This is a genomic window from Mucilaginibacter lacusdianchii (genome assembly GCF_009770985.1).
GTDB lineage: Bacteria > Bacteroidota > Bacteroidia > Sphingobacteriales > Sphingobacteriaceae > Mucilaginibacter > Mucilaginibacter lacusdianchii.
Map to the genome: position 1 here is coordinate 1 of NZ_WSRW01000004.1, position 57,671 is coordinate 57,671.

Sequence of the window (57,671 nt, forward strand, 5' to 3'; positions counted from 1 at the left end):
CTAACGAGAAATCTTTTGAAAGCGATTAACTTGTGCGCTTTAAAAAGATCTCTCACTGCCGTTCGAGATGACAGTAGGATTGAGAGGGAAATTGTCATGAAATACAAAGCACTAATCATTGTTATTTTAGCACTTTTGCTGAGCAGCTTTACGGTAAGTCCACCTACCTATACCTTAGCACGCCTAAAATATAACGGTGGTGGCGACTGGTATGGTGATCGTACTGCCTTGCCTAATCTGATCAAATTCTGCAACCAGAATCTTAAAACCAACTTTAGCCCTGAAGATGAAACGGTGGAGGTAGGCAGTGCCGAGTTGTTTAACTATCCCTTTGTGTTCATGACAGGGCACGGTAATGTTATCTTCTCTGACTTGGAAGTACGTAACCTGCGCAAATACTTAACCGGCGGCGGCTTTTTGCATATCTGCGATAACTACGGGCTGGATAAGTTTATTCGCCCGCAAATGAAAAAGGTATTTCCTGAACTAGACTTCGTGGAACTGCCGCTTAATCATCCCATCTATCATCAAAAATTTGATTTTCCGAACGGTTTGCCCAAAATACACGAGCATGATGGTAAGCGCCCGCAAGGATTTGGTTTGATTTATAAAGGCCGCCTGGTATGCTTTTATGATGTAGAGTGCGATTTGGGCAATGGTTGGGAAGATGCTGGCACCTATGCCGGCGATAGCCAGGAAGCCCGTATAAAAGCATTAAAGATGGGGGCTAATTTAGTGAAATATGCACTAATTCAGTAAGTGTTACCAACTACTTTAATGTGCTAAGTATTAGCTATATTTGCTGATATTTTGCCGTAGCAATGCTCAATCTTTACCCTATCAATTTGAATAAGTACTTTTGTGCTTTATTGATTTTAGCAACTTTATGTGGTTGCCGTAAATACGACACTGTAGCAACTTCGCCGGATGAAAGTGTGCCAGGCACAGGTACAATTACAGATGTATCAACAGCGGCTATTTCATCAGCAAAAATTGAACTTAAGAACAACTTAGGTAAAATTACCGAAGATATACCGTGTACAATCAACTCCAATAACGAAATTACAGCAGTACTGCCTAATACCGATGATTCTAAAAAGCTGGTATTAACCTTTGCTACCCGTACAGAGGGCGTAACGGTGAAGAATAAAGATACGCTGCTAGTGAGCGGTAAAACTGTTACTAACTTTAGTAAACCTGTTAACCTGGTTACCCTGGCTACCGATGGCAGCACCAAAACTTATAAGGTAATGGTGAAATTATTTACCGGTTTGCCTATACTGCGGTTAACCACCTCGGGACCTATTATGTCGAAAGATAATTATGTAAAAGGCACAATGGTGGTTGACCCTAATATGGAATTTGACCAGCCTGTAACCACTATTCCGTTACAAGCAAAAGGGCGGGGTAACTCTACGTGGATGTTATATCCTAAGAAACCTTATCGCTTAAAGTTTGATAACAAAACAGCAATGCTGGGTATGCCAGCCGCAAAAAACTGGGCACTGCTGGCTAATTACAATGATAAATCGTTGATGCGTAACCGTATTGCCTTAATGCTGGGTCGCAGATTGGGTGCCGATTTTACATCAGATAGTCGGTTTGTTGAGTTGTATTTGAATGGTGATTACGTAGGCAATTATTTACTAACTTCACACGTGGAGGTAAACGAAAACAGAGTAAATATCAAAGAACTTAAACCAACTAACACATCAGACGAGGATATTACAGGTGGCTACCTGCTGGAACTGGATCAGAAGATGGATGAAACGTATTGGTTTAAAACCAGCCAGGGCTTACCATTTAGCGTAAAATCACCAGAAGATATTACGCCACAACAATTAAAATACATAACCGGCTATATGCAGGTTACCGAAAATGCGCTGTTTGCCACAAATGCTAATGACCCGGTAGAAGGTTATGCCAAGTATATCAATGTAGACTCGTTTTTGAAATGGTATCTGGTAGAAGAAATTTTTCAGACAACGGATGCCCGCGATTTTAGCAGTATATTTTATTACAAAGACCGTAACGGAAAGCTGGGTATGGGACCTATCTGGGATTTTGATACAGCAGCAGGTAACGTTGATTATGCCGAAACCAAAAATCCTGCAAGTTTCTGGTATATTAAATACGGAAAGTGGTTTGAGCGTTTATCTAAAGATCCTGCCTTTGTTGCAAAAGTGAAACAAAGATGGGCACAGATTAAAGATAATGAGGTAAAACAAATGTTTACTGATATTGACGAAACTGCTCAATACTTGAACTTATCGCAAAAACGCAATTTTACCAGGTGGCCAGTTTTAAATACCTATGTTTACCCTAATGCTGTAGTAACCGGCAGTTATGATAAAGAGGTAGCCTACTTGAAAAACTTCCTGTCGCAACGGGTAAACTGGATGAACAACAATATCGCTTACTGGTAGCAGGTTCAAAATTATAAAGCAAAAAGGCGCTGTGTTAACAGCGCCTTTTGCATGAAAGAATAATTTAATTTATGCGGTTGTTGTTAGGCAGCAATACATAATACAGTAGGTTGAACCACAATTTTTGAATTTATAGAATAAAGAGAATGCATATAGCTTAATGGGCTTGCAAATGATAGCCAAACTTAAGCCGTGTTATGCTGTTACTCTTGGAAATTCAGCAGCAAGTTATGGCCAAAATTATTGTACTCACCGAAGCGCCCGACAATCGCAAGTTATACTTCAGTACGGCGCACATCCGATATTTTTATGAAGCGCCCGACTTTGATGGCAATACCACCAAAGTTTTTGTAGGCGACAGCAATTTTGACGTCATTGAATCGGCCGAAACTATTCGCGAATTGTTAACTGCCGATTAAATAGAAAAGGCCGCCTGTTTATCAGGCGGCCTTTTCTATTTAAAATCATCTTTAATTTCTGCGATTACTGTTTAGCAGTGACACATAGTACAGCAGGGTAGCCAAGGCACTCAAAGCAGCTACTACATAAGTCATGGCTGCCCACCACAAGGCGTCTTTAGCTTCATTGTGTTCTTCCTGGGTTTGCATTACGCTGTAATTGTTGTTCAGCCATGCTAAGGCGCGTCGGCTGGCGTCAAACTCAACGGGTAAGGTTACAAAGCTGAAGGCAGTTACAACGGCCAGGGCCAGCACACCAATAAATAATACAATAGCATTGCCCGAAAAGAACAGCAGCATTACCCCAATCATCAGAGTCCATTGTATAATGGTAGAAGCCGTGGTAACCAGTGGCACCATAGCCGACCGGAAACCTAGCCATGCGTATGATTTTGCATGTTGTACCGCATGCCCGCACTCGTGTGCGGCTACCGTTGCTGCGGCTACGCTTCGGCTGTGGTAAACATCCGGACTTAAGTTTACGGTTTTGTTTTCGGGGTTATAATGGTCGGTCAGTTGTCCTTCAACCGACATTACCTGTACATCGTAAATGCCATGGTCGCGTAGCATGCGTTGAGCCACCTCAGCACCCGATAAGCCGGACAGCAGCCCAATTTCAGAATACTCTTTAAACTTGCTTTTGAAACGCCATTGCACACCTAAACTCACCAAAGTAATCACAATCATTAGCAGCCAGGCCGAGTTAAATCCGCCGCCGCCAACTATATATGCGGTTATGAATTGTAAATGCTCCATATATACATAATGAGCAAAAAGTATTCCGTACTATTATGGAAGCTGCTTGCGGTAAGTGCAATACTTGGAATACCGTTTCATCTGTCATTAATGCAGTTTGGGTATGCAAAAATGACTTGCTGAATTAACGCATGGCTAAATGCTAACTAAAGAAACTGCACCAGCCGTTCCAGAGCCATACCCCGCGAACCTTTAATCAGTACGGTTGAATTAGTAATCGGTACGGTTTGTAAAGCTGCTATGGCTTCTTCGGCAGTACGATAAAACGTTGCCTGATAGTTTTGCCGCTGCAAGTAAAATTCTTCCCCTATAAAGATGTATGAATTAGCTACGGTTTCTAGCGCAATTTTAATGATGGCTTCATGCTCGGCAGCGGCCTCAAGGCCCATTTCAAACATATCGCCCAAAATCATCACTTTATGCGCAGCCTGCATTTTAGCCAAATTGTCTATGGCTACTACCATGCTGCTGGGGTTGGCGTTATAGTAATCGCAAATAAGCGTATTCGTAGCGGTTTTTACAATTTGAGACCGGTTGTTTTTAGGCTGATATTCGGTAATGCCCTGATTGATTTGCTCGGGGTTCAATTTGAAGTAATCGCCAATGCAAATAGCCGCTAAAATATTAGGCAAGTTATACTCACCGGTTAGTTGTGAGTTTACGGCATATTGGGTAGGGGTATTTTGCTTACCCCATGCTAGAGAAAGAAACGGCGCATTGGAGGTTAATGTACCTATAACGGTATTTAACAGTGATTTTGTGCCGTAGTATACAACATTTTCCAGGTCTCGGGTCTCTTGCATCTCCAGCAAAGCCATACTGTCTGCATGTACAAAGGCAACGCCACCCGAGGCTTTCAGGTAGTCATATAATTCGCCTTTACCTTTTTTAACGCCTTCTACGCCGCCAAATCCTTCCAAATGGGCCTTGCCTACATTGGTAATTAACCCGTGGCTGGGCTGCGCAATGGTACACAATAGTTCAATTTCTTTTTGATGATTAGCCCCCATTTCAATCACTGCCATTTCATGCTCTGGCTTGATGGAAAGTATAGTAAGCGGCACACCAATATGATTGTTCAAATTGCCCTGCGTGGCCAGTGTATTAAATTGTTGCGATAGTACGGCATTAATCAGTTCTTTGGTAGTGGTTTTGCCGTTGGTGCCGGTTAGGCCTATAACCGGTATTTGCAATTGCCGGCGGTGGTGCCGGGCCAAATCCTGCAGGGTGCTTAATACATCATCTACCAGTATGCAGCGATCATCTGTTTTAAAATCAGCATTATCAATCACCGCGTAGGCGGCACCGGCTTCCAGCGCTTGTTGGGCAAAGGTATTGGCATCAAACTTATCGCCTTTTAAAGCAAAAAACATACTGCCGCGAGCAATTTTGCGGGTATCTGTACTGATAACAGGGTGCTGCAGATATAACTGGTAGAGTTGTTGAATTTGCATAGCACAAATATAAAATTAAACGTCAGGTTATGGCAATGTCAAATTTTACTTAGTCCTTCCAATTAAGCTTCGTACAACTTTTTAGTGGTATAAATTGTATTAACTTTGTAATGCTAAATTCAAGAAAGCGTGCTGTTTAAGAGTTTAAAATATATGACTTTGGTTGTGATTCTTGCCGGAATTCTGGAAAGAAGTCATGTGCCGGTTTTGTCGTTGTTGTTAAAGCATACGTTTGAATTAGCCAGCACCGGTGATTCCTGCTCCGAAGAACCGGCTAAAGAACTGGAAAACCTTAGAGAGTTTTCGGCCAAAGAATATATTCATCAATTGGTTGTTTTTCGGTTTGAGTTACCTGTGTTTAATTTAAATACAGAATCTGCTGTCTTTACCAAAGCTAAATTCCCATATTTCTTCTACCCGGATGTGCCTACACCACCGCCTAACGGTTACTTACTTAGTTAGCAATTTTATGGTGTATACATGTTCCTTTAAAAAAAAGGACTTGTAAGTCTTTTGATAAATTTAAAAAAACGAAAATGAAATCTTTTAAAACCGTAGTGTTGGCGGCTATCTTGTCGGCTTTTACTACTATAGCCTTTGGGCAAACTAAACTTGACGATAAACAGGCAAAAAGCAATGTTACGCCCATCAATGGGGCTTTACAATCGGTAAATCGCTTGCAGCCGGTAACTTATAATTATAACTCAGAACAGCTAAAAGGCATTAATCTGCCTCAGGGTATGCAGTACGGCTTTGTGGCTGATGATGTACAAGCTGTATTGCCGGGCCTGGTAAAAACAGAAAGCAAGCTGGTGCCTTCGGGTAAAAATGCATATCGTTCAGTAAATATGAAAACAGTTGATATGCAAAGCTTAATACCGGTATTATTGGGGGCTATAAAAGAGCAGCAACAGCAAATTGAAGAGCTACGGGCCGAAGTGCAATCTCTCAAGCAAAACCGTACATCAACCAGCAGTACTGGTGAGTAAGGTTAATTAAACTATAATAAGAAAAGCCTTTGGTATAAACTAAAGGCTTTTCTTATTATCACCAAATTGAAGCGGCCGATATAAATAATTTCAGGTCATTTCAACTATTTGCCATAGCTTTGGGTTAGTGAAGTCGCTCAATTTTAACAATAAATGGATTTTGGTAACCGGTGCATCATCCGGTTTAGGTTATGAAATGGCCCGTCAGTTAGCCTACCAGCACAAAGCTAACCTGATTATTGCCGCCCGGCGTGCCGATAAATTAAACCAGCTGAAAGCAGAACTGGAGCAGCAAGCAGGCGTACAGGTAAAGGTTGTTGTGGCCGATTTATCTGTGCAGGCTGATATTGACCGCCTGATTAGCCTAAGTTTGGAAGGGCAGGAGCTTTACGCCGCTATTTTAAATGCTGGAATTACCTACTTTGGTCCGCATATTGAAATGCCCGAAGGTGATTTTGAGCGCATTTTGCAAACCAATGTCATCAGTGTGGTGCGTATTACCACCCAACTGGTTAAGCACTTCGAAATAGCAGGCAAAGAAAGCGGTGTGATGATTGTATCCAGCATGGCCGCACTTTATCCGCCACCGTATCAAGCTGTTTATGCAGGCACCAAGGCCTTTGTAATGAATTTTATTAACGCCTTGCAGTACGAGTTAAAAAATAAGCAATTGTCTCTCACCGTTTACGCCCCCGGCGGTATTGCCACCGAAATGACCGAAGGTGAGAAATTCAACGAATTAAAAGCTTGGCTAATGCCAGTAGAACAGGCGGCTAAAGAGGGCATCGCGGCGTTGCAAAGCCGCAAATATAACCACATTCCCGGGCTGCTTAACAGGGTTGGCAGTAAGTTTATGAAACTATTGCCCAAAAGCTTTATTGTTGGACAATTGGGCAAAACGTATCAGAAATCGTTAGATAAGTTGAAATAGTAAGGATTGTTGATACTTACTAATAATGTCATTTCGAGTGATAACGAGAAATCTTATACGCTATACCTTGCAGTCGTATGAGATTCTCATGCTTTTCTAAGCCTCTATTACTTCTCTATTTAAAAATAGTACTTCTGGATTTATAGTCTTTACCAAAGCAACTTTCTTTTCCCTCCGCCACTTCTTTATCTCTTTTTCCCGTGCTATGGCATATTCGATATGGGTATGGCGTTCATAATAAATGAGATGATGGCAATAATATTTGCCTGCGAAAGTAATAGGGTTTCCCTTGTTAGCTTCGTGCTCTTGTAGCCGCCTAGTTAAATCATCAGTAACACCTATATATAAAGTGTTTTTAGATGTATTGGTTGTGATGTATAGGTAAAAGTTGTAATTCCACATATGAAAGAGATATAAATAAGACCTATTTTTTTAACGGTGATTAGAAACATTGTAAGCCAGGTATTGCCTATCTATATGCTACTTTATAGCGTATAAGATTTCTCACTGTCGTTCGAAATGACAAAATATTAGTGTACGTGTAATCATATGCTTAAACCACTTCCCGCTTCATCCAACTCACCATCGCTTTAATTTCCGCATAACTGTAACTATCACCCAAAACTTCTTTAAGTGGTGCTAACCGTTCGGCACCATAACTTTCAATAGCATTTTGTATCGCAGGCATTTTATGCTCGGGTACCATTTCGGTAACTCCCATCTCACCGCTTTGAATAAAGCTGCACAAGTGACTCTCAATAGTGTTAGTAGACAAACTGCGTTGTGCGGCAATTTCGGCAATGCTTTTGCCCGAGCGGTACAGCTCAAAACTCTCACGTTGCGTGTTGCCCGACGATGGCCGGCTGGCTTTTGGCTTAGACGAACCGGCTTTAACCCGTTTGCTACTAATTTGGGATGACAAATTATGTTGCTGGCAATAGCTGACTAAAGCTTCCAGGAACTGCTCGCCATAACGCTTTAATTTTACCTCGCCAAAGCCCGATATGCGGCCCAGATCCTGCATGGTTTGCGGCAAATAAGTAGCCATTTCCAGCAGCGTAGCATCCGACAGGATAATGTAAGCTGGTACGTTTTCATTCATAGACAGGTTAAAGCGGATAGATTTTAGGTCCTGTAACAAACCGGCTTCGTATACCGGTGTCTGAATATCTTCAGCTACTTCTATTTCTTCAGCTTGCGTAAACTCTACTTTTTGCTGGCCTTTTAAAACAGCATCACTGTTGTCGGTTAGTTTTAAGATGGGATAAGCATCTTCCGTAACCTGTAATAAGCCTTGTAGTACCAGCTGACCAATATAGCGCTGCCAATCGGCTTTGCTTAAATCAGCACCAATGCCATAGGTTTTCAGTTGTTTATGTTCATCACGGATTTTTTCGCTTCGAGAGCCGCGCAGAAAGTCGATCACATAAGTAGTGCCAAAGCGCTGATTTAACCGCACCACAGCCGATAATGCTTTTTGGGCGATGATGGTGCCATCAATTTTTTTAAATTCGGTAAGGCACACATCACATGAACCGCAATGTGCCGGAAACTTTTCATTAAAATAATGCATTAAATACTGGCGGCGGCAGGTTTGCAGCTGGCAGTATTTTACCATATCATCCAGCTTTTTGAGCATAATACGGCTTTGCTCTTCATTACCGTCTACCCGTGCAAAACGCTGTAGCTTAAAGGCATCACCAGCCGAAAAAAATAACAGTGCTTCGGACGGTAAACCATCGCGACCGGCGCGACCGGTTTCCTGGTAATAGCCTTCGATATTTTTAGGTAAATCATAATGCACCACATAGCGTACGTTCGATTTGTTGATACCCATACCGAATGCGATGGTAGCCACCATGATTTTAATCTCATCGCGCAAAAACTTTTCCTGATTGCGGGCCTTGGTGTCATTGTCTAATCCGGCGTGGTAAGCCTCGGCCTGGTAGCCCTGCGCTTTCAGGTCGCTGGCTAAATCCTCGCATGAATTGCGCGACAAGCAATAGATGATGCCGGAATCTTCTTTGTGCGATTCCAAAAAGTCAAGCAACTGGCGATAGCTATTCTTTTTGGGTGCTATCTTGTAGCTGATGTTGGGCCGGTTAAAGGATGAAACGAATTCTGCCGGATTAGCCAGCGCCAACTTTTCTTTGATATCCTGACGGGTTACCTTATCGGCTGTAGCGGTTAGCGCAATTACCGGTGTTTTAGGAAACTCTGTTTTAAAATGAGCCAGCATCAGGTACTCGGGCCTGAAATCATGGCCCCAGTGTGAGATGCAATGTGCCTCATCAATAGCAATTAAGCTCACATTGAGCGATTTTAAAAACGCTACCAACCGGCTTTCTGAACTGAATAACCGCTCGGGCGCCAGATACAACAGTTTGATATCACCTGAACGTAAACGGCTAATGATATTTTGCTGCTCATCACTGCCTTGGGTGGAGTTTAAGTAAGCCGCAGGGATGCCATTGATGTTCAACGCATCTACCTGATCTTTCATCAACGCAATAAGCGGCGAAATAACAATGGTTAAGCCGGGCAACAGTACCGCTGGTAACTGGTAGCACAATGATTTGCCGCCGCCGGTAGGCATCAGCACCATGGCATCGCCACCGTTTAAAATTTGTTGAATGATGGCTTCCTGCTGGTGCCGGAATTGGGTATAACCGTAGTATTTATGTAGAGCCTGTAAGGGTGTCATTTATGATAGCAAAGGTATTAAGATACTAAAAATTATGGTATTTATCTAGGATAAATTGTGCCGACCGGAAACTTATTTACCAATATTGTTTATTAGCTTAGCCAGTACCTTATGATGAAAAAATTTTACGCTTCATTTATTGTTTTATGCTGTGTGGGGAGCGCTTTTGCACAAGCTTTGCAATCTCCTTCACAGTTTTTGGGCTATCCGCTGGGCAGCCAGTTTACCTACCACTACCTTATAGCCGAGTACTTTAAGTACGTGGCGCAAAACGCTAAAAATGTAAAGCTGGTACAGTACGGCAATACTAACGAAGGCCGTCCGCTGATGGTGGCGTTCGTTGGTTCGCAAGAGAATATTGACCGTTTGGAAGATATCCGCCAGCATAACCTGTACTTGGCAGGCTTAAGTAGCGGACCCGCTACGTTGAGCAACACACCGGTTATTGTGTGGGAAAGTTATAATGTGCATGGTAACGAGCCTAGTTCGAGCGAAACGGCTATGCAAACTTTGTACGATATGGTAAACCCAGCGGATAGCCGTACACAAGCCTGGCTTAAAAATACACTAGTGGTAATTGACCCATGCCTGAACCCCGACGGGCGCGATCGTTATGTGAACTTTTACAATCAAAATCGTGGCGCTGTGCCAGATGCAAACCCCGCATCGCGCGAGCATATAGAGCCTTGGCCGGGCGGTAGGGTAAATCATTATTATTTTGATTTGAACCGCGATTGGGCCTGGCAAACACAAAAAGAAGTACAGGGACGTGTAGGTTTATATAACCAATGGCTACCCCAAATTCATGTTGATTTTCATGAGCAGGGTTATAACAACCCTTACTACTTTGCGCCAGCTGCCGAGCCTTTTCATAAAGATATTACCCCCTGGCAGCGCGAGTTTCAGGTAACCATCGGTAAAAACAACGCCAAGTACTTTGACCAGCATGGCTGGATGTATTTTACCAAAGAAGAATTTGACTTGTTGTACCCATCTTACGGTGATACCTATCCTATTTATAATGGGTCTATTGGTATGACTTATGAGCAGGGCGGCCACTCGGCAGGCGGTTTAGCCGTGGTTACCCGTAGCGGTGATACCTTAACACTGGCCGACCGTATAGCGCACCATCACTCTAACGCCTTAAGTACGATTGAAGTGGCATCGGCGCATGCTACCCAGGTGATTAACGAGTTTAAAAAATATTTTGATAACAGCCGTACCAATCCACCAGGTGTTTATAAAACATACATTATCCGTAATGAAAATGCCGACAAATTGCAGGCACTGGCGCAGGTGTTAGATAAAAACAAAATACAATATGGCTATGGCGTAAACCGTACGGTAAATGGATACAATTATTTTACCGGAAAAACTGAAAGTTATACGGTAAGCCCTGCCGATTTGGTGGTGAACGCTTATCAGCCCAAAGCGGTATTGCTAAATGTGCTTTTAGAGCCAAAAACCTTTGTAGCCGATTCAAATACTTATGATATTACAGCTTGGTCTTTACCATACGCATATGGTTTAAGGGCATATGGTTTAACGGAGTCTATTAAGCCGGCTACTACCGTAAGTCCTGCGGCTACGGCTGCTGGTGCGGTAAATGGGCAGGCCTATGCTTATGTATCTACTTGGCAGTCAGTTGCGGACGTAAAATTCCTGGCGGCTTTGCTAAACAAGAATATAAAAGTACGTTACAGCGCAACGCCGTTCGAGGCAGGCGGCAAGAAGTTTACAGCAGGGTCGTTAATTATCGCGCGCACCAGTAATAATACAGCCGATTTTGATAAGAACATTATGCAGCTGGCTACTGCTTATCACCGAAACCTGGTTCCCTTAAGCACAGGTTTTGTAGATAAAGGTGCCGATTTAGGTTCGGGTGCCATACGTTATATGGACAAGCCCAAAGTGATGTTGTTGGCGGGCGAAGGAGTATCGGCCAATGCTATGGGCGAAGTTTGGCACTTTTTTGAGCAGCAAATTGGCTACCCAGTAAGCTTGGTACGCTACCGCGATTTAAACCGTACCCGCTTAAGTGATTTTGATGTGATTATTGCACCTGATGGTTATTATGAGGATTTAGATTCTGAAAAAATACAGAACTGGATACGCGATGGTGGCCGTTTGATTGCCATGGAAGGTGCCGTATCGCAGCTGGCCGATAAAAAAGGCTTTGCATTAAAAAGCAAGGAAGATAAAAAGGACGAAAAAGCTAGTAAAAATGTTGCGGTAAGACCTTATGAGAATCGCGACCGCGAAGCTATCCGCTATAACATTCCAGGGGCTATTTACAAAGTTTACTTAGATAATACCCATCCGCTAGGGTATGGCTTTCCTAATTATTATTACAGCTTAAAGTTAAGCACTGATGCTTATGATTACCTGGGTGATGCCGGTTGGAATGTAGGTGTTTTGAAAAAAGACAGCTACACATCAGGCTTTGCCGGGCAAAAAGCAAAGGAAAAGCTAACCAGCGGTATGCTGTTTGGCGTACAACAAATGGGCCGGGGCTCGGTAATATACTTAACCGACGATCCCCTGTTCCGCAGCTTTTGGGAAAATGGCAAGCTGCTGTTCAGTAATGCAGTATTTATGGTTCAATAAGTTTATCAATTTCCTAAAGGGAGATATATAAAAGATAAGAGGCGGATGTTCAATGAACATCCGCCTCTTTATTGCTTTAAACCTGTCATTGCAAGAAACGAAGCAATCTCGTCGTATGTTGAACAAACGCGATGAGATGGCCACGCTAACGCTCGCAATGACATAACTTTATTTAATCACACACTATCTGCTATTTCAGCAATCCTCTTTGTTTCAGCATCGGCTTAATGTCCGGCTCATGACCGCGGAAGTTGCGGAACAACTGACCCAGTTCAACTGTGTTACCACGAGACAGAATCATGTCGCGGAAACGCTGGCCGTTTTCGCGGGTTAATCCGCCATGCTCGGTAAACCACGAGTAAGCATCGGCTTCCAGCATAGACGTCCACATGTAAGCATAATAGCCGGCGGCATAGCCGTTACCCCAAATATGCGAAAAGTAGGTAGAGCGATAACGCGGCGGAACTTGCGGCAGGTCTAAGCCGGTTTTGTGCAGCGCATCGGCCTCGAATTTATCGGCATCCTGTATAACAGTGTCGGGCGATATGGTGTGCCATTGAATGTCCAGCAAATCGGCAGCCAGAGCCTCGGTGGTTACATAGGCTTGGTTAAACGAGCTTGCTTTTTTAATTTTTTCTATCAGTTCCTGAGGCATTGGCTGTTTGGTTTGGTAATGCAAGGTATAATGCGGCAACACCTTCGGATCTAGCGCCCAATGCTCATTAAACTGCGATGGAAACTCTACAAAGTCGCGTGCGGTAGCCGTGCCCGAAATGCTAGGGTATTGCTGACTGGCAAACATGCCGTGCAAGGCATGGCCAAACTCATGAAACATGGTTCGCACATCTTCAAAACTTAACAACGCCGGTTGGCCCGCGGCAGGTTTGTTAAAATTGCATACATTGTAAATAACTGGTTGTGTACCCATCAATCTGGATTGTTCAACTAGGTTGCTCATCCAGGCACCGCCGTTTTTGTTATCGCGTTTAAAGTAGTCGCAATAAAAAAGCGCTAAGTAGCGGCCATCCTTATCAAAAACATCAAATACCCGCACATCTTCCTGGTATACCGGCAAATCTTTACGCTCTTTAAAGCTAATGCCGTAAAGCAGATTGGCTGCATAGAATACGCCGTTTTGCAACACACTGTTCAACTCCAAATAAGGTTTTATCTGACTTTGATCCAGGCTGAATCGTTCCTTACGCACCTGCTCAGCATAAAAGTTCCAGTCCCACGGCGCTAGTTTAAAACCGCCGTTTTGTTGATCAACCACCGTCTGCAAATCGGCTGCATCCTGGCGTGATTTAGCCGTAGTGGCGGGCGCAATTTGGCTCAAAAACTGTTCTACAGCCGATGGTGTTTTAGCCATCTGATCCTGCAACTTCCACGCAGCATAGCTTGGATAGCCTAATAGTTTTGCTTTTTTGGCCCGTAGCTGTGCAATGCTTATAATGGTAGGGCGGGTATCATTAGCATCACCTTTTTCGGCACGTGTCCAGCTGGCTTCAAACAGCTTTTGGCGGGTGGCGCGGCTAGTTAGCAATTGCAAATCGGGCTGCTGGGTAGTGTTTTGCAGGCTAAGTAACCATTTGCCGGTTAAGCCTGCGGCTTTTGCATTTTGCGCAGCAGCTTCGATGGCCGCATCCGATAGTCCGGCCAGTTCAGCTTTGTCGTTAACAACCAATCCGCCTGCTTTATTAGCAGCCAGTAATTGATTGCCGAATTTGGTGGTTAATGATGCTTCTTCCTGGTTATATTTTTTTAAAGTTTCTTTATCTGTATCCGATAAACGCGCACCTGCCTGAACGAAATTTTGGTAATAGTATTCTACCAATCGTTTAGATTCGGCATCCAGCTTTAACTGGTTGCGCTTTTGATAAATACTTTCTACCCGTTTAAACAGTTTGGTATTCAAGTAAAGCGCATCATTATTAGCTGCCAGCTTAGGGGCTTCTTCTGCTTCTGTATTTTGCAAATCCGGATTGGTATTGGCTCCGGTAAGCAGGTTAAATACGTGAGACACCCGCGATAGTAGCTGGCCGCTTTTTTCTAAAGCAACCAAGGTGTTTTCAAAAGTAGGAGCGGACGGATTGTTCGCTATCTTTTGTATTTCAATTTGTTGCTGCCGCATGCCCTCTTCCATAGCAGGCTTAAAGTCGCTGTTTTTTATTTTGTTAAAAGCAGGCGCCTCAAAAGCTAACTTGCTGGCAGCATAAAATGGGTTGGTGGCGGGTAAGCCGCCGTTTTGTGCGTTGCTGATTTGAGGCATGGTAACACCCAAAATAGCCGCAACAGACAGATAAGACAATCTTTTCATGAATTACACAATATCGTTTTTGATGAATTTGCTTTGCAGATAAGGCAAGCGGGTTGGTGCCGCAAGTTATCAAAAACTGTTTAAAAGAAGTGTTGTAAATGCAAGCTGTGTCTTTTTTGGCACAAAAAAAGCCGCTGGCTAAATAATCAGCCGGCGGCGTAATAGCATATATGTAGAGTGTTAAAATTAGTTAGCTTTTACACGGCCCTGTTCATCGCTGGCGCCGCTGTTGTGACGGCGGGATTGAATTTTGGCATTACCAAAGTTGTAAGTAAGGGTTAAGCGGGCTACACGAGTTTCGTTTTTCTGAAATACGTTAAAGTTCAGGTTGCCTTGTTTAACAGTAAGGTTTTGTTTGCGGGTGTTAAATAGGTCACTTACAGAAAATTTAAGTGTTGCTTTTTTAGCCGCAAATGATTTGCTGATACCACCATCAAAACCATAATTACTGCGGATGTGAAACAAACCGTAAGTTAATGGCGATTGGTAATTGAAGGTTCCTTCTAACTTAACGGTTTTGTTTAAAGTAAACGTATTGATGGAGTTAGCATTGGCTGCATATTGGCCATCGTTTAACTGCAAGGCGTCTGACTTAAAGCCCAAATAAAAGCCGGTAAGGTTGTTATTACTGTTCCACCATTTGGTAACATTGAATGGTGCACTGATATTTAAGTTGTATGCGTTTTGCACGGCTAAATTTTCGCGGGTAATAAAGGTTACTTTTTGCTCATCTATCTGGCGAGGTATTTCGGCCATTACATCGGTAGTTTTGCTATAACCTAAGGTTACATTGTAAGTTTTTTTGTAAGTGTAGGATAATTCGTAAGAGTTGGTGTACTGTGGTCTTAAATTAGGGTTACCTTGTACGTAAGTATAGGCGTTCAAAATCTGGGTAAAGCTGTTTAAATCGTCATAGCTTGGACGGTCAATGCGGCGACTGTAGTTGATGCCTAAAGTATGTTTATCAGATAATTCCTGATTCAAAAATACGCTTGGGAAAAAGTTTAGGTAATTTCTGTCGTTAATAGTAGGCAGGCCGTTAATATCTCTCGAGTCGCCTTTTGAGTTGGTTTGCTCGGCACGTAAACCCAATTGTAATGAGGTTTTTTTCCAGGTTTTGCTAAAGTTTAAGTAACCGGCATTAATGTTTTCGGTGTAGATATACAGGTTGGTACGACCAGCATCGGCTACCCAATTATTATTTAATATAGAATCGGTACGCAAATCATTATTGGTGTGAACGTAGCTGAATTTAACACCTGCTTCCAGTTTCATGGTTTTGCCAATAGGGTTGGTGTAATCGGCTTTGAAAGTACCAATGTTAATACGGGTAGGCAGGTTGTTACGTAGTAATGAACTGGTGCGTAAGGTAGTACCATCCGCATAAAAATAATTGTTGGTATAATTATTACTTTGCCGGTTGCTAAAGTAAGAGTAATCGGCATCCATAGTTAGCTCTTTGCCCATAGTATCTAAAACCAGGCGGTTGTTGATGTTGGCTGCAAAATTATTATATCGCTCAGCTGACTGGTTGGCGGTAGTGGTAACGGCTTGGGTGTTGAGTTGCTCGGCACCTAAAATTAAGGTGTTATTAAAAGTATTAGCGTCAAAGGCAGTGTTGTAGCCGCTTAGCTGAACGCCTAGGGTATTGTTTTTGCTGACTTCATAATCTGCACCCAGTTTGTAGTTATGAGCGGCACGGCTGCCCAGCATGTCGGTTGATTCTTTGAACAAGGTGTTAACACCGTTACTGCTGATGTTACGGTTCAGGTTAATATCTTGCGGGCGTTTGTTGTTGGTGTAGCTGTAAGTACCAAAAATATTAAGGCTGCCATCTTTATGGTTCATGTTTAATGAGCTACTGGCTTTGTGGTTGTTGCCATAGCCGGCATTGGCCGAAAAACTACCGTTGGTGCCTACATTACGATTCTTCTTCATCTTGATGTTAATGATGCCTGAGTTACCGGCCGCGTCGTATTTTGCCGATGGGTTGGTAATAATCTCAATTGACTGAATGGTATTGCCATCAGTAGAGCGCAGCATTTGGGCCAGTTGTGCAGCAGAAAGGTAGGTAAGCTTTCCATCAATCATTACAGTTACACCTTGTTTGCCGCGTAGGCTAATGTTATCGTCTTTATCAACAGTAACGCCGGGTGCTTTTTCCAAAATTTCCATGGCTGAGTTGCCGGCTGCTAATACACTGTTTTCTACGTTAATAACAGTACGGTCTATTTTGCGTTCAACCAATGGCTTGGTAGCTGTTACGTTTACAGCTTGCAAGCTGTTGGTAGCTGGTAAAATTTTCATCAACGGCACACTAACCGTGGTTGATGCAGCAGTTACTGTAAATGGTGCGCTAAAAGATTTGTTATAACCTATAATGGTTGCTTTAATAATATAAGTACCGGCACTTACCCTATCAATAGTGTATACACCGGCCTCGTTACTTAATGAGCTTTTTACAATGGACGAGTCTTTAGCCCTAATCAGGCTTACAGTAGCGTAATCAGCTGGCTTACCAATTTCGATAACTAGCGAGCCAGTTACTTTAGCGGTACCAGTTATGGTTTGCGCTTTTGCGGCGGCGGGGGCAGTTTGTGCATGTACTGCGTTATTGCCAGCTGCTATGCACGCTAATAATAAAAGTTTGTATGTGATTGATTTCATGATGATTGCGATTTAGGGTGTTGTAAATGTTTAGGCAATAGTTATCCAGTTAAAGACTTTTGGTCTTTTTAAATTGCGTTTAGTTAAATATTAAGCTTATTTACCTGCTAGCCTTACAGGCGGGTTGTTTTGCTATTTGTTATTAAGATGCAGTAAGCGGCCGGTTGGTTACAGATTATTTTAAAATTTTTTGGAACGAGGTATTGTTCAGTATCAGCAGTAAGGTGTAGGTTCAAAAGTAAAATCAAAAGCATAGCTATCCTTACTTAAACAAGGAGGTTTGTATGCAGGGGAACTTAGCTCAATATAGCTGCTGCCCTAGTAAGGGGCAGCAGCCTTTATACTATATGATTATGGACGGCGGTGTCGTCTGATAACTTTACGATGTTTAACCGGCGGAGGTGTTGCAGCTTTCACGGTGTCAATCACATCTACAGTATCAACAACAACCTGGGCGGTATCTGGAACATCAGCTGTTTCTTGTTCTGCTTTAGACGCTTGTAATCTCATACCAACCGAATCCAGTTTACAGGTAAGGCCATTATCGGTCATTGTAAAGGTGGCTATGCCATTGTTGCTTCGGCCATTCTGTTCATTACAGCCGTAAATGTCCATGTTGTTGTTAATGTACCGGTTAATTTTATCATCTAAAATTACGGTAGCATTAAGCGGCAGTTTCAAAACCAAGTATATTGATTCGTTATGCCATTGTGCACTGTTTAATCGGCGTAATTTGTAATCAAATTTTAAAACAGAATCTTGCTGGGTAAAGATATACCTGGTGTTACGGGCGTTAATTAACGCCGTTTCATAGCTGCGGCCACGGGCGGTGAATTCCTCTACCAGTACCGGATATTTTACATCTGCTCTTTCAATGGATATCCTCACTTGGTTTTCTTCCATATCGTTATCTCTATCATCAATCAGCGTCATGTCCTGAAACTTGTTTTTGATATCTAGCCTAGCGCTGTCTTCAGGTGTTAAAAACATGGTTTCGCTGAGCTGCAGCTTGTAAACCTGGTTTTTAGTTGGCTTCAAATTAATGGTTTTGGTAAACCCTGCCGAATCTTTGAAGTCGCCGGCGATGCGTGCGCCGTGATAAGCCACCACAATCAGTGCCGATACCCACACAATCAATAAAGTATAACCGGCCGACCGGCTAAAGCTAAGCGTATTAAATACTGCCCGGGCAACCAGAACAATTAAAGCAACCAGTGGGATAATAATCACCAAGGCAAAACCTACACAAACCTGATCCCAATACCGGTAGTTAAAAAATATGTTGGGTAAAGATATATGGCTTCTGTCACCAAAAACAAGGGCTGCTACCACAGCTATAATACTAAATATTATGCCGCCTGCTAGTAACAAGATAATAGCAATACCCAATACTTTGATCAGCACTTTACCGGTGCCACCTAAAAATACACCCAGGTGATGAAAAAAATCGCCTATAAAATCGCGGGTTTTGTATACCAGCGGACGTGCCTCCTGCTTAAAATCGGCGAAATGGCCGCCAACTGTGCTCATTTCGGCTTCAAAATTCCTTTTAAAGCCTTGCAAATCCAGTGGTTCACCTTTCATGGCCATCCTGTCTGCACGGGTTACAGCTTTGGGTAAAATAATCCATAGCACGATGTATAAAAACAAACCAGTGCCGGCAAATGCAAAGGCTACAGCAAAAGCCAGGCGTATATAAGTAGGGCGGGTATCAAAATAATTGGCTATACCTGCACAAACGCCGCCCACCAAATGATCGTCCGCATCGCGGAACAGTCGGCGTTGACCGGTAAACGTTTTATTGGTATAAGATGATGCCGAGGTAAAGCTTGTACCTTCATCTTCGGCAGTTTCAAAATCTTCTACCGAACCCATTTGTTCAATTACATATTTTACATCTTGTTCTACCAAGGCCTGGCGTCCGTCGCGTGCCAGTACTTCGGTAAACATTTCGGCTATGCGGTTTTCAATGTCGGTAGTAATCTCCAAGCTGTCGGCCGAATTAAAGAAGTGTCTTTTTACTTCGGTCATGTATTCCTTCAGCAGCTCGTACGCGCCCTCCTCTATATGAAATACAGTACCGTTTATATTGATGATGATTGTTTTGTTCATGATGATTGAGTGATTAACGATGGTTGTTATTTTCTTCCTTCGATAGAGGTTTGTACGGCAAATGCCAGTTCGTTCCAGGTTTTGTCTAGCTGTTCTAGTACCTGGCGGCCTTCATCGGCCAGTACATAATATTTGCGCGGTGGCCCCGAGGTAGACTCAACCCAGTTATAAGTTAGCAATCCGTTGTTTTTTAAACGGGTGAGCAACGGATACAAAGTGCCTTCAACCACCAGCAGCTGTGCGCGCTTAAGTTCGGCAATAATATCTGAAGCATATATCTCACCCTTGGCAATGATGCAGAGTATGCAATACTCTAAAATGCCTTTTCGCATTTGGGTTTGTGTATTTTCAACTATCATAATGCAAAGATATATGTTTTAGAATGTACTATGCAATACATAGTACTAAATTTTTTATTTTCTCACTCTTTTGTCTAAAAATTAAAAGTTTAACCTTTTTTTAACGTTTTATTTTTATTTATCGAAATTGTGCTATATTTTTATTGCCAATTGAATATTTAATTGATTTAGAAACAGATGAAGAAACTTCTACTATTGAGTTTGTGCTTTCTTTTGCTTTTTGCTGGGCAACTTTATGCACAAAGTCGTACCGTGACCGGTACAGTTACAGGTCAGGACGACAAGCAGCCTATACCAGGAGTAAGTGTTAGGCTAAAAGGGACACAAACAGGTTCCGTTACAGATGGCTCAGGTCATTATTCAATCAATGTACCATCAGCAGGCGGCACATTGGTGTTTTCGTTTATAGGATATTTAACTCAAGAAGTTACTATAAACTCTGGTACTGTTGATGCTATATTAGCTCCAAACTCAAGAGCTTTGAGTGAAGTTGTTGTAACCGGTTACGGTACACAAACTCGTGCTGCGGCAACAGGACCTATATCAAATGTGGCTTCCAAAGATTTAGAAGATAAGCCATATCCATCAGTAGATCAAGCTTTACAGGGTAGGGTTGCTGGTTTGCAATCTACTGGTGGTTCAGGCCAGCCAGGCGCTTTACAGCAAATCAGAATTCGTGGTATTGGATCTATCACAGCAGGTTCAGATCCATTGTATGTTGTTGATGGTATTCCTATTAACTCAGGTGATTTATCAAGAAACACAACATCAAGCAACCCTATCGCTGGTATAAACCCTAATGATATCGAAAGTATTCAGGTTTTGAAAGACGCATCACAGGCAGCTATTTACGGTTCACGTGGCGCTAACGGTGTAATTGTAATTACGACTAAAAGCGGTCGTGCTGGAAAAACCAAAGTACGTTTTGACGCAGAATATGGTTATGTAAGGCCAAGCAGATTACCTAAAGCCGGCCGTCCATTAACTACTGCTGAGTGGCGCGATTTGACAGCTGAAGGTTTAGTTAATGCAGGTGAATATCCAGACAAAGCTTCGGCGCTACCTGATATAGATGAGTCATATGGTTCTGGAAACGGTGTTAATACCAACTGGATGGACTTGGTTACTCGTACTGGTCATCATCAACAGTATAACCTGTCTATTGACGGTGGAAACGCAAATACTCAATTCCACATTGGTGGTGGTTATTTTAAGCAATTAGGAACAGTAATAGGCTCTGATTTTGACCGATATTCAACAAATGTGAATATTAAACATAAAGCTAGTGATAAGTTATCTTTCTCTACAAGCTTTACTATTGGCGAAAACGGTCAAAATACACCTTCAAACGGTGGTGCTTTTGCTAACCCGGTAGGTGCTTCTTATTTTTTGTTGCCGTTTTTAAACCCTTACGAGCCAGGCAACCCTAATGGCGGCTATAATGTTGATCCTTCACAATTCTCATCAAGCTTCAATCCATTAGCAAACGCTGCAGTAAACAAGTCGGGTTTGCACCAGTTAAAAGGTATCGGTTCATTATCTGGTGAATACAAAATATTACCTAATTTGAAATTTACTTCAAGGGTTGGTGTTGATTTAAGCGCTTTAGAGGAAGATACCTACTGGAACCCTGATTTTGGTGATGGTTCTTCATATGGTGGTTTATCATCACGTTATTATACTCGTTATTTCAACTGGATTACCACAAATATGTTAGACTATCACTTAGATGTGAATCATGACAACGTTTGGGTAGCTAACATTAAAGCCGGTTACGAGGCACAGAAATCTAAATATTATTTTTCAAGTGTAACTACAACTGGTTTCCCGTCAAATTACAATATTAATGTACCATCAGCCGGTTCTACTCCACTAGAAGCTACTGGTAGTAATGAAGATTACACCTTTGCCTCTTTACTAGCCTTAGGAGATGTTACTTACAAAGGTAAATATGCTTTAACCGGTAGCTTCCGTAGAGATGGATCATCTCGTTTTGGTGCTAACAACCAATATGGTAATTTCGGTTCAATAGGTGCCGCGTGGAATATGCACGAAGAAGACTTTATTAAAGATCTTCCGTGGATTAATTTGTTAAAAATCAGAGGTTCTTACGGTACCTTAGGTAATGCAAGCATCGGTAACTATAACTGGAGAGCTTTATACGGTTATGGTACTGGTACTACAGCATTAGGTGCTGGTTATAACTATAATTACTTAGGTAATGGTGGTAGTGGCCCAACTTCTGTTGGTAACGCAAACCTTACTTGGGAAACTAACAAAACAGTTGACGTTGGTTTTGATGTATCGTTATTCAAGGATAGACTATCTATTACTTTTGATTGGTACAACAGACAATCAAACAACTTATTGTTAAATCAACCTTTATCGCCAACATCTGGTTATGATGCCTTTTCTAATAACATTGGTTCAATGAGAAACCGTGGTTATGAGGTATCAATTTCAGGTACGCCATTAATTATAGGTGATTTTAAATGGACCGCCGGTTTAAATGTTTCTCACAATACTAACCGTATCCTTACTTTAATTGACCATAAAGATCAGGTAAGTGGTACATTCATCCGCAGAGAAGGTTTGGATTTTCAAACTTATTACCTGCGCCAGTGGGCTGGGGTTGATCCTGCTAATGGTAACGCATTATGGTATACTGATGATACTTATACCAAAACAACATCAGTTTACAGCCAAGCTAAACAGGTAGCTAATCCTAAATATTCTGCTTCGCCTAAATACTTTGGCAGCTTTACATCAGAATTTAGTTACAAAGGTTTAAGCTTAAGCGGGTTGCTTTACTATAACTTCGGAAATTATATCCGCGACTCTTGGGCTCGTTATACACAAAGTGATGGTTTTGATACCGGTGACAACCGTGTAGCAGCACAGTTAGACAGATGGCAAAAGCCAGGTGATATTACTAATGTACCTAAGTATGTATTCGATAATGCAAGCAACTCTAGTGCATCATCAACCCGTTTCTTATACAAAGGTGACTATGTTCGTTTAAGAGAATTAACATTATCTTACAATTTACCGGCATTGTTGGTTCAAAAAGCTAAAGTGTCAAGTATCAGAGTTTATTTTAGAGGTACTAACCTGGCTACATGGGTAAGAGACAAAAACCTGCCTTATGATCCGGAAACCTATATCAATAGTACAACTAACTTTGATGTGTACAACCCTAAAACCTATACCTTAGGTATTAATGTTGGCTTTTAATCATTAAGACATTTATATAATGAAAACAATAAATAAAATTACTTTAATGACCGGGCTTATTGCTACCTCAGTTTTGGGGTCATGCAGCAAGGATTTCCTGGATCAGCAACCCTATACGCAAGTGCCTGTGGAAGAGGCTGTGAGTACACCTGCTAGCATGGCTAGTGCATTAAACGGTGCTTATACTGCATTAAACAACGTTAATCTTTATGGTCGTACGATGCCTGTTTTTGGTGATTTGCGGGCTGATAACGTGTTTGTTTCTGCTGCAAACTCGGGCAGGTATACGTCTGAAAATAATTATTCTATAACCGTAAGCGATGCCGATGTATCAGGTTTGTGGAGCAATTCTTATGCTACCATTTTAAGGACGAATAATATTGTAAACGCGGAGTTAAACTCAGCAGATGTACAGCAAACCAAAGGTGAAGCATATGCTTTGCGTGCATTAACTTATTTTAATTTAGTGCGTCTATTTGCAAGGCCCTATACCGATAATCCGGCTGGTTTAGGTGTGCCACTGATTACCAAATACGATCCAACTTATTTGCCGGCCAGGGCTACAGTTAGCGAAGTATATGCACTGATTATGGCAGATTTAGATAAAGCTTATAGCATGATGACCACATACAGGGGTTCCGGATTTTTCTCAAAATATTCGGCCCGTGCGTTAGCTGCCAAAGTTGCGTTAACTATGGGCGATTATCAAAAAGCCTATGATTATGCTAATGACGTGATTGCCAATAGTGGTTTCACTTTAGTAGCACCTGCTGATTTAAATGGTTATTTTGCTTCTCCTAGCCCGCACACCGACGGCAGTAAAGTAGAAACGTTATTTGAAGTTGGCGCTGATAACGCTAACAATAACAGTACAGATGAATTATTTGCCATTTATCTGCAAGCAAATCCGGCTACTGGTGGTACTACTTACGGAGACTTGTTAGCAACTTCATCGTTGTATAATTTGTATTCTAACACAGATGCCAGAAAGCAATTAATCATCGCAGGTAAGAGAGACAGACCAGGTGGTGAAGCTGTAGCATATTTTGTAAATAAGTATGTACCTTCATCTGCAGGCGCGTTTACTTCTAAAAAAGTATTACGTATGGGCGAGATGTACCTGATAGTTGCAGAATCTGCAGCCAGACTGAATAATCCGACTGCTGCTTTAACTGCGTTGAACACGTTAATGGCGAGGAGAGATCCTTCATTAGTTTATACCTCTGCCGGCACACAGTTGATTAACGATATTATCACTGAACGCCGTAAAGAACTTGCTTTTGAAGGCGATAGATTTTTCGATTTAAATCGTTTAAAAGCTGACATCAGCAGACCAGCTGAATATCCTTCAGCTGCCAGAACAATTCCATACAGCGATGCAAGACGGGTATTACCAATACCACAAAACGAGCTGAATGTAAATCCTAACGTTACACAAAACCCATTATAATGGTGTTTAAATATCTGTAAAAACAAGAAAGCCCTTTTTTAAGGGTTTTCTTGTTTTTATAAGATTGTAGTAAGTTAGTACTATAAAATATTAAATAGACAGTCATGAAAAAATTAAGCTTTTTAATTGGTACTTTAAGCTGCCTTTTATTCGTAAAAAACCAGGCTAAAGCACAAACCTATTTTGCACAAGATTTAAACGGTAGTCCTATTCGTGAAAAAAAATATACTGATGTAAATGGTTCCCCATACTTAACGGCTAACTGGGAAAAAGCAACAGTACAACTATCTAACGGACAAACCTACAATGTAGAAGTTAAGTACGATCTAGTTAGTGATGATTTGACATTCAAAAGCCCTAAAGGTGATTCATTAAGCTTTGTGCAACCGGTAAAAGAATTCAAATTATCATACATCAATGATAATCAACCGCAAACGCATCTGTATCGCAGCGGCTTTCCGTCTACAGGCGGCAAAACAACCGAGCGTAGCTTTTATGAAGTGTTGTACGACGGAGGTACTAAGCTGTTGAAAAAACGTGCCAAATCTATTTGGATGGAAACTACTACTTATGGCACCGCTACTCAAACCAAAAATATTACAGACCGCACTACTTACTTTGCGTTTAAAGACAATAAAATGATTCCGATAAAACAGGATAAAAAATCGGTTTTAGCGGCACTAAGCGATAAGGCCGACAAGATGGAAAAGTATGTGAAGGAAAATAAAATAGATTGGAAACAGGATACAGATCTGGCAAAAGTTTTTGAGTATTACAACTCAATCTAAATAAAAAAGCCCCGGTAAAACCGGGGCTTTTTTATTTTACATCAGCCTTTCGTTGTCATCCCCTTCCGGGTCGTGTTCTTTCTTCAATTGGTCGAGCGTTAAATTAGTTGTGCCGCCCATGTTTTCTTCTTTTTCCTTGTAATCGCCTTGCAAGGTAAGTGGGGTAGTATCTGCGTCTGGCTGGTCAGATGCGCCTGTATTCAGGTTTTTATCATCTGTGTATTCAACCGCTTCGCGGTCATTTACTGCATCGGTTTGTTCATCAGCATTAAACTTGGCAGCATCGCTGTTGCCAGTACCCTGCATTTTTTCATTTTCATCAATGTTTTGAAAATCGTTTTGGTTATCAGTAGGTAATGTCATAATCGTTATATTTTACTATTTAACCTTATAAAAGGCTGGCGGTTTTAACAAGTGCTGGCTTTCTCGCAAAACAAGAACTTTTATTTAAAAAAATATTAACGCTGCATTAAACTCTGCCCTTATTTTATAGTCAAAAAATGCAAACAAGCAAATAAACAAAGCTTCGATTATATCACTAACATGAAAAAAATAAGTAAATATCTGGTAGCTCTGGGATTAAGTGCATTAACAGTGCTATTCTTTACCTTCTCAGCCGAGGCTCAACGTGGCGGTCGTGGTGGCGGAGGTTTTCACGGAGGCGGCGGCTTTGGCGGCGGTGGTCGTTCCGGCGGTTTCGGTGGCGGCTTTTCCGGGCGTTCGGGTGGTTTCTCTAATCGTTCCGGCGGCTTTTCTAATCGTGGTAATTTTGGTGGCGGTCGTCAATCTTACTCTGTACGCCCCGGCTTTGGTGGCCGTGGCGGTGTAGGAGTTGCTCCTCGTGGTAATTTTTCATATCGCGGCAATATGGGGCGCTCTTACGGCTTTGTAGCGCCGGGTTCACGCTATCGTATGGGGCGTAACAGCTTCTTCTACGGTCGTCCGTATTTTCGTGGTGGTTTCCGCGGGTATTATGGCCGCCCATCAGGTTTGTATTATAACTACCGCGGTTATTATAACCGATATTACTATCCACGTTTAGGCTTTAGCCTGGGTGTGTTACCATATGGTTATTTTGGCTTCAATTATGGCCCGTACCAGTATTATTATAGCGATGGTTATTATTACCAACAAAACAACAATCAGTACACGGTGGTAGAGCCACCGGTAGGTGCCGAGATTGACCGCTTGCCTGAAGGTGTAGAATCTATTGTTATCGACGGTCAGCAATATTATGAACTGAATGGTGTATATTATTTACCGGTAACCCGTCCGAACGGTGCTATTGTATACCGTATAGCCGGTAAAGATGGTGAACTGGATACCAATCAGGGTGAATATGACGAGCAATACATTCCTGATCCGCAGCAGCAGTATCCACAAGCTCCGCAGTCAAACAATCGTCAGCCGCAGCAAATGGGAAATCCAAGCGATTATCCGCTGGTAGGTGATGTGATTGATGAATTGCCATCAGACAGCCGCAAGGTAACCTTAAATGGCGAAAAGTATTATGTAACACCCGATGGTATTTATCTAAAAGAGCAACGTGATGCCAAGGGTAAAAAGATATACGTTGTTTCCAGCGTGCCAACCGATCAGGAGCAGCAGTAACAGCGCAGTAAGTGTTAATAGTTTTGTAAAAAGGCATAACCTATTGGGTTATGCCTTTTTGTATGTTACAGTTTTCATTTAATGAAAACATAATTTTTTATAGGGTATTGTTATAATATAAAACAGATAATATTATGGAAACCAATACCCCATACCAAGACCTGATTCAAAAATTATTGGATTGTGCATTTGCCTGCGAAAACTGTGCTACCGCTTGCTTGCAAGAAGAGGATGTAAAAATGATGGCACCCTGTATTCGCCTTGATCGTGACTGTGCAGATATTTGTTTGCAGGCAGCGCGTTTGCTGCAACGCCAGTCAGATATTGCGTTACAGTACCTGTTACTATGTGAAGAGATTTGCCGCCAGTGTGGTGCCGAATGTGGTAAGCATCAGCACGATCATTGCCAGACCTGCGCCCGTGCGTGTTTAGCCTGTGCCGAGGCCTGCCATGCCCATCACCAGTCTATCAAACAAGATTAGTTTATTAAGCGCTGATTTATAGTGTTTCATAATCAGTGCTAAGATCCGGATTTGCTTAGATTAACGTAAAAAACCATATATCACCACTAGGTAGTATATGGTTTTTATGGTTAAACGTCTTTCTGCATAAATTTGTGAGCTGTATGGCTTAGTAAATTAATTAAAGAGCAATAATGGTTTGTGTAAATATTATTGCTTTTAAAAATATTATTCTATAGATAAAATCTATCTGTTATCTAATTCTTTTATATCACAAACATTACTGTCTTTGTTGTGTAGTTTCTTATGGTGATGTTTAATAGTTAAGCTATTCATTATCTGGCTATAATATATGCGCTAACAGCGCTAAACTTAGTTAGAACCTAAAAACAACAACTTATGAAGAAGGATGCAATTTTGAATCCAAACAGTCAGCAGGCTGAAGGTGAAACAGCCAACACACTGACGACCCGTCAGGGACACCCGGTTACTGACAATCAAAATATCCGTACTGTAGGTAACCGCGGTCCGGCTACTCTAGAAAACTATCAGTTTCTGGAAAAAATGTCGCATTTTGACCGTGAGCGTATACCCGAGCGTGTAGTTCATGCCCGTGGCGCCGGTGCGCATGGCGTGTTTGAAGCTTATGGTACAGTAGGCAACGATTCGGTTAGTAAATATACCCGCGCTAAATTATTTCAGGAAAAAGGAAAACAAACTCCTGTTTTTGTACGCTTTTCATCCGTAATACATGGCGGTCACTCGCCCGAAACCCTGCGCGACCCACGTGGTTTTGCAGTTAAATTTTATACCGAAGATGGCAACTGGGATTTAGTAGGTAACAACTTGAAGGTATTCTTCATTCGCGATGCTATGAAGTTTCCTGATCTGGTTCATGCCTTCAAACCCGATCCGGTGACCAACCGTCAGGATGGTGAGCGTATTTTTGACTTTATCAGTGGTACGCCCGAGGCGATGCATATGATTACCTTCTTGTTTTCTCCATATGGTATTCCGGCCAACTATCGCCAAATGCAGGGCTCGGGTGTAAATACTTACAAATGGGTAAACAAAGAAGGCGTAGGTGTATTGGTAAAATACCACTGGGAGCCGGTACAAGGCATCAAAAACTTAACCCAGGAGCAGGCAGAAGCGGTACAGGCCAAAAATTTTAACCATTCTACTCAAGATTTATTTGACGCTATAGAAGCCGGTAATTACCCTGAATGGGAGTTGTTGGTGCAAATCATGAGCGATGAAGAGCATCCTGAACTGGACTTCGATCCGCTGGATGATACTAAATTATGGCCGGAAGACCAATTTCCATGGTTGCCGGTAGGCAAAATGACTTTGAACCGTAATCCGGTTAATTATTTTGCTGAAGTTGAGCAATCAGCATTTGGTACTGGTGTATTGGTTGATGGTTTAGATTTTTCTGATGATAAAATGTTGCAGGGGCGTACCTTTTCTTATTCAGATACGCAACGTTACCGTATAGGTACCAACTACCTGCAATTACCTATCAATGCACCAATAAAGCATGTAGCTACCAACCAGCGCGATGGACAAATGGCATACCATGTAGATTTAGCACCGGGCGTAAGTCCAAGCGTAAACTATGAGCCATCTACAGCTTTAGGTGGTTTAAAAGAAGCACCTAAGGCAGGTGCCGATCATGAGCCGGAGTACAAAACTACTAAGCTGGTGCGTCGTAAAATTGACCGCACTAATGATTACAAACAGGCAGGTGAGCGTTACCATATGTTTGAGGATTGGGAACGCGATGATTTAATCAAAAACTTGGTTAATACCTTGGCTCCGGCACATAAGGCCATTCAGGATAAAATGGTAGAGCATTTTACTAAATGTGATGCTGATTATGGCCGCCGTGTTGCCGAAGGACTGAACGCTTTGAACGACCAAAATGCCGCTGCTCAAAAAGGCCCTATTGGTACAACTGGCTCTGCTGATGCTGTGCATCAGGCTGAAGATGTTGCACAACAGTCGAAACCATACTAAGTAAGTTTGTAATTGTTAATAAAAGGCTTATGCATGGAATGCATAAGCCTTTTATTGTTATGCATGATTAGATATGCTGATGTCGATTATCTAGGTGCCATTGTTTATACTTTATACTGCCTTCAATAATTTGTTTTGCATGATAGTTGCAAGTATGCTTATTAAAATAACAGTTAAATACAATATGTAATGCCTATTGTGCCTTTAAAGTTAAGTTTTTAAATACGGTGGCCGGATTCTAATAAACGGGCACTTTCAATTTATTCATTGTTACGAATAGATTATTGTCCTTTTATTAACTAAAAACGAACTTTATTGCAAAGCTTGTTTCAAAAGGTGCTGTTGATATACTGATGTTTGCGTTATTTTGAGTTTTAAACAGCAACAAAATATTATATTCGGCTACCTTTTACATCAGTAATAAGGTTTTTAACTAGGCAGACATAACCCGAGATTAACTGTAAAGAGAATTTCAACAACACAGCGTGCTTTATTCCTATGGGGAAATATTTACTCACATTATTGCTTGCATTGCCCATATGGGTATCGGCTCAAACAGTCATTCCTATCCTACAGTCGGGTAATGCTAAAGCAAATGCTAAAAATTATACAGGTGCCATAGCAGATTTTACACGCGTTATTGATCAGGCTCCCCAAAATGCAGATGCTTATTTTTACCGTGCTAATGCTAAAGGTAATTTGAAAGATTTTCAAGGTGCTATTGAAGACTATTCGAAAGTTATTGAGCTGAAACCAAATATGGCTGATACTTATTATTACCGGGGTAATGCCTATTCCAATACCAAGTTGTTTGTAAAAGCTATAGAAGATTATACAAAGGCTATCGGATATAAACCCGATAATGCCGATTTATATCATTATCGTGCAAATGCGAAAGCCAACATGGCCGATCATGCCGGCGCTATAGAAGATTTTGACAAAGCCATTCAGCTAACACCTAACAATGCCGACTTATATACTTATCGTGGCGTAGCAAAGGTGAATGTGGGTAATTATAACAGCGCTATTGTAGATTATGATAAATCTATTTCTTTAAAACCTGCCAATGTAGCCGATATTTATTACTACCGCGCTAATGCCAAGGCCAGCATGAAGAACTATAATGGCGCCATTTTAGATTTTACCAAAGCTATTCAGCTTAACCCTAACAATGCAGAGGCTTTTTACTATCGCGGTAATGCGAAAGCCAACTTGGGTAATAATGCCGGTGCTATTGAAGATTATAACCAGGCAACGCATCTTAATCCCAAACTATCGGGTTTATATCATTACCTGGGAAATGCCCGTAGCAATGCGAAAGACGACCGTGGCGCAATCACTGATTATACCAAGGCGATAGCTTCAACACCAAACAGTGCCGAATTATATTTGTACCGGGGGGTATCTTATACCAATGTAGGCGATACTACAAATGCGTTATCGGATATTAATAAAGCGATAAGTTTACAAGCTAATTATGCCGAGGCTTACCAAAACCGGGCGCGCGTTTATAACATGGGCCAAAGTTTTGAAAATGCGCTTGCTGATGCTCAAAGAGCATTGGAATTGAATTCTAAGCTGGGTTCGGCTTATGTGGAGCGCGGAACGGCCAAAGCTGCATTGAAAGATACCTTGGGTGCCTTGCATGATTTTGATACGGCTATAGTGTATCATCCTAAAAACGAGTACAGCTATTTCGCCCGCGGCGATGTAAAGCTTAGCTTGAAAGATTACGAAGGTGCCTTAGCCGATTACAATAAGGCAATTGAATTGAAGCCGGCATATCCCGAAGCTTACATGAGCCGTGGCGATGTTAAAACGCGTTTACGTAATTTTTCGGGTGCTGCGCAAGATTATCAGCATGCTATTGAAATTTCGCCTAATGTTAGTGATGATGTATACCTGCGTTTAGGTAATGCCCGCAGTGCCAATCAAGATTACCGTGGTGCAATACAGATTTATAATATGGGATTACAAAAAAATCCTAAAGCTACAGCATTTTATATTCGCCGTGGTGTAGCCAAAAGTCATATGGGTGATACGCAGGGCGCCTCGCGCGATTTTAACCAGGCGATCAAAATAGATACGGCATCGGCCGATGCTTACCAAAACCGTGGTTTCTTAAAAGCTGGTTATGGTGATTACGACGGTGCACTGGCTGACATTAACAAAGGACTTTCACAAAAACCGAGCGAAGAAGGGTACTTGTTTTTGGGTTATGTAAAAGAAGGTAAGAACGATTACCTAGGTGCTATTGACAGCTACAATCAGGCGCTCGAATTAAACCCGAATAGTACCCGTGCTTATAATTACCGCGGTGTGGCTAAAAGCCATCTGCCCGACTCGCTTGGTGCGATGGATGATTTTAAGCGAGCTTATGATATAGAACCTCAAAACGAAGAAGTATTTATTTACCGTGGTAATGCACACCTGGTAATGCAAGATTCGGTAAGCGCCCTACGGGATTATATGACGGCAATTGATATGAACCTTAACAACTCGGATGCTTATATGTACCGGGGCATAGCTAAGTTCAAATTACAGGATTACCGGGGGGCAATGCAAGATTACAATTTATCTATCCAAATGCAGCCTAATAATAAGATGGCTTATTTAAACCGGGGGATAGTAAAAAAAGTAATTAAAGATGTAAAAGGTGCGCTCGAAGATTTTAGTACAGCCATTTCGCTCGATTCCCGTTACCGGGCAGCTTATTACGAACGCGGGCTGTTGCGTATCAATATACCAGCTGAAAAGAATGGCGGCTGTATAGACTTGAGCCGCGCCGGTGAGTTAGGTCTGCAAAAAGCCTATGACGACATCCGGAAATACTGTAATGGATTTTGATATTTAAATTAGCTTAAATAAAAAAGCCAGCATAAACGCTGGCTTTTTTGCTGTATAAAGCTCTTGATCTTTAATATAAAAACGTCTCTTTAACTTATAACTCACTTTTAATCCGGTAATACATACTCTGCTGATCTAGCGATTGCTCCAGCTGGCCCAGCAGTTCCAGTAAATTATGCTCAGCTTCGTTTAGCCATTTTTCGTTTTCAGCTTTAATGACAGCCAGGGTAGGAGCCAAATCTTTTAATAGCTTTTTGCCTTTAGGCGATAAGGTTACCAAACGTTTCCGTGCATCCTTACTGTCTTTATGAGCGGTAATCAACTTGGCTTTTAATAATTGGTCAACAAACTGTACAATGGCCGGGTGGGTAAGCTTCAACGAGTCGGCTATATCAACAATTGATAGCATTCCTTCACGGCTAAGCAACTCTAAAACCAGGAACCATTTAGATTCGAAATTCAGATCAAGTTCCTTATAAATTTTATTTACATCCTGTGCTAAACGTTCGCTCAGGCGTTTTAAACGGGTAGCTAAGGCCAGTGCTCCCAACTCGGTAATTAAATCCATCAAACAGTAATAGTTGGCCTAATATACAGCTTTCTACCACTTTTAGTTTTTAAACTGCCTTTTACCTCAGCATTCACTGCATTTTGCAGGTTTTTTTTAGCGGTACAACTATTTTGTTTAAGCAATATGTGTACTGTTGATATTTATGAAACTATACACCTACCGGTTTGTACTTATCCACATAAACAGCACACAACATGGATATTACATTGCAACAAGCAGAAACCGTATCGGCGGCTGCCAAACAAAAAGCGCAAGAAATTAGCGTGCCTATGAACATTGCCATAGTAGACGCCGGCGCTAATTTGAAAGCTTTTCACCGGATGGAGAATGCTTGGTTAGGATCGATTGACATCGCTATCAAAAAAGCCAAAACAGCACGATTTTTCGATATGCCTACCGGCGATTTGGGTAAGGCCTCGCAGCCGGGCGGCTCGCTGTATAACATCGAAGTATCAAACGGCGGATTGATTACTTTTCCGGGCGGAATACCTATTAAAGATGCCAGCGGACAAATTGTAGGTGCCATTGGCGTTTCGGGCGGCAGCGTAGAGCAGGATCATGAAGTTGCCGAAGCTGGCTTGGCTGCATTTAAGCAGTAGTAATAAAACAATAAAAGCGTTATTGAAATAGTAACGCTTTTATTTAATAACTATCACGGATTGGTAGACCATAACCCCGCTTCTTTTACAAACACGCGACGGTTTAATTTTAAATGAGCCACTACAAATTCTGCAAAATCTTCAGGCTGCATTACCTTTTCTGGATTGCCGTCTGTAAGTTTCAGATCAATAGCTAAATCGGTGGCAATAGTGCTTGGTGTTAGCGTACTTACGCGGATGTTATGTTTACGCACTTCCTGCATCAACGATTCGGATAGGCCAATTAAGCCGAATTTAGATGCACTGTAAGCGCTGGTTACTGCTGCACCACGCTGGCCTGCGGTAGATGATATGTTGATGATATCACCCGCTTTTTTCTCAATCATGTCTGGTAGCACCGCACGGGTTACATAGTACGGGCCTAGTAAATTAATGCGGATAATCTCTTCCCAACGGGCCGGATCCAGGTCCAAAAAGCCGCCAAAAGTTGATGTACCCGCGTTGTTAATTAAAATATCAATAAAGCCAAGTTCGGCTTTCAGTTTTTCCACCGCTGTGTTTACAGAATTAATATCAGCTACGTCCGCTGTTGTAATTACGGCTTTAACGCCTAGCGCCTCTATTTGTGAAGCTACTGCTTCTAAATCGCTGGCGGTGCGGGCCAATAAGCCTACGTTTACACCTTCTTGCGCCAAGGCAATTGCCATAGCCTTGCCAATGCCTTTACCGGCACCGGTTATTAATGCGTTTTTTCCGGTTAGTTGTTCCATACCATAAAATTATGTGAGCAATATTACAACAATGCATCTGGCCATAATGTTGCCGGATAACTTTTTGACAATACTGTTATTCATGCAACGAATTGGTAACTTATCCTGCTATTAGTTTTTCAAAATATTCATCCGTAAAGTCGGGTGCAAAGTGCAGGATGTTATCCAGATGGTTAAATTCTTCTGGTTGATGTGTAGTGGTTAAAATAACGGCTTTCATCCCCGCGTTTAAAGCGGCTTCGGCACCCTTGGGCACATCTTCAAAAACCAGGCAGTCGGTAGGGTCTTGTTGTAATAATTGGGCTGCGCTCAAAAAGGTTTCGGGATGCGGTTTACTAAAAGTTACATCATCGGCACTTACAATGGCTTTAAAGTAATGACGGATGTCCAGATTATCCAGCACAAAATCAATGTTAAACATAATGGCCGCCGAGGCAATAGCCATTGGGATACTTTGCCGATAAGCTTTTTCTAAAAATTCAGGTAAACCCGGTAGCAAAGCCAGCTTTGGTAAAAAGGCTTTCTGGTAACGACGTTCCTTTTCAACAGAAAGGTCTTGTATTTCTTGCTCAGTAAAACGTTGCGCGCCAAAAACGCGAACCAGTACTTCCGAGTTTTTGCCGTACATCTGTGCCTTTACTTCATTCCAGGTAAAGTTCCCACCCAGGTTTTCATTGAAAATTTGCTGCCAGGCCTGGGTATGGTAGTCCATGTCGTTAATCATGGTGCCGTTTAAATCAAATATCAGCGCTTGTGGTTGGGTAGTCATGTTTGCAAATAGGCTAAAAATTTAGCATCTGGCAACTTTTTGTTAGATTTTAAATCTTGTTAACTCATGCCAGACATTTGCATAAGTGCTCATGCTAAAACCAAACCTTACTGCCTGCCGTTATCAATACATGTCCAACAAACCGCTGCTCGAATTTACCGATAAAGGCATTTATTGCCCTAAAGGTAATTTCTATATCGACCCCTGGAAACCGGTGGATGATGCCGTCATCACCCATGCACATTCCGACCATGCTTATACTGGTCACAAACGCTATCTGGCGCACCACTTATCTCGCGAGGTATTGAAATACCGTTTGGGTGATATTCAATTGCAAACAGTGGAGTATGGCGAAAAGGTGATAAAAAACGGCGTGCAGATATCGCTGTTTCCGGCTGGACATGTTATCGGCTCAGCACAAATACGGGTAGAAAGCCAGGGCGAGGTTTGGGTGGTTTCCGGCGATTATAAGGTGGAAGATGACGGTGTATGTGCTCCTTTTGAACCTGTTACCTGTCATCATTTTATATCGGAATGCACCTTTGGTATGCCGATTTACAAGTGGAAACCGCAAGCCGAACTGTTTACTGATGTAAATGCCTGGTGGAAAAATAATGTATCTAATGGATTGGCCACTGTTATTGTAGGCTACTCGTTAGGCAAAGCGCAACGTATACTGCAAAACCTGGATGCGTCTATAGGTAAGATTTATACACACGGCGTTATCGAAAATACAAATGAAGCTTTGCGCCGCAACGGTATACAGTTGCAAGCTACAGAGCGCATTACGCCGGCTACACCTAAAGAGGATATCCGTAAAGGCATCGTCATAGCGCCACCATCGGCAGTGGGTACGCCTTGGATGCGTAAGTTTCAACCTTACAGTTTTGGGTACTGTTCGGGCTGGATGGCATTACGGGGCGCTAAGCGCCGCCGGGCGGCCGACAGAGGTTTTATTATGTCTGACCATGCCGACTGGGACGGCCTAGTTAGTGCCATTGATGCTACTCGCTGCGAAAAGGTTTACCTAACCCACGGCTATACTGCCAGCTTTGCCCGTTACTTGAGCGAAATTGGTTTTGATGCGCACGAGGTGCATACTTTATATGGTGGCGAAGAGGAAGATACAACAGCAACCACAACTGACGAAAAAGAACAGGCAAATACATTGGCTGAAACTGGGGAGGAAACCATATGAAAGCTTTTGCCCAACTTTTTACCGCGCTTGACGAAACCAATAAAACCAACGACAAAGTCAAGGTTTTAAAAGAATATTTTCTTAAAGTGCCCGATACGGACAAAATGCACATGCTGGCATTATTCACTGGGCGTAATCCCAAACGGCAAATTAATGCTACGCAATTCCGAACATGGGCCATGGAGGCATCTAACATACCCGCATGGCTGTTTGAAGAAAGCTACCATGTAGTAGGCGATTTAGCCGAAACGGTAGCCTTATTGCTGCCCGATCATAAAAACAGCAGCAGTAAAACCCTTACCGAATGGATTGCCGAAATAAACGCCCTGAACAATTTGCCCGAAGTAGAAAAGCGGGATTGGCTGACCCGTGCCTGGTCGGCTTTAGACAGGCAGGAGCGGTTTGTATTCAATAAAATATTAACCGGTAGCTTTAGAGTAGGGGTATCCCAAAATTTGGTTATCAAGGCACTGGCCGATGTATCTGATTTAGATGCCGCTACCATTACACACCGCCTTATGGGTAACTGGATGCCTAATACTTATCAGTTCGAAGAACTGGTACATACTGATACTGCTGTAGAGGATGTATCACGTCCGTATCCCTTCTTTCTGGCGTATCCCGTGCAGGAAACGTCAACCGTGCAAAAGTCGCCCGAAGAGTTGCAGAATTTATTGGGCGATGCTCACGAATGGCAAGCCGAGTGGAAATGGGATGGCATCAGGGCACAACTCATTAAACGCGATGGTCATATTTTTATTTGGAGCCGTGGCGAAGATTTGGCTACGGATAAGTTCCCCGAGTTACACTCTTTCATGCAGCAGTGGCCCGATGGTACGGTAGTAGATGGCGAGATATTGAGCTTTAAAGAGGAGCATCCCTTGCCTTTTGCCATACTGCAAACCCGTATAGGCCGTAAAACACTCACCAAAAAAGTGTTGGAAGAAGGCCCGGTTGCGCTTATTGCTTATGATTGCCTGGAATATGGCGGCGAAGACATCCGCTACAAAACCCAAACCGAGCGCAGGCAGGTATTGGAAAACCTGCACCAAACCACGCCATATCCCGAAGTGTTCCGTATATCGCAATTAATAACATTTGATAGCTGGGCCGAATTGAGTGAAATCCGCGAACAATCACGCGCCATGGTAGCCGAGGGTATCATGCTGAAGCGCAAGGATGCCCACTACCAGGTAGGCCGCCGCCGGGGCGACTGGTGGAAGTGGAAAATAGACCCGCTATCCATCGACGCCGTAATGGTGTACGCCCAAAAAGGTCACGGTCGCCGGGCCGATTTATATACTGATTACACCTTTGCCGTTTGGGACGGCGATAAGTTGGTGCCCTTTGCCAAAGCCTACTCGGGTCTTACTGATACAGAAATTAACAAGGTAGATGCTTTTGTGAAACGTAATACGCTCGAAAAGTTTGGCCCGGTTCGTACGGTGAAGCCCGAACTGGTGTTTGAAATAGGCTTTGAAGGTATTCAAAAGTCTACCCGTCATAAATCGGGCGTAGCTTTGCGTTTTCCGCGTATATTGCGTTGGCGCCATGATAAGCCCAAAGAAGAGGCGGATACAATAGGAACGCTGAAGGCGTTGTTGGGCGAAGGTGAATAAAGATTATTACCCTTGTTATTGCGAGCGCTAGCGTGGCAATCTCCTCGCGTTTTTAATTAATACGACGGGATTGCCACGCTAGCGCTCGCAATGACAATATTTATGCAAAAGAAAGAAATCAGATGAATTCTACGACCCTACATATTCTTAATGGCGATGCCACTTTACAAGTCTTCAATCAAACCGGCTTGGACGGTGATGTACTGGTATGGCGCGAGGTGTTTTCGGAAGGACCTTTAAAGGAAAGCTTAGATGCGGATTTCTGGAAAGGGCGCGAAGCATGGATTACGCAAACTTTTGATGATACGCCCGAAGGCTATCAGGAAAATGTAATTCGGGAGCTGGAAAAACTAAACGAACCTTATACCGAAATAAACCTTTGGTTTGAATTTGATTTGCACTGTCAGGTAAACTTGCTGGGTGTAAAGCAACTGCTGCAACAGCAAACTGATTTAACAGAACGAAACATTTTCCTGATTTGCCCGGATGGTCACCCGGATGTGCCTGAGTTTAGAGGAATGGGGCAGCTTAACGGCGAACAGTTGGAGGATGTTTTTGATAGTCGGCTACACCTAAGTGAATACGATTTTAACTTGGCAACAGAAGCATGGCAGGCATATGTAAGTAATGATGCCAACCGTTTACAAGAGTGGATTAATTCGACACCTTTTTGGGGCGGCTTGCATTTATTGAGGTCAGCTATGGAGGCTCAAGTAAAACGCCTGCAAACCAACGAGCAGGGGCAAGGCTACATTGAGCAGGTTTTGTTGCATTTATGCCAAAGCGGTATTGCCAGTCGTAGTGCTGTGTATGAAGCGTTTTGGAGTCAGCATAAAATTTACGGAATGGGGGATGCAGAGTTGAATATCTATCTGGAAGAATTACGCAGTAAAGGGTTGGTTTCTCTATAATTAAAAATAATTTTCTTAACAGGATTTTGTAATGCAATATTCATAATATCCATCCGTTTAATCTCCAGTACCCACATTATTACAGAGGCGCAGTTACAATCTTGCAATTGTGCCTCTGTAAAACCAAATCCTTTTTCTTCGGCATTTCAAAAGCATCAGCTTCCCGAAATTTTATCTTTGCTATAAATAAATTCTGTTTATGAATACTTATATCATCAGCGGTGCAGGCAGTGGCATTGGCCGGGCTATGGCGCAAAAGCTGGCCAATGCAGGTAACACTTGTATTCTGCTAGGTCGTAACCAAACTAACCTAACCGAAACTTTAAACAGCTTAACTGGCAGCGGGCATCAAATTTTAACAGCCGATATTCGCGACATTGCAAGCTTGCAACAGGCTGCGCAAACTCTAGATAATATTGCGATTAATGGTCTGCTGGCCAACTCTGGTATCGGTGGCGAAAATTATTGGGGCGAAGGGGACCGCTGGAACGATATTATCAGTACTAATCTTACCGGAACTTACAATTTTGTAAATACATTTTTGCCCAACTTGCGTAAGGCGGCGGGAACTAAACACGTAATTATTACATCATCAGTATTAGCCCGTTTGGGTGTGGCTAATTACTCAGCCTATTGTGCATCAAAAGCAGGGTTGCTGGGCTTGATGCGCTCATGGGCAGTACAGTATGCGCCTGAAGAAATTTTGGTAAATGCTATTTGCCCCGGTTGGGTAGATACCGAAATGTCGCAGGAAGGGTTGCAAGGTATAGCCGATGGCATTGGCATTACCAAAGATGAATTTTATAACATTGCCATGCAAAGCGTTCCCCTGCGCCGCATGAGTCAGCCCGAAGAGATTGCCGATTTAGTAGTATACCTGCTAAGCCAGCGATCCATTACCGGACAGGCGTTGGATATCAACTGTGGCGCGGTAATGAACAGTTAAGCTGTTTTAAATCTGCTACCGATACGTAACGGTGGTTGTTACCGGTAAACTTTCATTTTTTAGCTTATCTAACGCAGTTACCACATAGGTATAAACCTTGCCGCGCTCTGCTGTTGGGTCTTCGGCTATAGTTGCAGCATCATATTGGATGCGGATAATGTGTTTGGGATCTGACAGGTTAATCGGTTCGCCATAATAAAAGCGATAAATCACATAGCCAAACACTGCTTCTTTATCAGCGGCCAGCAAAGGTGTTTGCCACTGTAGCTTTATGCCTGCGCCCTGCGTGTTCGGAGCTGCCCCTAACAATCGGGGGGCATTTGGCGCAATCGAATCCAGCCACAGCATAAGTGGTGGTAATGCCGGTGTTTTGTAGTAGTTATTGCGTAATGAATCGGTAAAGCCCAAAAGGTTGGCACGCAAGGATGCCGAACTAAAGAAAACACTGCCTTGTATACGTGGGTTGTTGCGCATATAGCGTATTTGCGCCGGTAACTGATTTGGATTTTTAAAGCCTGGGGTACGTAGCTCATTAATACGGTACGCCGCCTGACCAATATACAGGTGATGATTGTAGGCATTATCACTCCACCAATCGGCCAGTTTTTCAAATGCAGCGGCACGGTTGTTAAACGGCCAGTAAATTTGCGGGTTTATATAATCAACCCAACCTTCGGCTATCCATTTACGGGTGTCGGCAAAGTTTTCATAAAAGGCCGATCCGCCATGGGTTTCTGAACCGTCGGGGTCCTGACTTTCGTTTTTCCAAATACCAAACGGACTTATACCGAATTTCATGCGTGGGCGGTATTTGTGTATGCTGTCGCTTAGCATATGTATCAGGGTATCTACATTGCTGCGTCGCCAATCGCGTATGTCGGTAAACTTTCCGGCCCCATATTGTTCAAAAGTGGCCTGGTCATTAATGCGTTGGCCGGCAATAGGATATGGATAAAAATAATCGTCCATGTGAATGCCGTCTACATCATAGTTTTTCACTACGTCCAGTATCACCTGCACAATATATTCGCGCACATCAGGTAAACCTGGGTTAAATAGTTTTCTACCACCATAAGTTAAAAACCAATCGGGGTGCACACGGGTAACATGCTGTGGGCTTAAGCTGGCGGTATTGCCATCCATGGTGGCCCGATAGGGGTTAAACCAAGCATGTAATTCCATACCGCGTTTATGTGCTTCAGTAATAGCAAACTCTAAAGGATCGTAAAAAGATTCTGGCGCACGACCTTGCTGACCGGTTAACCACTTTGACCAAGGTTCGCGGCTTTTAGCGTAAAAAGCATCAGCGGCTGGGCGCACCTGTAATATAATTGCGTTAAGGCCCGATGCATGATGTTGGTCAAATATGTTGACGAGTTCCTGCTTTTGCCGTTCAGACGGCAGTCGCCCACTGCTGGGCCAGTCGATATTGGTAACCGTTGCCACCCAAACACCCCTAAACTCACGTTTAGGAACGGGGTTTATTTGTTTAATGGTATCTATCTGCGCCTGCAAGTGCAAAAAGCTTAACAACAGGATGGAAATCAGCACAAATCGTATTTTCGTCATACAGTAAAAACCTTTGTTAACGGGGGGCAAAGATAAGCAAACTGCACTTCTGCCTTGGCTTTATAATGCTTTATTTAACGTATGGTTTTGTGTTTTTATGATATTGTATTTATTTTAGCCCGCCTATATACCTGAAAAAGCATGCTCAGCAAGCCAATTGGGATATGCTGTTTTATTAAACCTTTACTTAATCGCCCTTAATTATTTGCTGAAAAATGTTTATACTGCATTCATCAGTTTTTTGAATTAATGGCGTTATAGCTAAGTATTAACTGTTAATTTTAAGACATTACGATGGAAAATAAATCTGAACAGCCTTCTAAAAAAAACTCAAACGTTATTTATTTTCTAATTGCTGTGGTTATTGCGTTGCTGGGAACTGATGTATATCTGTATATGCAAAAAAAGCAGGACACCCGCATCATTTATCAGCAGGATGATGAGAAACATCGTTTACAAACCGAACTGGATAGCTTAGAGGCGCAAATAGATCAGGTAAACGCAGGTAAAGCCAAAATGAGCACCGAAATGCAAGCCCGTAATGATTCATTGCAGGCTAAAATTAAGGTACTGAGAAGAGCATTGGCCAAAGGCCAATTAACCGTGGCCGAACTGAAAAGCGCCCAGGAAGATATCAAACAGCTGCGTTACTTTGTAACCAAGTATACTGCTGATATTGAAGAGTTAAAACAACAAAACGCTTCTTTAACCACTGAGCGCGATACTTTAAAAACCAATTTAGCAACCGTAGCGCAAAAAGCCACAACACTTCAACAGCAAAATGAAGAGCTGAATACCAAAGTTAAAGTCGCATCAGCTTTAAAGATGGGTAGCGCCGAAGTGGTGGCTTATAAGATAAAATCAAGCGGTAAAGAAGTTGACGTTACCAAAGCCGGACCGGCCAAAAAGATTAAAATCAATTTTACCGTAGCTGGTAACGCAGTAGCCGAAAAAGGTATGCACGATGTGTATGTACGCATTACCGACCCTGCCGGTAACCTAATGACCTCTGGCGATGTTGGCGTATTTACAGCTGATGACCAGGAGCTGCAATACACCTACAAAACCGCTATCGATTTTAAAGACGACGGTTCTGTGTACACCATTGATTGGGTAAACCCTAACAAATTTGTAAAAGGCGATTATACCGTGTTACTGTATGCCGATGGTTATACTATGGGTAAAACCACCTTCCACTTAAAATAAACTAAAATTAAATATCAATCAAAAGCCCAACTGTATAGTTGGGCTTTTGTATTTTAATGCGTGTTGTAAGAATTAAAAGTTTGGCTTTAAAGCTTATAAGGCATTTAAAAAAGCAATCAACTTTTCCATAGCTATAGCACGATGGCTGATGCGGTTCTTTTCTTCCATGCTCATTTCGGCAAAGGTAATGGTATAACCTTCTGGCTCAAAAATAGGGTCATAGCCAAAGCCTTGCGCACCCACCCGCTCGTGGCGGATAGTGCCGTTAACCGTTCCTTCAAAAAAATGTTCTTCACCATTCCATATCAATGAAATAACCGTGCGGAAGCGGGCTTTACGGTTTTCAATACCTTTAAGGTTGTTAAGTACCTTTTCTATGTTCGCCTCATGATTGCCATGCTCGCCAGCATAGCGTGCCGAGTATACGCCGGGTTCGTTATTTAAAGCTTCAATTTCCAAACCGCTATCATCGGCAAAACAGTTTACTTTATAGTTGTTAAAAATGTAACAGCTTTTAATGGATGCATTTTCACGAAAAGTAACACCCGTTTCTGGAATGTCTTCGGTACAACCAATATCGGTAAGGCTTAGTAACTGCAGTTGGTTGCCGGTTTTGGCAGCTACTTCTTGCAGCTTATGGTTGTTGTGGGTGGCAAATACAATAGGGTTAGGCATATTAAAAGGTTTTTATCTGGTTCCAGAATAGTTTAGTGTTTTCTTTGTTACCCATCATTTCGTTAAAGCTAAGGGTATACAGCGTTAGCATGTTGTCAATAGTTTGCGTAGCATTCATGCTGTTAATTTGCAAGCCTGAGGGTAATGCATCGCTACCTAACACGAGTAATTTTTGCGGAGCAAATTGACTTTGCAGGCGGCTGAAATCCGCCTCAGCATATTTTGCCATATTAACTATAGCAATATCATCCGGTGCGTAAGAGATACGGCCTAACGTGCTTTCGAGCGCTTTGAGGTGGGCTTGAGGCATAAAAGGTTCTTGCGGGTAGTGGCATATCACCAAAAAATGCTTTTTGTTGCCGCCCATATACTGTAACTCTTCCGCAGGCGTTTCTGGTAAAGCCGGTGCTGCCGGAGGGTTCAGTAAAAACTCTTTGTCGGTGTTTAGTAAATATAAATCGTCGGTTAAAAGATAGCGTAAGTTGGCAGCAGCGTTTTCGGTGTTCACTTTAACAATTTTTAACAAAAATAGCTAAACCATCTGAGCCTTTATGGGCATATTAGCACAATTATATCTGGCTGGTAATTAATGACATTATTATGCCGCTGAAATTCAGAAATTTTGCGAAATTCGGAGGTTTATTGAGGGCGCTATAGCCTGATAAATAAATGAGTGTTATACGAGAGTACATGAGAAAGATCGGAATAGTTTTACTTAGTTTTTTAAGTGTTTTTACAGCTGCTCATGCGCAGAAGCAAACCTTGGATAAGGTAGCCGGCGTGGTAGGCGGAAACGTGATTTTAAAATCGGATATTGAACTGCAATATGCCCAATATCTGGTTTCGGGAAACCAGCCCGATCCTAACATTCGTTGTATTATTTTACAACGCTTACTTACGCAAAAGTTATTGGCGCAACAAGCCGTACTTGATAGTGTTACTGTAACTGAAGATGACGTGGATGCACAGATTGACCGCCGTATGCGTTCATCTATACAAAGAGCTGGCGGGCAAGACCGTTTAGAGCAGTTTTTGGGCCGTTCTATCATCCAGTACAAAGATGAAATTCGTCCGGATATCCGTGAGCAGATGATTGCTGAAAGAATGCAGCAAAAAATCACCGAAAAAGTGAGCGTTACGCCGCAAGAAGTTAAACGCTATTTTGAATCAATACCAAAAGACAGCTTACGTACTTACAACAAAGAGGTTGAAGTTGGAGAAATTATGTTTCAGCCTAAATTGAATAAAGAAGAGAAAGCTTATTATAAACAAAAAGCCGAAGACTTATTAAAAAGAGTAAAAAACGGTGAAGATTTTGGAACGTTAGCGCGTTTGTATTCACAAGACCCTGGATCGGCGCCTGAAGGTGGCGACTTAGGTTTTCAAGACCGTAACGGCTTGGTAAAAGAATTTACAGCAGTAGCTTTCAAATTAAAAGCCGGCGAAATATCTCCTGTATTTGAATCAGAGTTCGGTTTTCACTTTTTACAGGTGATTGAGCGCCGCGGCGAGCAAATACACGCCCGACATGTATTAATTGTACCTGTTGGTACACAATCCAGCTTAAACCGTACTAAAACACTAGCTGACAGTGTTTATAATTTATTAAAAACGCATAAAGATTTCGATTTTTCTACAGCCGCCTCCATTTATTCTGACAATAAAGATACCAAGTATAATGGTGGTATGATGCTGAACGCAGAAGATGTGCAATCGCGTTCTACATTTATTCCTACTGATAAACTTGATCCGCAAGTGGCTTTAGTAGTAGATACTATGAAAGTAGGCAGTATTTCAAAGCCGCAGCTTATTACCGGCCAGGACGGTAAGCAAACTTACCGTATTTTGTACCTGCGTTCGGTTACTGACGCACACAAAGCCAACTTGGCGCAAGATTATCCGAGGATGAAAGAAATTGCCCAGGCAGAAAAGCTAAATCGTACCGTAAGCGAGTGGTTCGAAAAGAAAAGGAGAGATACTTACATCCGTATTGATCCGGAATTTCAAACCTGTTCTATATTAAAAGACTGGGTAGCTAAACCCACTACAGCGCAGGTAACCCAGCCATAATCACGTTTATGACATATCGTTCAGAAGTAGAAGCTGCTGATGCTTTAAAACAGGCATATCACACCATCCGTGCCGAAATAGGTAAAATTATTATTGGGCAGGATGAGGTGGTAAAATCGGTACTGATATCCATTTTTAGTAATGGGCACTGCCTGTTGGTAGGTGTACCTGGCTTGGCAAAAACCCTGCTGGTACAAACTGTAGCGCAGGTGCTTGATCTGAACTTTAACCGCGTACAGTTTACGCCCGATTTGATGCCATCGGATATTATTGGTTCTGAAATTTTAGGTGAGGATAGAAACTTTAAGTTTATCCGCGGGCCTATATTCTCAAACATTATTTTGGCCGATGAGATTAACCGTACACCGCCAAAAACGCAGGCTGCCTTGCTGGAAGCTATGCAAGAAAAAGCGGTTACTGCGGCCGGTGTAACGCATAAATTATCGCAGCCATTTTTTGTACTGGCTACCCAAAACCCTATTGAGCAGGAAGGTACTTACCCACTACCTGAAGCACAATTGGACCGCTTTATGTTCAACGTGTCATTAAACTATCCTACGTTTGCCGAAGAGTTGCAAGTAGTTAAAAATACAACCTCAACCAATCAGGTAAAAGTAAACAAGGTATTAGGGGCCGAGCAGATTGTGTATTTTCAACAATTGGTGCGCAACATACCGGTTACCGATCATGTGCTGGAATATGCTGTGCGTTTGGTAGGTAAAACCCGTCCGCAGGGCGAGTTAGCCACACCACAGGTAAAACGCTTGTTAAATTGGGGCGCAGGTCCACGGGCTTCGCAGTACCTGGTATTGGGTGCTAAGTGCCATGCAGTAATCAGTGGTAAATACTCACCCGATATTGAAGATGTGCAAGCAGTTGCCAAGCCCATTCTAAGGCACCGTATTGTGCGCAGCTATCATGCCGAGGCGGAAGGTCTATCCACGGATCAGATTATTGAGCAGCTGTTCTAATCAGGTCTAAATGAAAATAATAAAGAAAGGGCGCTGTTCACATGAACAGCGCCCTTTCTTTATTATTAATGTCTTTGCAAATTATTCGTTCTCAATAGCCGAATATATTTCAACCAGTACATTCCAATGGTTCTGGTCATCTAATTCCCAAACGCGAACGTAGTTGTAATTACTTACAATGTTGCCTTTTTGAATACGTGCACGACCATAACTGTAAGCCAAATCATTGCTAATTGCCCGACCGGCATCCAACGTTTCAGCAGCTATGTTGATACCTTGGCTGGAAACAAACTTCATGATTTGATCCTGGCCGGTTATAGCCGGAAAGCCAGGGAAATAATAATGAGCTTCCGGGCTGCAGAAAGCTTTGTAACCTACCAATGCCGATTTATGCAAAGTTGCATTCAGCGTTTTATCTGTATTTAAAATGATAGACTTGGCTTTGAATGGATCTTTAACAGTGCTTTTGGCTTTAGATGCATCCGGCTCTTTAACATCTATCAAAGGCTGGGTATCACCTTCGGGATGTTGGATACCTAAATTGAATAACAGTTTTAATTTGTTATCAGCTCCGTTACGCCATACAGATACATAATCGCCATAAACTTTGTCATCACCCGCTTTACCTGTGGTATAAACATAAGGGCCTGTAGTAACAGCCAAATCTCCACCTGCTGATATACGGGCAAACTTTGGTTGCCAGGTTAAGGTGCCGGGCTGCTTATCAATATTGCCATAAAACTCAGTGATTTTTACAGGCTCTGGTTTAAAAATTAAGCCCTCTGGATCGGCTACAGCCAAAAATGCATCTTTAAGACCTTTACGGGCAGCTAACTTATTAAAATCTTCTTCTGCTTTAATAACGGTGGCTGTTTTACCTGTAGTTTGGGCAACTGATACCATGGCGTAACAGCAAAATGCAGCAAGTGCTGACAAGGCTTTGTTCATTTTCATACTTAGATTGAAGGGTAATTGCAATATAAGGCGCTAATGCAATAATTGTATTGCCAGGCCATTGCAGTTATGTGTTAAACTTAAAATACGTGTAAATATTGTTAAGATAGAATAAAGAATTTGATGTAGGGTACTAACACCGCAACAGATTATTTGTTTAACTATCTGATGCGGTGCTGATAAATGAAATTATACAACTCAATAATTATATCTTATTCCAGGTAGTACCTTCTTTACTATCCTTTAGTTGAAAACCTATTTTTTGCAGTCCATCACGAATTTTGTCAGACGTTGCATAATCACGGTTAACTTTAGCTTCGCTACGCAACTGTACTAAAAAGTCCATTACTTTTGGCAACTCGTCGGTAGCGGCCTGTTCACTTTTAAGCCCTAAAATATCTATGGCAAAGTCCTGCATTACTTTTTTAAGCAGGGTAAGGTTTGCCTCATCAATCTTCAGCTTATTATCATGTACTGAATTAATGATGCGCGATGCTTCAAATAATTCTGCTATTAACACCGGGCTGTTAAAATCATCATTCAAAGCCTCATAACACCGGCTTTGCAGCGCTTGTATATCCACCTCAGTAGTAGCCGAAGGAGTTAAGCCATCAAGTAAGGTAAACGCATTCATCAGGCGCTTAAAACCTTTTTCGGAAGCTTCCATAGCATCGTTGCTAAAGTCGAGCGTGCTGCGGTAGTGAGCCTGCATCATAAAAAAGCGAACCATCATTGGGCTGTAGCCTTTATTTAGGATGGCGTTGTTGCCCGAAAATAATTCATGCGGTAAAAAACTGTTGCCTAACGATTTGGACATCTTCTGGCCATTCACGGTCAGCATATTGGTATGTATCCAGTACTTAGCCGGATTTTTACCACAGCTGGCCATATTTTGCGCCACCTCATTAGTGTGGTGGGTCGGAATCAAGTCCAAGCCGCCGCCATGAATATCAAATTGCTCGCCCAAATATTTATTACTCATGGCCGAGCATTCCAAATGCCATCCCGGAAAACCCACACCCCATGGCGAAGGCCATTTCATTAAGTGCTCGGGCTTGGCTTTAATCCACAAGGCAAAATCCAGTTTGCCGCGTTTCTCGTCCTGTCCGCCTAAAGTGCGGGTATTGGTCAATAAATCTTCCAGGTGGCGGCCACTCAATATACCGTAATCGTGCGCCTGGTTGTATTTTTCTACATCAAAATAAACCGATCCATCTACCTCGTAAGCATAGCCTTTGGCCAGTATTTCTTTTACCAGTTCTATCTGCTCAATAATATGACCTGTAGCGGTAGGTTCGATACTTGGAGGCAATACATTAAGGATTTTCATTACTTCATGGAAACCTACGGTGTAGGTCTGTACAATCTCCATGGGCTCCAGCTTAGACAGCTTTGCTTTTTTAGAGATTTTGTCCTCTCCCTCATCGGCATCTCCCTCCAGGTGACCGGCATCCGTAATGTTACGCACATAGCGCACTTTATAGCCTAGGTGGGTCAGGTACCTGAAAATTAAATCGAAAGATATATAGGTACGAGCGTTGCCCATGTGTGCATCGCTGTACACGGTTGGTCCGCAAACGTACATGCCTACATAAGGGGCATTCAGCGGTACAAACCCTTCTTTAGTACGGGTTAAAGTATTGTAAACAAATAAATTTTGTTTCATGGGCGCAAACTTACAATTTTTTGGCGGGAGGTAATGACATCAGTCGGCAATATGAATATCAATATGGAATGGTTATCTGATCCGTAAATCGCTACACACCGGATAGTGGTCAGAAAGTTTCTTTTTCACAATCCAGTAATTATCTACATCCAGTTTGGGGCTGGCTAAGATATAATCAATTTGATAATTAGGAAAGCTGCCGTTATATGTACGACCCATGCCCGACCCTTTTTCACGAAACGCATTTTTTAATCCTTTCGACATCTGGTTAACGGCATAAGATGCTGGTGTATCATTAAAATCACCCGAAATAACGTAGGGGTAAGAACACTGTGCTGCATGTTCTTTTACCTTAAACACTTGTTCGCTGCGTTTAATAAAAGCGCGTTTTAGTTTGCCGCCAATACGCTTAGATAATGTAAAGTTGGTTTTGCCATGTTGCGATACCTCGTCTAAGTACCCATAATCGGTAGGGTCAAAACGGATAGACTGGAGGTGCAAGCTGTATACGCGAACAATTTTGCCTTGCTTTTCAATATCTGCAAAAAGACATTGATTACCGCTGCCACTCTCGTCAGATAATCTGATGAGCCCATGATTCACAATAGGATATTTAGAAAAAATAGCAATGCCCATGGCCTCGCCGCTGTTTTGCATAAACGGCTCAAAATAATAATGCGACGAGTGCATGATTTTTTTGATGGTATCGGTAAATGCATAGCGGCCGCGGGGTTTGGTATAATATTCCTGAAAGCCTACTACATCGGGGTTTTGGCTGGCAATAATAGTAAGAGCTTCCTTTTTGGCGTTCACGGTGTTCTTTTCGCCATATGGCTTAAAGTTGTGCACGTTATAAGTCATCAGCCGCAGGCAATTTTCTTTTGGCGTATCAAGCTTTTGGGTTGATGAACGGAAGCCGATATTGTTGAATAATATGTTGTACCCCAAACCTATGCACACCAAGGGTATTAACCAAAAGTTACGGCCACGTAAGCCCCAATAAGCCACTATAATGATATTGCCCAGCAATAAAAAAGGATAGGCCAGTCCGAAAAAGGCAACAATCCAAATTTTACGAGGATCTGTAATAGGCGAAAGGTAACTGATAAGCAAGCAGATGCTTAACAGAACAGTTAACCATAAAAATATTCTATCGAAAAAATTGAGCTTTGTACTATTACCCCTCATTATTATTGCTGGCACGGAATAAAGTTTCCTTTTCCTGCTTGTTCAGGCTTTCATAGCCACTTTGCGAAATTTTATCTAAAATACGGTCAATCTCTTCCTCGCGCGGGCGGGTTGTGTTGGATGTATAGCTACGGTTTTTAGAGGCTACTGATACTTTGGGCCGCTGGCTTAATACACTATCCATAGAACGGTTCCAGTCGTTTCCGCTTTTAAGTTGCTTAACATAAACAAAACCTAGTAAAGCACCACCTAAATGTGCAATCTCGCCACCGGCGTTAGGGCCCAGAATGCCTAAAAAGTCAATCACTACATAAAATAATGCCAGCCATTTTAACTTTACCGGGCCAATAAACATCATATAAATGCTGTAATCGGGTAGTAAGGTAGCTGTAGCTACTACAATAGCCATTACGCAGGCCGATGCACCTACCACTGTTATAAATGGTAAAGCGCCTGCAAATACCGGCAAAGTGTTAAAAGCCAAAATGTATAAAGCAGCACCGGCCAGTCCCCCCATTAAGTAAACGCTTACTAATCGGTTTTTGCCGAGGTATTCTTCAAACAATTGTCCCATCCAAAACAGCCACAGCATGTTAAACAGGATGTGAAAAACATCAGCATGCATGAACATGTAAGTAAGTGGTGTCCAGAAATGCGACGCCAGTTGTGGCAAATGAGCGGGCAATGCCAGATAGGTTTGGGTAAAACCTTTTAAAAAGTCGTTACCCGCCAGTCCTAAAATGGTTGCCGGGATATTAATTACTAAAAACGCCAGTACGTTAATGCCAATAAGCAGGTTCAATTTGCTGCCGGATTGCAGCATTTTATATCGCAGATCTTGCCACAGGGTGCTCATGATGCAGTAGAATGTTTATCTAAATAACTTACATAAGTTAGTAAAAATTGTTTGGCTTTTTATATCCCCAAAACTTTATTAGTAAAAATCCGAATAAGGCACCGCCAATGTGGGCAAAATGGGCTACGGTATCGCCCTGTGATGGCCTGAATCCATTGTACAGTTCATAAAGTACATAAAAAGGTACTACATACTTAACTTTTAATGGAATTGGAATAGGAAACACTATAAATTCTAATTCGGGATAGAATAAATATATTGCTATGATTAATCCAAATATGGCCCCTGAAGCTCCCATTATCCGTTCCACAAATACTTGTTCAATGGCAGCCATTTGCCCTTGGCCTTGAATTTGAAAAGTATTTACATTGATAAAGAAAGATCCAGTAGCTTGATGTAGCATAATGCCCTGAACTATATATTGCAGAAGTAAAGCGCCTATGCCTGTAATGAAATAATAGGTTAAAAATCGTTTTGGTCCAAAGGTTTGTTCTAATATAGGGCCTATAAAAAGCAAGCCAAGCATATTGCCAAAAATGTGTCCCCAGTTTCGTGGGTCATGTATGAACAAATAACTGACTATCTGCCAAGGATGAAACAGTGGAGAGTTAGGATAAAATGCTGCAAGCCAAACTGTAATATCTTTACCTATGCCTCTAAATACAAATATAGCTACATAAAATAGCACATTAACAATCAACAGGTTTTTTACAACCGGCGTTATGTTAGAAAACGGACTCTGACTGTATGGTCTCATAGATATCTGTAAACGCCCTTTGCGGGCTACTTATTTTTCAAACCTTTCGGCTAATTCATTTAAGGTAAAAGTACTGATTACCGGCTTGCCGTTTATAGCCAAATTTGGCATCTGGCAGGCAAATAGCTGGTCTATCAGTAAATTCATTTCTTCCTGCGTAAGTTTGGTGCCGGCTTTAGTAGCTGCATTACGGGCCAATGTACGGGCCAGCGTGTCGCGTTTATCTAACTTTAATATAGCCAGATTGTTTTTAAAGCCCTCCAGCAAATCTTCCAGCAGTTGGTGCTCATTGGTGGTGTTTACATCGGCCGGAACGCCTTCTACTACCACCGTGTTTTTACCAAACTCGCGAATGTCAAAACCCAGCGAGCGTATATCAGGCAGTAATTCACGCAGTAGCTCAAAATCAGCAGCATTTAGGGTTACTGTTTGCGGAAACAAACTTTGCTGGCTGATACCTGAATGGTTTTGCAGTTGCTGCAAAAAGCGCTCGTACAAAATACGCTCGTGTGCCGCTTGCTGGTTAATGAGCATAAACCCCGATTTTATTTGAGACAGAATAAAACGGTTATGTATCTGGAATAATTGCCGCTCGCTGTCTTTACTTACCTGTTGGTTATTAATCTCAAAGGTTTCTGCAGGCAGTAGCTCTTCCTGTTTGCGGTCTTCTTGCTTGCTTATTTCATAAAGCGTGTTCCAGTTTTGTGGTATGCCGGTTTTAAATGGATTACTGTCAGACTGAAACACTGGCTCGCGTGGTTCGCGGGTGTTTTTTTGCTCGTTGGCAAACGGGTTAAAATCTGGATTAAAGGTAACACTGGGTGGTACAATCTCATTCAGCGGCTTATGCGTAATCAAATGCTCAATGCTGTTTTCCTGGTCAAAATCGAGCGTTGGTGTGATGTTGTAACGGCCCAGTGAGCGTTTAACTGCCGAGCGGATAATGGCATAAATGGCCTTCTCGTCCTGGTACTTGATTTCGGTTTTGGTAGGATGTACGTTGATATCAATTTTACTTGGGTCAATATCAATAAACAGCACATACAGCGGAAAACTTTCTTCGGGCAACAATTCTTCAAAAGCCGTAAGCACCGCATGGTTCAAATAAGCATCCCTGATAAAACGGTTGTTTACAAAAAAGAATTGTTCGCCACGTGTTTTGCGGGCAAATTCGGGCTTGCCTACAAAGCCGCGCAGTTTAATGATAGTGGTATCTTCTTCAACCGGTACCAAACGCTGGTTGTAGTTGTTGCCAAACAAGTGCACAATACGCTGCTTTAACGTAGCGGCCGGCAAGTGATAAACTTCCTGCCCATCGTGGTGCAGCGTGAAGAATATTTGCGGATGCGCTAAAGCCACACGCTGAAACTCGTCAATAATATGACGCATCTCTACCGAATTACTTTTTAAAAAGTTACGGCGGGCGGGTGTATTGTAAAACAGGTTTTTAACCGAGATGGATGTTCCGGCACTGGCAGCACAAGCTTCCTGATTAATTACTTCCGAACCTTCAATAGTAATGCAGCTGCCCAGTTCATCTTCATGGCGGCGGGTTTTCAGTTCAACCTGTGCAATGGCCGCAATAGAAGCCATAGCCTCGCCCCTAAAACCCATGGTGCGGATGGCAAACAGATCTTCGGCCTTGCGTATTTTAGAGGTAGCATGCCGCTCAAAACACATACGTGCATCGGTTGCACTCATGCCGCAGCCGTTGTCAATCACCTGTATCAGCGCCTTACCGGCTTCTTTTAAAAGCAGTTGTATTTTATCGGCTCCCGAGTCGATGGCGTTTTCTACCAGTTCTTTCACAGCAGAAGCAGGTCGTTGTACTACTTCGCCGGCGGCAATCTGGTTGGCCACGGCATCCGGTAAAAGCTGTATTATATCAGACATCAAAAAAATCCCTCTCTATTTCGATGCTAAATTAATTATTTGACGGCATAACTTTACTTTTGAATACTTGTATATAGTTTTGCAAGATTGTACGTTTAATAAATTCTGTAGCTGAAACGATGAGAAAACTTTGGCCTGTGCTATTAGCAGCGGTTTTTGCTGCCTGCCAAAAAAAAGAATATAATGCCGATTTACTGGTAAAAAATGCCACAGTTTATACGGTTGACAGTAATTTTACCACAGCCGAAGCTTTTGTAGTAAATGCAGGCAAAATAGTTGCCGTAGGCAAGGCCGATAGCCTTGAAAAAATATACTTGGCCCGTCAGGTGGTTGATGCTGGCGGCAAACCCGTCTATCCGGGTTTTATCGATGCCCATACCCACTTTTACCGTTATGGTTTAAGTTTACAGCAAGTGAACCTGGAAGGTACATCAAGCTGGGAAAGCATACTCGATTCTGTACAAAACTATGCCGACCGTAACCCCGAGGGCTGGATTGTTGGCCGCGGGTGGGACCAAAACGATTGGACTGTAAAGCAATTTCCGAATAAAGCCAAGTTGGATTCGCTGTTTCCGGTGCGGCCTGTAATTTTGAGCAGGGTAGATGGGCATGCAGCCATCGCTAACCAGGCAGCATTGAATATTGCCGGTATAAAACCCGGTCAAAAGCTTAACGGTGGCGAAATTGAAACAATTAATAGCAAGCTCACTGGCATTTTAATAGATAATGCTGTGGGCTTGGTAACCCACAAAATTCCGGAACCTACCGAGCAGGTTACCCAGTCGGCTCTGTTAAACGCACAGCAAAACTGCTTTGCCGTAGGCTTAACTACAGTAGATGATTGCGGGCTGGATCATCCCATGATCAATACCATTGCCGAATTGCAGCATAAAGGCTCGCTAAAAATGCGCATGTATGTAATGCTGTCAGACAATGAAGCGAACATTGAATACTTGTTTAAACATGGCATTTACAAAACGCCAGGCTTAAATGTGCGTTCATTTAAAGTTTATGCCGATGGTGCATTGGGCTCACGCGGGGCCTGTTTGTTGCAAGATTATAGCGACCAAAAAGGCTGGCGCGGCTTTTTACTGAATACGCAGCAACATTTTGAGGATGTGGCTCAACGCATTGCAGCTAAAGGTTTTCAGATGTGTACGCATTGCATTGGCGATTCGGCCAACCGTGTGATGCTGAAAATATATGCCAATGCCTTGAAAGGTAAAAATGATCGCCGCTGGCGCATTGAGCATGCCCAAATCATCGCGCCCGAGGATATGCATTACTTTGGTGATTACAATATTATCCCTTCTATACAGCCTACACATGCTACTTCGGATATGTATTGGGCCGGGCAGCGTTTAGGTAACGAACGTTTAAAATCGGCCTATGCCTTTAAACAATTGATGCAACAAAACGGCTGGATACCGCTGGGAACTGATTTTCCGGTGGAAAACATCAATCCGCTATACACTTTTTATGCTGCGGTAGAACGTAAGGATATGAAAGGACTGCCGCCAAATGGTTTTCAATCTGACAACGCCTTGAAACGTATAGAAGCATTGCGGGGCATGACCATGTGGGCTGCCCGCGCTAATTTTGAAGAAAAAGAAAAAGGCAGTATAGAACCCGGTAAGTATGCCGATTTTGTGATACTGGAGCAGGACATTATGAAAGCTAAAGGCGGTGATCTGCCTAAAATAAAAGTGCTGAAAACGTATGTTAATGGTGAAAAAGTGTATGAGAAGAAGTAGTTGCGCTTTACTGGCAACTGTTGTTGGCGGATTTATTTTACTAAGTACAGCCTGTGCCCAAATACCACCGTTGCCGGCGGGAGCGGCCTATGTAACGGAAGAAAAGCAGCTGGAGCAATCGACCGTATTGTTAAATAACGAGGATAAAGTAATACCGCTGCAAGACCTGGATAAAATTAATGTTGCCAGTGTGCGCTTTAGCCATAACAATGCACCGGTGTTTGACAGTTTACTTAATAAGTATACACTGGTACACAGCTTTAATGGCTTAACTTATTCGGGTTTAACCGGCGCCAGCAAGTTGTCCGACGATTTAAAACTGTACAACACCGTTATTTTGCAACTCACCGATGCCGATTTATCGAACAATCAGGTGCTGGATTTTATTAGTGTAAACACTAAACTCAAAAAGCTGATTATCGCCTATTGGGGAAATGGTAGGGCTTTAACCCAGATGAATGAGGTAACTGCGCCTATATTATGGACAAATGGTACTACGCCGCTGGCGGCATCATATCTGGCACAAGCTATTTTTGGTGGCGTAGCGGTTACGCAAAAACTGAATAAAACTTTTTTAGCCAAGTATAGTTCGGGTACAGGGTTTTTAACCGCAAAAACCCGTTTGCAATACAGTGTGCCCGAAGATGCAGGCATAAACGCGGCCAACCTGTTGCCGATAGATAATATTGCTCGCGAAGCTATTGGCGACCAAGCCACACCCGGCTTTGTGGTGATGGCGGTAAAAGATGGTAAAGTAATATTCAATAAAGCCTACGGCTACCACACTTATGCTAAAGCTGAGCCCGATAAAATAACCGACATTTTTGATCTAGCTTCCTGTACCAAAATATCAGCCACTACAATGGAGGTAATGCAGTTGGTGGAGCAAGGCAAGCTAAACTTGGACTCGACCATGGGCAGTTATCTGGCCTCGGCACGGAATACTAATAAAAATACCATTCGGGTACGCGAGCTGATGCTGCACCAAGCAGGACTGATCCCTTACATTCCGTTTTATCAAAGGATTAAGCCCGCTGATCACAGTTCTGATTCCTCGGCCGCTTATCCTACCAAGGTAGCAGATGGCTATTATATGCGTAAAGATTATTACCGCGATGTAATGCTGCCCCAAATGTTGAATACCGGTTTAAGAGTACGCGGACAATACGAGTACAGCGACCTGAGCATGTACTTTATGAAAGAGATTGTGGAAACCATTACCGCTACGCCACTGAACCAGTACGTACAGAATAATTTTTACAACCCATTGGGTATGCAAACTGCCGGTTTTTTGCCGCGCAACCGTTTTAGTCGCGATCGAATTCCGCCAACCGAAAATGATACTTATTTCAGACGTACACTGGTGCAGGGTTATGTGCATGATCAAGGAGCAGCTATGGCCGGTGGGGTATCAGGTCATGCTGGTTTATTTGCATCAGCTAACGATTTGGCTATTCTTTACCAGATGGTGCTGAATGGTGGTACCTACGGCGGTGTTCAGTACTTTAAACCCGAAACGGTAGAACAATTTACCACTAAACAATCGGCCGTAAGCAGGCGCGGTTTGGGTTTTGATCGTTGGGACCCGGTTACCAGCAAGCATTATCCATCTGATTTTGCCTCGCCGCAAACCTTTGGGCATACCGGCTATACCGGCACTTGTATCTGGGTAGATCCGAAATATAATTTGGTATATATTTTCCTGTCTAACCGTGTTTATCCTAAAGATTCCATGCTCCTAAACAGCCGCCGAATCCGTGCCCGTATTCAAGATGTGTTTTATCAGGCGATTGAAAAGGGATTGTAAAGTGTTTTAATAATTGAAGGAAGCCTTGTTGTTACTTAATTGTAACCGCAAGGCTTTTTTGTTTGTGCATGTTTCGTTTGGTGGTTCTCTTGGTTAGTGCTTTGACTTCGTTTAGTATTCCATTAGGATAGGGATGTGATTGAACCACAACCTGTGGATGTCACTTTCTTTTTTACCGCAAAAAAGAAAGTAACCAAAGAAAAAGCTCTCGGCCGCACCTTCTTTCTACTCAAGACAGTACTTGTACTTAAGTCAGTAGTTACCGAAAGAAGCTGAATGCCGATTCTTTGTTGTGGTTCGTTCTGCTGGTGCTTGATGTTAAATGAAAAGGATAAAAACAGAAAGAAGCGCAAAGGCCCGCTATCGCGCCCGGGCCGGCGGCGGCCTGCAGCGTTGGATAGGGATCGCGAGAGCTAGGCGTTTTTGTTTCTTTTGTGGCTATGACAAAAGAAATAGCCTCTGCGGCAATGAGCAGACGAAGTGAGTAAAGGCCTACAGAAAGAAGTTAACTAACAGCACTAAGCAAACATGAATAGCACAATCTACTTATTGCTGAAATATTTAAATTGCTTCGATATCTAATGCACATTCCGCCGCTGTTTCGCAATGGCATAATTTAATAAAACAAAAAAGCCCCAACAAATTAATGCTGAGGCTTTCATATCTAATTAAAAGGAACTTATGCTTTCTTAGCCACTACTGTATCTTTTTTCCTATACTCAGTAAAGGCTA

The 57,671-nt window shown here is 42.5% G+C and carries 46 protein-coding genes (1 of these 46 running past the window's edge); 24 read left to right on the forward strand and 22 right to left on the reverse strand.

Annotation, left to right across the window (positions count from 1 at the left end):
• Positions 1-96: 96 nt before the first annotated feature.
• The 3 genes from GPM24_RS18620 to GPM24_RS18630 all read left to right on the forward strand — a co-directional run bounded on the left by GPM24_RS18620 (position 97) and on the right by GPM24_RS18630 (position 2,845).
• Positions 97-759 carry a DUF4159 domain-containing protein gene (locus GPM24_RS18620; protein ID WP_158828663.1) on the forward strand — a complete coding sequence of 221 codons (663 nt, stop codon included), beginning with the start codon at positions 97-99 and terminating at the stop codon, positions 757-759.
• Between the two features lie 62 nt (positions 760-821).
• Positions 822-2,426, forward strand: coding sequence for a CotH kinase family protein (locus GPM24_RS18625; protein ID WP_158828664.1), 1,605 nt, complete (start codon positions 822-824; stop codon positions 2,424-2,426).
• A 197-nt stretch (positions 2,427-2,623) separates the two neighbouring features.
• Positions 2,624-2,845 carry a hypothetical protein gene (locus GPM24_RS18630; protein ID WP_158828665.1) on the forward strand — a complete coding sequence of 74 codons (222 nt, stop codon included), beginning with the start codon at positions 2,624-2,626 and terminating at the stop codon, positions 2,843-2,845.
• Positions 2,846-2,896: 51 nt separating this feature from the next.
• Here the strand turns inward: GPM24_RS18630 and GPM24_RS18635 are convergent, their stop codons facing one another.
• Together GPM24_RS18635 and GPM24_RS18640 are read right to left on the reverse strand one after the other, a co-directional pair.
• On the reverse strand, positions 2,897-3,640 hold the full coding sequence (locus GPM24_RS18635; RefSeq protein WP_158828666.1) for a zinc metallopeptidase: 744 nt from the start codon (positions 3,638-3,640) through the stop codon (positions 2,897-2,899).
• Between the two features lie 146 nt (positions 3,641-3,786).
• Positions 3,787-5,094: a UDP-N-acetylmuramoyl-tripeptide--D-alanyl-D-alanine ligase gene (locus GPM24_RS18640; RefSeq protein ID WP_158828667.1), complete on the reverse strand. Its 1,308-nt coding sequence runs from the start codon at positions 5,092-5,094 to the stop codon at positions 3,787-3,789.
• Between the two features lie 153 nt (positions 5,095-5,247).
• On the opposite strand from GPM24_RS18640, the gene GPM24_RS18645 reads away from it, so the two are divergent.
• The 3 genes from GPM24_RS18645 to GPM24_RS18655 all read left to right on the forward strand — a co-directional run bounded on the left by GPM24_RS18645 (position 5,248) and on the right by GPM24_RS18655 (position 7,014).
• A complete protein-coding gene (locus GPM24_RS18645; protein ID WP_158828668.1) occupies positions 5,248-5,556 on the forward strand; it encodes a hypothetical protein in 309 nt (102 codons plus the stop codon).
• Between the two features lie 74 nt (positions 5,557-5,630).
• Positions 5,631-6,083 carry a tail fiber domain-containing protein gene (locus GPM24_RS18650; protein ID WP_158828669.1) on the forward strand — a complete coding sequence of 151 codons (453 nt, stop codon included), beginning with the start codon at positions 5,631-5,633 and terminating at the stop codon, positions 6,081-6,083.
• 127 nt (positions 6,084-6,210) lie between these two features.
• On the forward strand, positions 6,211-7,014 hold the full coding sequence (locus GPM24_RS18655) for an SDR family NAD(P)-dependent oxidoreductase (protein ID WP_158828670.1): 804 nt from the start codon (positions 6,211-6,213) through the stop codon (positions 7,012-7,014).
• A gap of 96 nt (positions 7,015-7,110) precedes the next feature.
• On the opposite strand, the gene GPM24_RS18660 is transcribed toward GPM24_RS18655, so the two are convergent.
• Both GPM24_RS18660 and recQ read right to left on the reverse strand, forming a co-directional pair.
• Positions 7,111-7,416 (reverse strand): GIY-YIG nuclease family protein, encoded by a 306-nt coding sequence (locus tag GPM24_RS18660; protein WP_158828671.1) that lies wholly within the window; start codon positions 7,414-7,416, stop codon positions 7,111-7,113.
• Positions 7,417-7,567: 151 nt separating this feature from the next.
• Positions 7,568-9,718 carry a DNA helicase RecQ gene (gene recQ, locus GPM24_RS18665; protein ID WP_158828672.1) on the reverse strand — a complete coding sequence of 717 codons (2,151 nt, stop codon included), beginning with the start codon at positions 9,716-9,718 and terminating at the stop codon, positions 7,568-7,570.
• Between the two features lie 111 nt (positions 9,719-9,829).
• On the opposite strand from recQ, the gene GPM24_RS18670 reads away from it, so the two are divergent.
• Positions 9,830-12,325: a M14 metallopeptidase family protein gene (locus GPM24_RS18670; RefSeq protein ID WP_233268903.1), complete on the forward strand. Its 2,496-nt coding sequence runs from the start codon at positions 9,830-9,832 to the stop codon at positions 12,323-12,325.
• 190 nt (positions 12,326-12,515) lie between these two features.
• On the opposite strand, the gene dcp is transcribed toward GPM24_RS18670, so the two are convergent.
• From dcp to GPM24_RS18690, 4 genes are all read right to left on the reverse strand, one after another.
• Positions 12,516-14,642 carry a peptidyl-dipeptidase Dcp gene (dcp, locus tag GPM24_RS18675; protein WP_158828673.1) on the reverse strand — a complete coding sequence of 709 codons (2,127 nt, stop codon included), beginning with the start codon at positions 14,640-14,642 and terminating at the stop codon, positions 12,516-12,518.
• A 186-nt stretch (positions 14,643-14,828) separates the two neighbouring features.
• Positions 14,829-17,309 carry a TonB-dependent receptor domain-containing protein gene (locus GPM24_RS18680; protein ID WP_158828674.1) on the reverse strand — a complete coding sequence of 827 codons (2,481 nt, stop codon included), beginning with the start codon at positions 17,307-17,309 and terminating at the stop codon, positions 14,829-14,831.
• A gap of 351 nt (positions 17,310-17,660) precedes the next feature.
• On the reverse strand, positions 17,661-19,421 hold the full coding sequence (locus GPM24_RS18685; RefSeq protein ID WP_158828675.1) for a PspC domain-containing protein: 1,761 nt from the start codon (positions 19,419-19,421) through the stop codon (positions 17,661-17,663).
• A 26-nt stretch (positions 19,422-19,447) separates the two neighbouring features.
• On the reverse strand, positions 19,448-19,780 hold the full coding sequence (locus tag GPM24_RS18690) for a PadR family transcriptional regulator (RefSeq protein WP_158828676.1): 333 nt from the start codon (positions 19,778-19,780) through the stop codon (positions 19,448-19,450).
• Between the two features lie 177 nt (positions 19,781-19,957).
• Between GPM24_RS18690 and GPM24_RS18695 the strand changes: the two genes are divergently transcribed.
• The 3 genes from GPM24_RS18695 to GPM24_RS18705 all read left to right on the forward strand — a co-directional run bounded on the left by GPM24_RS18695 (position 19,958) and on the right by GPM24_RS18705 (position 25,252).
• Positions 19,958-23,014, forward strand: coding sequence for a SusC/RagA family TonB-linked outer membrane protein (locus tag GPM24_RS18695; protein WP_158828677.1), 3,057 nt, complete (start codon positions 19,958-19,960; stop codon positions 23,012-23,014).
• A gap of 19 nt (positions 23,015-23,033) precedes the next feature.
• Positions 23,034-24,464, forward strand: a complete 1,431-nt coding sequence (locus tag GPM24_RS18700) for a RagB/SusD family nutrient uptake outer membrane protein (protein WP_158828678.1) — start codon at positions 23,034-23,036, stop codon at positions 24,462-24,464.
• Between the two features lie 104 nt (positions 24,465-24,568).
• Complete coding sequence (locus GPM24_RS18705) at positions 24,569-25,252, forward strand: hypothetical protein (protein WP_158828679.1); 684 nt, start codon at positions 24,569-24,571, stop codon at positions 25,250-25,252.
• Between the two features lie 36 nt (positions 25,253-25,288).
• On the opposite strand, the gene GPM24_RS18710 is transcribed toward GPM24_RS18705, so the two are convergent.
• On the reverse strand, positions 25,289-25,615 hold the full coding sequence (locus GPM24_RS18710) for a hypothetical protein (protein WP_158828680.1): 327 nt from the start codon (positions 25,613-25,615) through the stop codon (positions 25,289-25,291).
• 180 nt (positions 25,616-25,795) lie between these two features.
• On the opposite strand from GPM24_RS18710, the gene GPM24_RS18715 reads away from it, so the two are divergent.
• The 4 genes from GPM24_RS18715 to GPM24_RS18730 all read left to right on the forward strand — a co-directional run bounded on the left by GPM24_RS18715 (position 25,796) and on the right by GPM24_RS18730 (position 32,190).
• Positions 25,796-26,863: a DUF6515 family protein gene (locus GPM24_RS18715; RefSeq protein WP_158828681.1), complete on the forward strand. Its 1,068-nt coding sequence runs from the start codon at positions 25,796-25,798 to the stop codon at positions 26,861-26,863.
• A gap of 134 nt (positions 26,864-26,997) precedes the next feature.
• A complete protein-coding gene (locus GPM24_RS18720) occupies positions 26,998-27,345 on the forward strand; it encodes a four-helix bundle copper-binding protein (RefSeq protein WP_158828682.1) in 348 nt (115 codons plus the stop codon).
• Between the two features lie 378 nt (positions 27,346-27,723).
• Positions 27,724-29,343 carry a catalase gene (locus GPM24_RS18725; protein ID WP_158828683.1) on the forward strand — a complete coding sequence of 540 codons (1,620 nt, stop codon included), beginning with the start codon at positions 27,724-27,726 and terminating at the stop codon, positions 29,341-29,343.
• Between the two features lie 498 nt (positions 29,344-29,841).
• Positions 29,842-32,190 (forward strand): tetratricopeptide repeat protein, encoded by a 2,349-nt coding sequence (locus GPM24_RS18730; RefSeq protein WP_158828684.1) that lies wholly within the window; start codon positions 29,842-29,844, stop codon positions 32,188-32,190.
• A gap of 94 nt (positions 32,191-32,284) precedes the next feature.
• Here GPM24_RS18730 and GPM24_RS18735 read toward each other — a convergent pair whose 3' ends face one another.
• Positions 32,285-32,758 carry a MarR family winged helix-turn-helix transcriptional regulator gene (locus GPM24_RS18735; RefSeq protein WP_158828685.1) on the reverse strand — a complete coding sequence of 158 codons (474 nt, stop codon included), beginning with the start codon at positions 32,756-32,758 and terminating at the stop codon, positions 32,285-32,287.
• 197 nt (positions 32,759-32,955) lie between these two features.
• On the opposite strand from GPM24_RS18735, the gene GPM24_RS18740 reads away from it, so the two are divergent.
• Positions 32,956-33,360: a GlcG/HbpS family heme-binding protein gene (locus GPM24_RS18740; protein WP_158828686.1), complete on the forward strand. Its 405-nt coding sequence runs from the start codon at positions 32,956-32,958 to the stop codon at positions 33,358-33,360.
• A gap of 53 nt (positions 33,361-33,413) precedes the next feature.
• On the opposite strand, the gene GPM24_RS18745 is transcribed toward GPM24_RS18740, so the two are convergent.
• Positions 33,414-34,130 (reverse strand): 3-ketoacyl-ACP reductase, encoded by a 717-nt coding sequence (locus tag GPM24_RS18745; protein WP_158828687.1) that lies wholly within the window; start codon positions 34,128-34,130, stop codon positions 33,414-33,416.
• Positions 34,131-34,230: 100 nt separating this feature from the next.
• Positions 34,231-34,899: an HAD family hydrolase gene (locus tag GPM24_RS18750; protein ID WP_158828688.1), complete on the reverse strand. Its 669-nt coding sequence runs from the start codon at positions 34,897-34,899 to the stop codon at positions 34,231-34,233.
• A 130-nt stretch (positions 34,900-35,029) separates the two neighbouring features.
• Between GPM24_RS18750 and GPM24_RS18755 the strand changes: the two genes are divergently transcribed.
• The 4 genes from GPM24_RS18755 (at position 35,030) to GPM24_RS18770 (ending at position 39,573) form a co-directional block, all read left to right on the forward strand.
• Positions 35,030-36,097 (forward strand): ligase-associated DNA damage response exonuclease, encoded by a 1,068-nt coding sequence (locus GPM24_RS18755; protein ID WP_158828689.1) that lies wholly within the window; start codon positions 35,030-35,032, stop codon positions 36,095-36,097.
• The gene (locus tag GPM24_RS18760; protein WP_158828690.1) at positions 36,094-37,716 is read left to right on the forward strand and encodes an ATP-dependent DNA ligase; all 1,623 of its coding nucleotides are present in this window, start codon (positions 36,094-36,096) and stop codon (positions 37,714-37,716) included. The genes GPM24_RS18755 and GPM24_RS18760 overlap by 4 nt, the downstream gene beginning before the upstream one ends.
• A gap of 122 nt (positions 37,717-37,838) precedes the next feature.
• Positions 37,839-38,627 carry a DUF1835 domain-containing protein gene (locus tag GPM24_RS18765; protein ID WP_158828691.1) on the forward strand — a complete coding sequence of 263 codons (789 nt, stop codon included), beginning with the start codon at positions 37,839-37,841 and terminating at the stop codon, positions 38,625-38,627.
• A 199-nt stretch (positions 38,628-38,826) separates the two neighbouring features.
• Positions 38,827-39,573 carry an SDR family NAD(P)-dependent oxidoreductase gene (locus GPM24_RS18770; RefSeq protein WP_158828692.1) on the forward strand — a complete coding sequence of 249 codons (747 nt, stop codon included), beginning with the start codon at positions 38,827-38,829 and terminating at the stop codon, positions 39,571-39,573.
• A gap of 15 nt (positions 39,574-39,588) precedes the next feature.
• Here GPM24_RS18770 and GPM24_RS18775 read toward each other — a convergent pair whose 3' ends face one another.
• On the reverse strand, positions 39,589-41,142 hold the full coding sequence (locus GPM24_RS18775) for a glycoside hydrolase family 10-like protein (RefSeq protein ID WP_158828693.1): 1,554 nt from the start codon (positions 41,140-41,142) through the stop codon (positions 39,589-39,591).
• A gap of 294 nt (positions 41,143-41,436) precedes the next feature.
• On the opposite strand from GPM24_RS18775, the gene GPM24_RS18780 reads away from it, so the two are divergent.
• On the forward strand, positions 41,437-42,348 hold the full coding sequence (locus tag GPM24_RS18780; protein ID WP_158828694.1) for a DUF8428 domain-containing protein: 912 nt from the start codon (positions 41,437-41,439) through the stop codon (positions 42,346-42,348).
• Positions 42,349-42,441: 93 nt separating this feature from the next.
• Here GPM24_RS18780 and GPM24_RS18785 read toward each other — a convergent pair whose 3' ends face one another.
• On the reverse strand, positions 42,442-43,023 hold the full coding sequence (locus GPM24_RS18785; protein ID WP_158828695.1) for a non-canonical purine NTP diphosphatase: 582 nt from the start codon (positions 43,021-43,023) through the stop codon (positions 42,442-42,444).
• A gap of 1 nt (position 43,024) precedes the next feature.
• Complete coding sequence (locus tag GPM24_RS18790) at positions 43,025-43,531, reverse strand: hypothetical protein (protein ID WP_158828696.1); 507 nt, start codon at positions 43,529-43,531, stop codon at positions 43,025-43,027.
• Between the two features lie 182 nt (positions 43,532-43,713).
• On the opposite strand from GPM24_RS18790, the gene GPM24_RS18795 reads away from it, so the two are divergent.
• Together GPM24_RS18795 and GPM24_RS18800 are read left to right on the forward strand one after the other, a co-directional pair.
• Entirely contained in the window at positions 43,714-45,093 is a 1,380-nt protein-coding gene (locus GPM24_RS18795) for a peptidylprolyl isomerase (protein ID WP_158828697.1), read from the forward strand.
• An 8-nt stretch (positions 45,094-45,101) separates the two neighbouring features.
• On the forward strand, positions 45,102-46,064 hold the full coding sequence (locus GPM24_RS18800) for an AAA family ATPase (protein ID WP_158828698.1): 963 nt from the start codon (positions 45,102-45,104) through the stop codon (positions 46,062-46,064).
• An 81-nt stretch (positions 46,065-46,145) separates the two neighbouring features.
• Here GPM24_RS18800 and GPM24_RS18805 read toward each other — a convergent pair whose 3' ends face one another.
• The 6 genes from GPM24_RS18805 to mutL form a co-directional block, all read right to left on the reverse strand.
• Entirely contained in the window at positions 46,146-47,018 is an 873-nt protein-coding gene (locus GPM24_RS18805; protein WP_158828699.1) for a Cif family virulence factor, read from the reverse strand.
• 205 nt (positions 47,019-47,223) lie between these two features.
• A complete protein-coding gene (gene cysS, locus GPM24_RS18810; protein WP_158828700.1) occupies positions 47,224-48,684 on the reverse strand; it encodes a cysteine--tRNA ligase in 1,461 nt (486 codons plus the stop codon).
• Positions 48,685-48,756: 72 nt separating this feature from the next.
• Entirely contained in the window at positions 48,757-49,872 is a 1,116-nt protein-coding gene (locus GPM24_RS18815; RefSeq protein ID WP_500784479.1) for an endonuclease/exonuclease/phosphatase family protein, read from the reverse strand.
• The gene (locus tag GPM24_RS18820) at positions 49,862-50,728 is read right to left on the reverse strand and encodes a rhomboid family protein (protein ID WP_158828702.1); all 867 of its coding nucleotides are present in this window, start codon (positions 50,726-50,728) and stop codon (positions 49,862-49,864) included. The genes GPM24_RS18815 and GPM24_RS18820 overlap by 11 nt, the downstream gene beginning before the upstream one ends.
• Before the next feature lie 37 nt (positions 50,729-50,765).
• Positions 50,766-51,428 carry a rhomboid family intramembrane serine protease gene (locus GPM24_RS18825; RefSeq protein ID WP_233268904.1) on the reverse strand — a complete coding sequence of 221 codons (663 nt, stop codon included), beginning with the start codon at positions 51,426-51,428 and terminating at the stop codon, positions 50,766-50,768.
• A gap of 87 nt (positions 51,429-51,515) precedes the next feature.
• Entirely contained in the window at positions 51,516-53,378 is a 1,863-nt protein-coding gene (gene mutL / locus GPM24_RS18830) for a DNA mismatch repair endonuclease MutL (RefSeq protein ID WP_158828704.1), read from the reverse strand.
• Between the two features lie 119 nt (positions 53,379-53,497).
• Here mutL and GPM24_RS18835 point away from each other — a divergent pair, with 119 nt between their 5' ends.
• Both GPM24_RS18835 and GPM24_RS18840 read left to right on the forward strand, forming a co-directional pair.
• A complete protein-coding gene (locus GPM24_RS18835) occupies positions 53,498-55,132 on the forward strand; it encodes an amidohydrolase (protein WP_158828705.1) in 1,635 nt (544 codons plus the stop codon).
• Positions 55,119-56,939 carry a serine hydrolase domain-containing protein gene (locus GPM24_RS18840; protein ID WP_158828706.1) on the forward strand — a complete coding sequence of 607 codons (1,821 nt, stop codon included), beginning with the start codon at positions 55,119-55,121 and terminating at the stop codon, positions 56,937-56,939. The genes GPM24_RS18835 and GPM24_RS18840 overlap by 14 nt, the downstream gene beginning before the upstream one ends.
• 679 nt (positions 56,940-57,618) lie before the next feature.
• Here GPM24_RS18840 and GPM24_RS18845 read toward each other — a convergent pair.
• On the reverse strand, positions 57,619-57,671 hold the 3' end of the coding sequence (locus GPM24_RS18845; protein WP_158828707.1) for a YfhO family protein. Its footprint extends 2,458 nt past the window's final position; 53 of the gene's 2,511 nt are visible here — the last part of the coding sequence; the start codon falls outside the window, past its right edge — the gene reads right to left on this strand; the stop codon is at positions 57,619-57,621.

Excerpts from the sequence above, each read along its gene's own strand:
- GPM24_RS18620 (WP_158828663.1), top strand. The coding sequence starts at position 97 with ATGAAATACAAAGCACTAATCATTGTTATTTTAGCACTTTTGCTGAGC.
- GPM24_RS18625 (WP_158828664.1), top strand. The coding sequence starts at position 822 with ATGCTCAATCTTTACCCTATCAATTTGAATAAGTACTTTTGTGCTTTA.
- GPM24_RS18630 (WP_158828665.1), top strand. The coding sequence starts at position 2,624 with ATGCTGTTACTCTTGGAAATTCAGCAGCAAGTTATGGCCAAAATTATT.
- GPM24_RS18635 (WP_158828666.1), bottom strand. The coding sequence starts at position 3,640 with ATGGAGCATTTACAATTCATAACCGCATATATAGTTGGCGGCGGCGGA.
- GPM24_RS18640 (WP_158828667.1), bottom strand. The coding sequence starts at position 5,094 with ATGCAAATTCAACAACTCTACCAGTTATATCTGCAGCACCCTGTTATC.
- GPM24_RS18645 (WP_158828668.1), top strand. The coding sequence starts at position 5,248 with ATGACTTTGGTTGTGATTCTTGCCGGAATTCTGGAAAGAAGTCATGTG.
- GPM24_RS18650 (WP_158828669.1), top strand. The coding sequence starts at position 5,631 with ATGAAATCTTTTAAAACCGTAGTGTTGGCGGCTATCTTGTCGGCTTTT.
- GPM24_RS18660 (WP_158828671.1), bottom strand. The coding sequence starts at position 7,416 with ATGTGGAATTACAACTTTTACCTATACATCACAACCAATACATCTAAA.
- recQ (WP_158828672.1), bottom strand. The coding sequence starts at position 9,718 with ATGACACCCTTACAGGCTCTACATAAATACTACGGTTATACCCAATTC.
- GPM24_RS18670 (WP_233268903.1), top strand. The coding sequence starts at position 9,830 with ATGATGAAAAAATTTTACGCTTCATTTATTGTTTTATGCTGTGTGGGG.
- dcp (WP_158828673.1), bottom strand. The coding sequence starts at position 14,642 with ATGAAAAGATTGTCTTATCTGTCTGTTGCGGCTATTTTGGGTGTTACC.
- GPM24_RS18680 (WP_158828674.1), bottom strand. The coding sequence starts at position 17,309 with ATGAAATCAATCACATACAAACTTTTATTATTAGCGTGCATAGCAGCT.
- GPM24_RS18685 (WP_158828675.1), bottom strand. The coding sequence starts at position 19,421 with ATGAACAAAACAATCATCATCAATATAAACGGTACTGTATTTCATATA.
- GPM24_RS18690 (WP_158828676.1), bottom strand. The coding sequence starts at position 19,780 with ATGATAGTTGAAAATACACAAACCCAAATGCGAAAAGGCATTTTAGAG.
- GPM24_RS18695 (WP_158828677.1), top strand. The coding sequence starts at position 19,958 with ATGAAGAAACTTCTACTATTGAGTTTGTGCTTTCTTTTGCTTTTTGCT.
- GPM24_RS18700 (WP_158828678.1), top strand. The coding sequence starts at position 23,034 with ATGAAAACAATAAATAAAATTACTTTAATGACCGGGCTTATTGCTACC.
- GPM24_RS18705 (WP_158828679.1), top strand. The coding sequence starts at position 24,569 with ATGAAAAAATTAAGCTTTTTAATTGGTACTTTAAGCTGCCTTTTATTC.
- GPM24_RS18710 (WP_158828680.1), bottom strand. The coding sequence starts at position 25,615 with ATGACATTACCTACTGATAACCAAAACGATTTTCAAAACATTGATGAA.
- GPM24_RS18715 (WP_158828681.1), top strand. The coding sequence starts at position 25,796 with ATGAAAAAAATAAGTAAATATCTGGTAGCTCTGGGATTAAGTGCATTA.
- GPM24_RS18720 (WP_158828682.1), top strand. The coding sequence starts at position 26,998 with ATGGAAACCAATACCCCATACCAAGACCTGATTCAAAAATTATTGGAT.
- GPM24_RS18725 (WP_158828683.1), top strand. The coding sequence starts at position 27,724 with ATGAAGAAGGATGCAATTTTGAATCCAAACAGTCAGCAGGCTGAAGGT.
- GPM24_RS18730 (WP_158828684.1), top strand. The coding sequence starts at position 29,842 with ATGGGGAAATATTTACTCACATTATTGCTTGCATTGCCCATATGGGTA.
- GPM24_RS18735 (WP_158828685.1), bottom strand. The coding sequence starts at position 32,758 with ATGGATTTAATTACCGAGTTGGGAGCACTGGCCTTAGCTACCCGTTTA.
- GPM24_RS18740 (WP_158828686.1), top strand. The coding sequence starts at position 32,956 with ATGGATATTACATTGCAACAAGCAGAAACCGTATCGGCGGCTGCCAAA.
- GPM24_RS18745 (WP_158828687.1), bottom strand. The coding sequence starts at position 34,130 with ATGGAACAACTAACCGGAAAAAACGCATTAATAACCGGTGCCGGTAAA.
- GPM24_RS18750 (WP_158828688.1), bottom strand. The coding sequence starts at position 34,899 with ATGACTACCCAACCACAAGCGCTGATATTTGATTTAAACGGCACCATG.
- GPM24_RS18755 (WP_158828689.1), top strand. The coding sequence starts at position 35,030 with ATGTCCAACAAACCGCTGCTCGAATTTACCGATAAAGGCATTTATTGC.
- GPM24_RS18760 (WP_158828690.1), top strand. The coding sequence starts at position 36,094 with ATGAAAGCTTTTGCCCAACTTTTTACCGCGCTTGACGAAACCAATAAA.
- GPM24_RS18765 (WP_158828691.1), top strand. The coding sequence starts at position 37,839 with ATGAATTCTACGACCCTACATATTCTTAATGGCGATGCCACTTTACAA.
- GPM24_RS18770 (WP_158828692.1), top strand. The coding sequence starts at position 38,827 with ATGAATACTTATATCATCAGCGGTGCAGGCAGTGGCATTGGCCGGGCT.
- GPM24_RS18775 (WP_158828693.1), bottom strand. The coding sequence starts at position 41,142 with ATGACGAAAATACGATTTGTGCTGATTTCCATCCTGTTGTTAAGCTTT.
- GPM24_RS18780 (WP_158828694.1), top strand. The coding sequence starts at position 41,437 with ATGGAAAATAAATCTGAACAGCCTTCTAAAAAAAACTCAAACGTTATT.
- GPM24_RS18785 (WP_158828695.1), bottom strand. The coding sequence starts at position 43,023 with ATGCCTAACCCTATTGTATTTGCCACCCACAACAACCATAAGCTGCAA.
- GPM24_RS18795 (WP_158828697.1), top strand. The coding sequence starts at position 43,714 with ATGAGAAAGATCGGAATAGTTTTACTTAGTTTTTTAAGTGTTTTTACA.
- GPM24_RS18800 (WP_158828698.1), top strand. The coding sequence starts at position 45,102 with ATGACATATCGTTCAGAAGTAGAAGCTGCTGATGCTTTAAAACAGGCA.
- GPM24_RS18805 (WP_158828699.1), bottom strand. The coding sequence starts at position 47,018 with ATGAAAATGAACAAAGCCTTGTCAGCACTTGCTGCATTTTGCTGTTAC.
- cysS (WP_158828700.1), bottom strand. The coding sequence starts at position 48,684 with ATGAAACAAAATTTATTTGTTTACAATACTTTAACCCGTACTAAAGAA.
- GPM24_RS18815 (WP_500784479.1), bottom strand. The coding sequence starts at position 49,872 with ATGAGGGGTAATAGTACAAAGCTCAATTTTTTCGATAGAATATTTTTA.
- GPM24_RS18820 (WP_158828702.1), bottom strand. The coding sequence starts at position 50,728 with ATGAGCACCCTGTGGCAAGATCTGCGATATAAAATGCTGCAATCCGGC.
- mutL (WP_158828704.1), bottom strand. The coding sequence starts at position 53,378 with ATGTCTGATATAATACAGCTTTTACCGGATGCCGTGGCCAACCAGATT.
- GPM24_RS18835 (WP_158828705.1), top strand. The coding sequence starts at position 53,498 with ATGAGAAAACTTTGGCCTGTGCTATTAGCAGCGGTTTTTGCTGCCTGC.
- GPM24_RS18840 (WP_158828706.1), top strand. The coding sequence starts at position 55,119 with ATGAGAAGAAGTAGTTGCGCTTTACTGGCAACTGTTGTTGGCGGATTT.